At 71.0% G+C, this 55,294-nt stretch carries 59 protein-coding genes and 1 pseudogene (2 of these 60 running past the window's edge); 27 read left to right on the top strand and 33 right to left on the bottom strand.

The genetic code is table 11. From position 1 onward, the window contains the following. From AB0D99_RS10910 to AB0D99_RS10890, 5 genes are all read left to right on the top strand, one after another. On the top strand, positions 1-627 hold the 3' portion of the coding sequence (locus AB0D99_RS10910; RefSeq protein WP_362358879.1) for a helix-turn-helix domain-containing protein. 390 nt of this gene lie to the left of the window's left edge; 627 of the gene's 1,017 nt are visible here — the last part of the coding sequence; its start codon lies beyond the left edge, outside the window; its stop codon occupies positions 625-627. A gap of 302 nt (positions 628-929) precedes the next feature. After that, entirely contained in the window at positions 930-4,319 is a 3,390-nt protein-coding gene (locus tag AB0D99_RS10905) for a S8 family serine peptidase (protein ID WP_362358877.1), read from the top strand. A gap of 112 nt (positions 4,320-4,431) precedes the next feature. Further along, positions 4,432-5,700, top strand: coding sequence for an alpha/beta fold hydrolase (locus AB0D99_RS10900; RefSeq protein WP_362358875.1), 1,269 nt, complete (start codon positions 4,432-4,434; stop codon positions 5,698-5,700). A 26-nt stretch (positions 5,701-5,726) separates the two neighbouring features. Next, positions 5,727-6,374, top strand: a complete 648-nt coding sequence (locus AB0D99_RS10895) for an MBL fold metallo-hydrolase (RefSeq protein WP_362358873.1) — start codon at positions 5,727-5,729, stop codon at positions 6,372-6,374. Positions 6,375-6,428: 54 nt separating this feature from the next. Beyond that, positions 6,429-7,208: an exodeoxyribonuclease III gene (locus tag AB0D99_RS10890; protein WP_362358871.1), complete on the top strand. Its 780-nt coding sequence runs from the start codon at positions 6,429-6,431 to the stop codon at positions 7,206-7,208. Here the strand turns inward: AB0D99_RS10890 and AB0D99_RS10885 are convergent. Then, positions 7,205-8,161 carry a glycerophosphodiester phosphodiesterase family protein gene (locus tag AB0D99_RS10885; protein ID WP_362358869.1) on the bottom strand — a complete coding sequence of 319 codons (957 nt, stop codon included), beginning with the start codon at positions 8,159-8,161 and terminating at the stop codon, positions 7,205-7,207. The genes AB0D99_RS10890 and AB0D99_RS10885 overlap by 4 nt on opposite strands. Before the next feature lie 112 nt (positions 8,162-8,273). On the opposite strand from AB0D99_RS10885, the gene AB0D99_RS10880 reads away from it, so the two are divergent. The 5 genes from AB0D99_RS10880 to AB0D99_RS10860 all read left to right on the top strand — a co-directional run bounded on the left by AB0D99_RS10880 (position 8,274) and on the right by AB0D99_RS10860 (position 12,066). Next, complete coding sequence (locus tag AB0D99_RS10880; RefSeq protein ID WP_362358867.1) at positions 8,274-8,711, top strand: DUF6278 family protein; 438 nt, start codon at positions 8,274-8,276, stop codon at positions 8,709-8,711. A 142-nt stretch (positions 8,712-8,853) separates the two neighbouring features. Next, positions 8,854-9,600: an amino acid ABC transporter ATP-binding protein gene (locus AB0D99_RS10875; protein WP_362358865.1), complete on the top strand. Its 747-nt coding sequence runs from the start codon at positions 8,854-8,856 to the stop codon at positions 9,598-9,600. Positions 9,601-9,615: 15 nt separating this feature from the next. Further along, positions 9,616-10,533 (top strand): glutamate ABC transporter substrate-binding protein, encoded by a 918-nt coding sequence (locus AB0D99_RS10870; protein WP_362358863.1) that lies wholly within the window; start codon positions 9,616-9,618, stop codon positions 10,531-10,533. A 16-nt stretch (positions 10,534-10,549) separates the two neighbouring features. Beyond that, positions 10,550-11,194, top strand: a complete 645-nt coding sequence (locus tag AB0D99_RS10865; RefSeq protein ID WP_362358861.1) for an amino acid ABC transporter permease — start codon at positions 10,550-10,552, stop codon at positions 11,192-11,194. Beyond that, positions 11,191-12,066 (top strand): amino acid ABC transporter permease, encoded by an 876-nt coding sequence (locus AB0D99_RS10860; RefSeq protein ID WP_362358859.1) that lies wholly within the window; start codon positions 11,191-11,193, stop codon positions 12,064-12,066. The genes AB0D99_RS10865 and AB0D99_RS10860 overlap by 4 nt, the downstream gene beginning before the upstream one ends. Before the next feature lie 52 nt (positions 12,067-12,118). Here AB0D99_RS10860 and AB0D99_RS10855 read toward each other — a convergent pair whose 3' ends face one another. Further along, a complete protein-coding gene (locus AB0D99_RS10855; protein WP_362358857.1) occupies positions 12,119-13,675 on the bottom strand; it encodes a CocE/NonD family hydrolase in 1,557 nt (518 codons plus the stop codon). A gap of 121 nt (positions 13,676-13,796) precedes the next feature. Then, positions 13,797-14,969 carry an Ig-like domain-containing protein gene (locus tag AB0D99_RS10850; protein ID WP_362358855.1) on the bottom strand — a complete coding sequence of 391 codons (1,173 nt, stop codon included), beginning with the start codon at positions 14,967-14,969 and terminating at the stop codon, positions 13,797-13,799. A gap of 184 nt (positions 14,970-15,153) precedes the next feature. Between AB0D99_RS10850 and AB0D99_RS10845 the strand changes: the two genes are divergently transcribed. Both AB0D99_RS10845 and AB0D99_RS10840 read left to right on the top strand, forming a co-directional pair. Then, entirely contained in the window at positions 15,154-15,771 is a 618-nt protein-coding gene (locus AB0D99_RS10845; protein WP_362358853.1) for a hypothetical protein, read from the top strand. Positions 15,772-15,895: 124 nt separating this feature from the next. Then, the gene (locus AB0D99_RS10840; RefSeq protein ID WP_362358851.1) at positions 15,896-17,152 is read left to right on the top strand and encodes a cytochrome P450; all 1,257 of its coding nucleotides are present in this window, start codon (positions 15,896-15,898) and stop codon (positions 17,150-17,152) included. Here the strand turns inward: AB0D99_RS10840 and AB0D99_RS10835 are convergent. Continuing rightward, positions 17,103-17,834 (bottom strand): hypothetical protein, encoded by a 732-nt coding sequence (locus AB0D99_RS10835; protein WP_362358849.1) that lies wholly within the window; start codon positions 17,832-17,834, stop codon positions 17,103-17,105. The genes AB0D99_RS10840 and AB0D99_RS10835 overlap by 50 nt on opposite strands. Before the next feature lie 104 nt (positions 17,835-17,938). On the opposite strand from AB0D99_RS10835, the gene ggt reads away from it, so the two are divergent. Next, a complete protein-coding gene (gene ggt, locus AB0D99_RS10830; RefSeq protein WP_362358847.1) occupies positions 17,939-19,741 on the top strand; it encodes a gamma-glutamyltransferase in 1,803 nt (600 codons plus the stop codon). 26 nt (positions 19,742-19,767) lie between these two features. Here the strand turns inward: ggt and map are convergent, their stop codons facing one another. Then, positions 19,768-20,535: a type I methionyl aminopeptidase gene (map, locus tag AB0D99_RS10825; protein WP_362358846.1), complete on the bottom strand. Its 768-nt coding sequence runs from the start codon at positions 20,533-20,535 to the stop codon at positions 19,768-19,770. A gap of 33 nt (positions 20,536-20,568) precedes the next feature. On the opposite strand from map, the gene AB0D99_RS10820 reads away from it, so the two are divergent. The 8 genes from AB0D99_RS10820 to AB0D99_RS10785 all read left to right on the top strand — a co-directional run bounded on the left by AB0D99_RS10820 (position 20,569) and on the right by AB0D99_RS10785 (position 27,968). Next, complete coding sequence (locus tag AB0D99_RS10820) at positions 20,569-20,820, top strand: helix-turn-helix transcriptional regulator (protein WP_362358844.1); 252 nt, start codon at positions 20,569-20,571, stop codon at positions 20,818-20,820. A gap of 45 nt (positions 20,821-20,865) precedes the next feature. Continuing rightward, positions 20,866-21,246 carry a PPOX class F420-dependent oxidoreductase gene (locus AB0D99_RS10815; RefSeq protein ID WP_362358842.1) on the top strand — a complete coding sequence of 127 codons (381 nt, stop codon included), beginning with the start codon at positions 20,866-20,868 and terminating at the stop codon, positions 21,244-21,246. A gap of 122 nt (positions 21,247-21,368) precedes the next feature. After that, complete coding sequence (locus tag AB0D99_RS10810; protein WP_362358840.1) at positions 21,369-22,685, top strand: UL36 very large tegument protein; 1,317 nt, start codon at positions 21,369-21,371, stop codon at positions 22,683-22,685. Between the two features lie 285 nt (positions 22,686-22,970). Next, positions 22,971-23,813, top strand: a complete 843-nt coding sequence (locus AB0D99_RS10805; RefSeq protein WP_362358838.1) for a nitrilase-related carbon-nitrogen hydrolase — start codon at positions 22,971-22,973, stop codon at positions 23,811-23,813. Further along, positions 23,810-25,090, top strand: a complete 1,281-nt coding sequence (locus tag AB0D99_RS10800; protein ID WP_362358836.1) for an aspartate aminotransferase family protein — start codon at positions 23,810-23,812, stop codon at positions 25,088-25,090. Before AB0D99_RS10805 ends, AB0D99_RS10800 begins: the two co-directional genes overlap by 4 nt. Before the next feature lie 26 nt (positions 25,091-25,116). Further along, the gene (gene hydA, locus AB0D99_RS10795) at positions 25,117-26,520 is read left to right on the top strand and encodes a dihydropyrimidinase (RefSeq protein ID WP_362358834.1); all 1,404 of its coding nucleotides are present in this window, start codon (positions 25,117-25,119) and stop codon (positions 26,518-26,520) included. 9 nt (positions 26,521-26,529) lie between these two features. Then, positions 26,530-27,528, top strand: coding sequence for a TIGR03842 family LLM class F420-dependent oxidoreductase (locus AB0D99_RS10790; RefSeq protein WP_362358832.1), 999 nt, complete (start codon positions 26,530-26,532; stop codon positions 27,526-27,528). 122 nt (positions 27,529-27,650) lie between these two features. Then, a complete protein-coding gene (locus AB0D99_RS10785; RefSeq protein WP_362358830.1) occupies positions 27,651-27,968 on the top strand; it encodes a hypothetical protein in 318 nt (105 codons plus the stop codon). Positions 27,969-28,052: 84 nt separating this feature from the next. Here the strand turns inward: AB0D99_RS10785 and AB0D99_RS10780 are convergent, their stop codons facing one another. Further along, entirely contained in the window at positions 28,053-28,226 is a 174-nt protein-coding gene (locus AB0D99_RS10780) for a CsbD family protein (protein WP_362358828.1), read from the bottom strand. A 238-nt stretch (positions 28,227-28,464) separates the two neighbouring features. Here AB0D99_RS10780 and AB0D99_RS10775 point away from each other — a divergent pair. The 3 genes and pseudogenes from AB0D99_RS10775 to AB0D99_RS10765 all read left to right on the top strand — a co-directional run. Further along, positions 28,465-29,322, top strand: a pseudogene (locus AB0D99_RS10775) (cytosine permease); the annotation flags it as partial. Between the two features lie 40 nt (positions 29,323-29,362). Beyond that, positions 29,363-30,814: a recombinase family protein gene (locus AB0D99_RS10770; RefSeq protein ID WP_362358826.1), complete on the top strand. Its 1,452-nt coding sequence runs from the start codon at positions 29,363-29,365 to the stop codon at positions 30,812-30,814. A gap of 169 nt (positions 30,815-30,983) precedes the next feature. Further along, entirely contained in the window at positions 30,984-31,235 is a 252-nt protein-coding gene (locus AB0D99_RS10765) for a helix-turn-helix transcriptional regulator (RefSeq protein ID WP_362358824.1), read from the top strand. Between the two features lie 39 nt (positions 31,236-31,274). Here the strand turns inward: AB0D99_RS10765 and AB0D99_RS10760 are convergent, their stop codons facing one another. From AB0D99_RS10760 to AB0D99_RS10745, 4 genes are all read right to left on the bottom strand, one after another. After that, the gene (locus AB0D99_RS10760; protein ID WP_362358822.1) at positions 31,275-31,943 is read right to left on the bottom strand and encodes a class I SAM-dependent methyltransferase; all 669 of its coding nucleotides are present in this window, start codon (positions 31,941-31,943) and stop codon (positions 31,275-31,277) included. Positions 31,944-32,025: 82 nt separating this feature from the next. Then, a complete protein-coding gene (locus AB0D99_RS10755) occupies positions 32,026-32,487 on the bottom strand; it encodes a hypothetical protein (RefSeq protein ID WP_362358820.1) in 462 nt (153 codons plus the stop codon). A gap of 167 nt (positions 32,488-32,654) precedes the next feature. After that, positions 32,655-33,107: a hypothetical protein gene (locus AB0D99_RS10750; RefSeq protein WP_362358818.1), complete on the bottom strand. Its 453-nt coding sequence runs from the start codon at positions 33,105-33,107 to the stop codon at positions 32,655-32,657. 92 nt (positions 33,108-33,199) lie between these two features. Beyond that, positions 33,200-34,384, bottom strand: a complete 1,185-nt coding sequence (locus AB0D99_RS10745) for a helix-turn-helix transcriptional regulator (protein WP_362358816.1) — start codon at positions 34,382-34,384, stop codon at positions 33,200-33,202. A 119-nt stretch (positions 34,385-34,503) separates the two neighbouring features. On the opposite strand from AB0D99_RS10745, the gene AB0D99_RS10740 reads away from it, so the two are divergent. From AB0D99_RS10740 to AB0D99_RS10730, 3 genes are all read left to right on the top strand, one after another. Beyond that, entirely contained in the window at positions 34,504-35,037 is a 534-nt protein-coding gene (locus AB0D99_RS10740; protein WP_362358814.1) for a flavoprotein, read from the top strand. Positions 35,038-35,085: 48 nt separating this feature from the next. Continuing rightward, positions 35,086-35,289, top strand: coding sequence for a hypothetical protein (locus tag AB0D99_RS10735; protein ID WP_362358812.1), 204 nt, complete (start codon positions 35,086-35,088; stop codon positions 35,287-35,289). Positions 35,290-35,466: 177 nt separating this feature from the next. Beyond that, a complete protein-coding gene (locus AB0D99_RS10730) occupies positions 35,467-35,856 on the top strand; it encodes a DUF6233 domain-containing protein (RefSeq protein WP_362358810.1) in 390 nt (129 codons plus the stop codon). A 63-nt stretch (positions 35,857-35,919) separates the two neighbouring features. Here AB0D99_RS10730 and AB0D99_RS10725 read toward each other — a convergent pair whose 3' ends face one another. The 23 genes from AB0D99_RS10725 to AB0D99_RS10615 all read right to left on the bottom strand — a co-directional run. After that, positions 35,920-36,669, bottom strand: coding sequence for a phage antirepressor KilAC domain-containing protein (locus AB0D99_RS10725; protein ID WP_362358808.1), 750 nt, complete (start codon positions 36,667-36,669; stop codon positions 35,920-35,922). 453 nt (positions 36,670-37,122) lie between these two features. Further along, positions 37,123-38,106 (bottom strand): hypothetical protein, encoded by a 984-nt coding sequence (locus AB0D99_RS10720; protein ID WP_362358806.1) that lies wholly within the window; start codon positions 38,104-38,106, stop codon positions 37,123-37,125. Between the two features lie 10 nt (positions 38,107-38,116). Continuing rightward, the gene (locus AB0D99_RS10715; RefSeq protein WP_362358804.1) at positions 38,117-38,824 is read right to left on the bottom strand and encodes a collagen-like protein; all 708 of its coding nucleotides are present in this window, start codon (positions 38,822-38,824) and stop codon (positions 38,117-38,119) included. Next, positions 38,821-39,153 (bottom strand): hypothetical protein, encoded by a 333-nt coding sequence (locus tag AB0D99_RS10710; protein WP_362358802.1) that lies wholly within the window; start codon positions 39,151-39,153, stop codon positions 38,821-38,823. Before AB0D99_RS10710 ends, AB0D99_RS10715 begins: the two co-directional genes overlap by 4 nt. Positions 39,154-39,187: 34 nt before the next feature. Continuing rightward, positions 39,188-39,535: a hypothetical protein gene (locus AB0D99_RS10705; RefSeq protein WP_362358800.1), complete on the bottom strand. Its 348-nt coding sequence runs from the start codon at positions 39,533-39,535 to the stop codon at positions 39,188-39,190. A gap of 20 nt (positions 39,536-39,555) precedes the next feature. After that, positions 39,556-40,485, bottom strand: coding sequence for a hypothetical protein (locus AB0D99_RS10700; RefSeq protein WP_362358798.1), 930 nt, complete (start codon positions 40,483-40,485; stop codon positions 39,556-39,558). 61 nt (positions 40,486-40,546) lie between these two features. Further along, a complete protein-coding gene (locus AB0D99_RS10695) occupies positions 40,547-41,086 on the bottom strand; it encodes a hypothetical protein (protein ID WP_362358795.1) in 540 nt (179 codons plus the stop codon). Continuing rightward, positions 41,086-41,508 carry a hypothetical protein gene (locus AB0D99_RS10690; protein WP_362358793.1) on the bottom strand — a complete coding sequence of 141 codons (423 nt, stop codon included), beginning with the start codon at positions 41,506-41,508 and terminating at the stop codon, positions 41,086-41,088. The genes AB0D99_RS10695 and AB0D99_RS10690 overlap by 1 nt, the downstream gene beginning before the upstream one ends. A 13-nt stretch (positions 41,509-41,521) precedes the next feature. After that, positions 41,522-43,381, bottom strand: a complete 1,860-nt coding sequence (locus AB0D99_RS10685) for a hypothetical protein (protein WP_362358791.1) — start codon at positions 43,379-43,381, stop codon at positions 41,522-41,524. After that, positions 43,378-46,014 (bottom strand): hypothetical protein, encoded by a 2,637-nt coding sequence (locus tag AB0D99_RS10680; protein ID WP_362358789.1) that lies wholly within the window; start codon positions 46,012-46,014, stop codon positions 43,378-43,380. The genes AB0D99_RS10685 and AB0D99_RS10680 overlap by 4 nt, the downstream gene beginning before the upstream one ends. A 139-nt stretch (positions 46,015-46,153) precedes the next feature. Then, entirely contained in the window at positions 46,154-46,630 is a 477-nt protein-coding gene (locus AB0D99_RS10675; RefSeq protein WP_362358787.1) for a hypothetical protein, read from the bottom strand. Between the two features lie 10 nt (positions 46,631-46,640). Further along, positions 46,641-47,159, bottom strand: a complete 519-nt coding sequence (locus AB0D99_RS10670) for a hypothetical protein (RefSeq protein WP_362358785.1) — start codon at positions 47,157-47,159, stop codon at positions 46,641-46,643. Positions 47,160-47,172: 13 nt separating this feature from the next. Beyond that, positions 47,173-48,159, bottom strand: a complete 987-nt coding sequence (locus AB0D99_RS10665) for a phage tail tube protein (RefSeq protein ID WP_362358783.1) — start codon at positions 48,157-48,159, stop codon at positions 47,173-47,175. Further along, positions 48,159-48,368, bottom strand: coding sequence for a hypothetical protein (locus AB0D99_RS10660; RefSeq protein ID WP_362358781.1), 210 nt, complete (start codon positions 48,366-48,368; stop codon positions 48,159-48,161). The genes AB0D99_RS10665 and AB0D99_RS10660 overlap by 1 nt, the downstream gene beginning before the upstream one ends. A gap of 27 nt (positions 48,369-48,395) precedes the next feature. Beyond that, positions 48,396-48,863 (bottom strand): hypothetical protein, encoded by a 468-nt coding sequence (locus AB0D99_RS10655; RefSeq protein ID WP_362358779.1) that lies wholly within the window; start codon positions 48,861-48,863, stop codon positions 48,396-48,398. Beyond that, positions 48,863-49,675 (bottom strand): hypothetical protein, encoded by an 813-nt coding sequence (locus tag AB0D99_RS10650; protein ID WP_362358777.1) that lies wholly within the window; start codon positions 49,673-49,675, stop codon positions 48,863-48,865. Before AB0D99_RS10650 ends, AB0D99_RS10655 begins: the two co-directional genes overlap by 1 nt. Positions 49,676-49,684: 9 nt before the next feature. After that, complete coding sequence (locus AB0D99_RS10645) at positions 49,685-50,098, bottom strand: hypothetical protein (RefSeq protein WP_362358775.1); 414 nt, start codon at positions 50,096-50,098, stop codon at positions 49,685-49,687. Continuing rightward, positions 50,095-50,424, bottom strand: a complete 330-nt coding sequence (locus tag AB0D99_RS10640) for a hypothetical protein (RefSeq protein WP_362358773.1) — start codon at positions 50,422-50,424, stop codon at positions 50,095-50,097. The genes AB0D99_RS10645 and AB0D99_RS10640 overlap by 4 nt, the downstream gene beginning before the upstream one ends. 67 nt (positions 50,425-50,491) lie before the next feature. Next, the gene (locus AB0D99_RS10635; RefSeq protein ID WP_362358771.1) at positions 50,492-51,991 is read right to left on the bottom strand and encodes a phage major capsid protein; all 1,500 of its coding nucleotides are present in this window, start codon (positions 51,989-51,991) and stop codon (positions 50,492-50,494) included. Beyond that, entirely contained in the window at positions 51,991-53,043 is a 1,053-nt protein-coding gene (locus AB0D99_RS10630) for an HK97 family phage prohead protease (RefSeq protein ID WP_362358769.1), read from the bottom strand. Before AB0D99_RS10630 ends, AB0D99_RS10635 begins: the two co-directional genes overlap by 1 nt. Then, on the bottom strand, positions 53,043-54,380 hold the full coding sequence (locus AB0D99_RS10625; RefSeq protein ID WP_362358767.1) for a phage portal protein: 1,338 nt from the start codon (positions 54,378-54,380) through the stop codon (positions 53,043-53,045). Before AB0D99_RS10625 ends, AB0D99_RS10630 begins: the two co-directional genes overlap by 1 nt. Then, a complete protein-coding gene (locus AB0D99_RS10620) occupies positions 54,377-54,556 on the bottom strand; it encodes a hypothetical protein (RefSeq protein WP_362358765.1) in 180 nt (59 codons plus the stop codon). The genes AB0D99_RS10625 and AB0D99_RS10620 overlap by 4 nt, the downstream gene beginning before the upstream one ends. Next, positions 54,538-55,294, bottom strand: partial view of a terminase gene (locus AB0D99_RS10615; RefSeq protein ID WP_362358763.1) — the end only. Its footprint extends 776 nt past the window's final position; the window shows 757 of its 1,533 coding nt (coding positions 777-1,533); its start codon lies beyond the right edge, outside the window; the stop codon is at positions 54,538-54,540. The genes AB0D99_RS10620 and AB0D99_RS10615 overlap by 19 nt, the downstream gene beginning before the upstream one ends.

Here is a 55,294-nt window from a genome sequence, read left to right as displayed (position 1 = left end):
CACCGGTTCCACCAGCTGCAGCGCGGCGCTCAGCGGGAGTTGCTCGTCTTCCTCGTCGGAGAGCCCATCGCGGTGCCGCGGGAGGACACCGACATGGCCGAGAGCTCGGCGCTCGACCGAGGGGTCGACTTCCGGGTGGTGGCCGCCAAGGACTACCTCGACGGCCCCGAGATGGCGAGGGACGTGCGAGCGGGCATGTCGGCGGGCCTGGAGATCCGCCTGGTCGAGTCGCTTCCGCTGAAGATGGTCGTGTCGGACCGCGAGCGGGCCATGGTGCCCCTGGACACCGCGGACTCCGGTGGTGAGCCGAGCGCCATCGTGGTGCACCGCAGCGGTCTGCTGGCCGCCCTGGTCCACCTCTTCGAGAAGGAATGGGCCCAGGCCCGGCCGCTGTACGCGACCACGACCGGGCTGTGCGCGGAGTCGACCGCCGAGGAGCGGCCCACCGAGGGCGAGCTGGAGGTCCTCGCCCTGCTGCTGGCAGGGTTCTCCGACCGCCGGACGGCCTCCCAACTCGGCGTCTCCATACGCACCGTGGAGCGACGGACCCGCCGGCTCATGGATCTCGCCGGGGCGGATTCGCGCCTGCAGCTCGGCTGGCACGCCGCCCGTGCGGGCTGGCTCTGACGCCCTCCCCAGCGCAGCCCGGCTCAGCCCCGCCCACCCGGCCCCGCCCAACCCCAACCCCACCCCAGCTCGCCCACCCGGCCCGCTGAGCCCACCCGGCCGGCCCGGCCCGCCCCGCCCAACCGGCCCGGCGCGCCGCGCCGTTCCGGGCTCCGTCCGGCTCCGGCGAGCCCATGGAGCCCTCGTGTGACGGGAAGCCGACATGCGGGAGACCCGCCACCCGTGGCGCCCCTGAGTGATCCCCGTGTCTGCCAGGCTGCCGCTGCAGCACGGGATGTTCACGGTTTCGAGTGGGGAGATTCATGCGCTCCATAACGCGTATCGCCTCGGGCGCGGCGACCGCCGTCGTCCTGGCCGCCACCGCGGTCACGCCGTCGGGGGCGGCACCGGCACCTCCTGACGCCGCCTCGGGGAAGAGGCCCATCGTCGGCAGCGCCGCCGACACGGCGGGCGGCCGACAGACGTCGGTCACCCTCGTCACCGGCGACAAGGTGCTGGTGACCACGGACACGTCGGGACGCAGCTCCGCCGCCGTCCTGCCCCGCGCGGACGGCAGCCGGCCGACGGTCCAGACCCGGCAGACCGGCACGGACCTCTACGTCTATCCGGAGGGCGCCACCCGGGCGATCGCCGAGGACCGGGTCGACGAGCAGCTGTTCAACGTCACGGGCCTCATCCGCCAGGGCTACGACGACGACCACACCGACTCGCTGCCGCTGATCGCCACCTACCGGCCCACCGTGAACGTCGCCGACAGCGCTCCCGCGGCCCCTCGCGGGGCCCGGCGCGGGCCGGTCCTCCCGGCGGTGGACGGCGTCGCGCTCACGACCGGCAAGGACTCCGCCGCCACCTTCTGGCAGGACGTCACCGATCCCCGCTCGCGTTCCGCCTCGACCCTCAAGAAGCTGTGGCTCGACGGCAAGGTCGAGGCCACCCTCGACCGGTCCACCGCCCAGGTCCACGCGCCCGAGGCATGGGCGGCCGGCTACGACGGCAAGGGCACCAAGGTCGCCGTCCTCGACACCGGCGTGGACGCCGGGCACCCCGACCTGGCGGACCGGGTCACCGCCTCGGAGAACTTCACCGGCTCCACGACCACCGACGACCGGGTGGGGCACGGAACCCACACCGCCTCCACGGTCGGCGGTTCGGGAGCGGCGAGCGGAGGCCGGATGAAGGGAGTCGCCCCCGCCGCCTCCCTGCTCATCGGCAAGGTGCTCGACGACTACGGCTCCGGCCAGGACTCCTGGGTCATCGCGGGGATGCAGTGGGCCGTCGACCAGCGGGCCGACGTCGTCTCCATGAGCCTGGGCAGCTCCGGGATCCGGGACTGCACCGACCCCGTGGCCCAGGCCACGAAGCAGCTCTCGCAGGACAGCCACACGCTGTTCGTCGTCGCCGCGGGCAACTCCGGTCCCGGTACCGAGACCGTCTCCTCGCCCGGGTGCGTGCCCGGCGTGCTGACGGTCGGCGCCGTGGACCGCGACGACACCACCGCGCCGTTCTCCAGCCGTGGTCCGGTGGCCGTCACCCACACCCTCAAGCCCGAGCTGGCCGCCCCCGGCGTCGCCGTCTCCGCGGCGAGCGCGGGCGGGCGCGGCGTCTACGCCTACCGGGCCATGTCCGGCACCTCCATGGCCACTCCGCATGTCGCGGGCGCCGCGGCCGTCGTCCGCCAGGCCCACCCGGACTGGACCGCCCAGCAGATCAAGGCCGCCCTGGTCTCCTCCGCCCGCACCGGCGGGACGGTCGCGGGCGCCGACCAGACCGGCGCCGGCGTACTCGACGTGTTCGGCGCCGTGAACCAGAAGGTGCTCTCCGCGCCCGCCGTCCAGGCCGGCAGCTACCACTGGCCGCAGGACGCCTCGGACCGCACCACCGTGCCGGTGCCCTTCACCAACACCGGACGAAGCGACCTCACCCTGAGCCTGAAGGTCGCCGGGGTGCACGGCAACGACGGCAGCGAGGTCCGCTCCGGCATCGCCGAGCCGGGGCAGAGCAAGGTGCGGATCCCCGCCGGGGCCACCGTCCAGGTACCGCTGAGGATCGACCCCACCGCCCGTCTGAAGGACTCCCAGTACGGCGCGATCACCGGCCGGATCCTGGCCGAAGGCGGCGGCGTCCACGTCTCCGTGCCCTTCACCCTCCATGTCCAGCCCGAGACCGTGACGCTCCGGGTCAAGCTCGTCGACCGCGACGGCAGGCCCGCCACCGGCTCCTCCTCCCTGGACCTCGTCAAGCTGGACATCGACAAGGGCGAACGCCGCATCAACTCCGGCGCGACGGACCAGACGTTCAGCGTGCGCCCGGGCGACTACGCCCTGAGCAGCTTCGTCACCTCCTACGACGCCGACGACGCGCCCACGTCCATCAGCTACCTCGCGCGGCCGCAGTTCCGGATCACCCGTGACACCACCGTCGTCCTCGACGCCCGCGAGGCCCACCGGCTGAGCCTGCGGACCGGCCGCCCGGCATCCCTGGACGACGCCACCCTCAGCTACACCCGCACCTGGGACGACACCTGGCTGGCGGCCGGGTCGGTCGTCACGGCCGACACCGTCCCGGACCTCTACGCGAACATCGACGGACGGGCAGGGAGCGGCACCTTCGAATTCCGGTCGACCTGGCGCGCCACCGGCTCCGAGGGCGGCTCGCCCTACGTCTACAACCTGTCGTACCCGGTCCGGGGGCCGCTGCGCTCCGAGCAGCTCTACCGGCCCAAGGACTCCTCGCTGGCCCACATCACCGAGACCTGGAGGGCCATGGGCCGGGAGGGCGACTACCTCGACGCGCTGTTCGTCCGGCCCTCCGGCGGCGACCACGGCCTCGTCCCCGTCAGCCCGTTCGGCGCGATCCACGTACCCGTCACCCGCACCGCCTACTACTCGACCGGTGACGACGCCTGGTACCACGGCGCGATGACCAGCTTCCCCTTCGCCGCGTTCATGGGGGACCAGGACCGCACCTACCGGGCGGGACAGCGCGGCGCCGAGGAATGGTACGGGGGCGCCCTGCGGCCGGCCGCGCCCCGCGACGCCGACGGCGAGCTGATGCTGAGCGCCGAGCGGCAGGGGGACCTGATCGGTTTCCAGAACGCGCTCTGGCTCGACGGCTCCGGCGACCACTGGTCCTACGGCGGGTCGTTCGGCGACCTCGGCCGGCTGGTGCTGAAGCGCGACGGCAAGCAGATCGGCACCCGCATCGATCCGTACGGCGTGTTCCAGGTGCCGGACGAGGACTCCGCGTACGAGCTCACCCAGGTCCTGGAGAAGATCCCCTCCGCGGACCGGAACTGGCTCCGCTCCACGGCCGTCACCACCAGCTGGAGCTTCCGCTCCCACCGGGAGCCGGATGTCCCCTCGCGCGGTCTGCCGATCCTCGCCCCGGCGTACGACCTGCCGGTGGACGGGCTGAACACCCTGCCCGCGCGCGGCGGCATCACGGTCGGCCTGTCGGTCGAAGGACACGCCGGCTACACGCCGGGCGCGATCACGTCGGCCTCGCTCTCCTACTCCTACGACGGCGGCGCCACGTGGACCCAGGCGCCGACCCGGCGGCAGGGCGGCGCATGGACGGCGGTCCTCGACCACACCGGCGCCGCGGGGAAGCAGGTCATGACCAAGGCCGCCTTCACCGACGCCAACGGGAACGGGGTGACCCAGACGATCACCCGCGCGTACGACGTGCGGTGACGCCGGTGTCCGGCCGCGCGGCGCCCCGACGGGGGCCCGCCCGGCCGGACACGCTCCGTTCCCCGCCGACCCCCTTCCGTGAGATGGCGGGGGGTGTGAGAGCGTGCAGGACGTGAGTGAGACACCGACGAACACCCTGCAATACCGCCTCGACGGTCCCGACGACGCCCCCGTCCTGGTGATCGGCCCCTCTCTCGGCACCACCTGGCACATGTGGGACCGACAGATACCCGAGCTCACCCGCCAGTGGCGCGTCGTCCGTTTCGACCTGCCCGGGCACGGCGGGGCCCCCGCCCTGCCCTTCACCTCCGTCGCGGAGCTCGGCGACCGGCTGCTCGCCACCCTCGACGAGCTGGGCATCCAGCGCTTCGGCTACGCCGGCTGCTCCATCGGCGGCGCGGTCGGCCTCGACCTCGCCCTCCGGGCGCCCCACCGGGTGGCCTCGCTCGCCCTGATCGCCGCCTCGCCCCGGTTCGGCAGCGCCGACGAGTTCCGCCAGCGCGGTGTGATCGTCCGTACCAACGGCCTCGAACCGATGGCCCGCACCGCCCCCGAGCAGTGGTTCACCCCCGCCTTCCGCGCCGCGCAGCCCGCGATCGTCGAATGGGCCGTGCAGATGGTCCGCACCACCGACCCCGGCTGCTACATCGGCGCCTGCGAGGCGCTCGCCGTCTTCGACGTCCGGGAAGCCCTCGGCAGCGTCGGCGTCCCCGCCCTCGTCCTCGTCGGTTCCGAGGACCAGGTCACCGGCCCCGCCGAGGCCCGCACCCTGGTCGCCGGGATCGCCGACGCCCGGCTCGCCGTCGTCCCCGGCGCCTCGCACCTCGCTCCGGTCGAGCAGCCCGCCGCCGTCACCGAGCTGCTCATCGGCCACTTCGCCGGGATCGTGCACGACACACAGAGCGCCCTGCCCGCCCCGGGGACGGCGCCCGTGTCCGCGCCGGTCGTGCCCGTCGCCGCGATCGCGCCCGCCGAGCCGGCGGACGGAGACACCGGGGCGGCCCGGCCCGATCCGTACGACCAGGGCCTCAAACTGCGCCGGGAGATCCTCGGCGACGCGCACGTGGACCAGGCGCTGGACGACGAGTTCGGCGCGGACCTGCAGGCCCTCGTCACCCGCTACGCCTGGGGCGAGGTGTGGAGCCGGGAGGGACTGGACCGCCGCACCCGCAGTTGCGTGACGCTCACCGCGCTGATCGCCGGCGGCCACCACGACGCGCTCGGCGACCACACCAGGGCCGCCCTGCGCAACGGTCTGACCCCCGACGAGATCAGGGAGGTCGTGCTGCAGACGGCGGTCTACTGCGGGCTGCCGGCGGCCGAGCGCGCCCTGCGCGTCGTGGGACGGGTGATCAAGGAGGAGACCACCCCTCAGGCGTAGGCTGACGGGGCCCGGTCCGGCCCGTCGTGAGGGGGAGTCCCGTGAAGCTGACGAAGAAGTCGCACGCCTGTGTCCGTCTGGAGAAGGACGGACGGACCCTCGTCATCGACCCGGGCGGCTTCAGCGAGGAGGACTCCGCTCTCGGCGCCGACGTCCTGCTCGTCACCCACGAGCATGCCGACCACTTCGACGAGAACCGGCTGCGGGCCGGTCTCGCGTCCAACCCGGCGGCCGAGATCTGGACCCTGCGCAGCGTCGCGGAGAAGCTCTCGGCCGCCTTCCCCGGCCGCGTCCACACCGTCGGCCACGGTGACACCTTCACCGCCGCCGGCTTCGACGTCCAGGTCCACGGGGAGCTGCACGCGGTGATCCACCCGGACATCCCCCGGATCACCAATGTCGGCTTCCTCGTGGACGGCTCCGTCTTCCACCCGGGCGACGCGCTCACCGTCCCCGACCACCCGGTGGACACGCTGATGCTGCCGGTGATGGCGCCCTGGAACAAGATCTCCGAGGTCATCGACTACGTACGCGAGGTCAAGCCGCGCCGGGCCATCGACGTCCACGACGCCCTGCTCACCGATCTCGCCCGGCCCATCTACGACCGGCAGATCGGTGCCCTCGGCGGCACGGACCACGGCCGGCTGACCCCGGGCGACTCCACCGAGCTGTGATCCACCGGCCCGCGAGGCCGGTGACTGTCACACCCCTTCGTTAGGCTTGCGCGCATGCGCATCGCGACCTGGAACGTCAATTCGATCACCGCCCGCCTGCCCCGACTCCTGGCCTGGCTGGAGAGCACCGGCACGGACGTGCTGTGCATCCAGGAGACCAAGTGCACCGCCGAGCAGTTCCCCGCCGACGAACTGCGCGAGCTGGGGTACGAGTCGGTGGTGAATGCCACCGGCCGGTGGAACGGCGTGGCCCTGCTCTCCAAGGTCGGCCTGGAGGACGTCGTCACCGGTCTGCCCGGCGGTCCCGACTACGAGACCGTGCAGGAGCCCCGGGCGATCTCCGCGACCTGCGGCCCGGTCCGCGTCTGGTCGGTCTACGTGCCCAACGGCCGCGAGGTCGCCCACGAGCACTACGCCTACAAGCTCCGCTGGCTCGAGGCGCTCCGGGCCGCCGTCGCCGAGGACGCCGCGGGGGAGCGCCCGTTCGCCGTCCTCGGCGACTACAACATCGCGCCGACCGACGACGACGTCTGGGACCGCGCCGCCTTCGAGGGCCTCACCCACGTCACCGAGCCGGAGCGGGCGGCGCTGGCCGGGCTCCGCGAGGCCGGTCTCGCGGACGTGGTCCCGCGGCCCCTGAAGTACGACCACCCCTTCACGTACTGGGACTACCGCCAGCTCTGCTTCCCGAAGAACCGCGGAATGCGCATCGACCTGGTGTACGGCAACAAGCCGTTCACCGAGGCGGTCGCGGACAGCTACGTCGACCGCGAGGAGCGCAAGGGCAAGGGTGCCTCCGACCACGCACCGGTCGTCGTCGACCTGGAGGTCTAGGAGCCCGTCGGGCGGCTCTGGGCCCAGGCGGCGTTCCAGCCGGCCAGTTCGGCCGGGCGGTTGGTGATGACCGCGTCGGTGCCGAGCGAGTCCAGGGTCTTCCAGCGGTCCGCCGTGTCGACCGTCCAGGCCATCACGGCCACCCCGGCCGCGTGGAGCTTCTCCACCGTCCCGGGGTGGGCGGTGAGCTGGCCGACGGCCGGGTTGTAGGCGCTCAGCCCGAGCTCGGACGCGACCGCGACCGGGTCGGGATCCAGGGTGTCGCGCAGCAGGGCGAGGGGGAGTTCGGGAGCCAGCGCACGGGTGTGCCGCAGGGCCTCGGGATCGAAGCTCTGCACCAGCACCCGGTCGGCCATGCCGTGGTCGCGCACCTCCTCGACGATCCGCGCCACCTGGTCGCGGCTGTGGCTGCCCTTGATCTCCAGGACCAGGTTCCCGCCCCGCAGACGCAGATCGGCGAGCTGGGCCGCCAGGGTGGGGATCCGTAGGCCGCGGAACGCGGGGGCGAACCAGGTGCCCGCGTCGAGCCGGTCCAGCTCCCGGGCGGTCAGCGTGCGGATCGGCCCGGTCCCGTCGGTCGTGCGGTCCACCGTGCTGTCGTGGAGGACGTACGGCACGCCGTCCTTGCTCGGCTGGACGTCGTTCTCGATCCAGCGGGCCCCCGCCCTGCGGGCGACCTCGTCGGAGACGAGCGTGTTCTCGGGCGCGGCCGAGGAGGCACCCCGGTGCGCGATCACCGTCATCGGCGAGCCGGGTGCCCGCAGGAAGGGGTTCGCGGCACGCCGCTCGGCTCCGGCGGCGGCCTCGGCCGTGTCGGGCGTGGACGCGGACGCCGAGTCCCGCACGGTCAGGAACGCGGCGGTCGAGGCGCATGCGAGGACGATCCCGACCGAGACGGCGGCGATGCGCCGGCCGCGTCGCGGACCGGCGGGCAGGGTGTGGGGCTCTGGCATGGGCATCACCTTAGAGGCGGGCCCACACCCGGGAGACGGCGGCCCGCCCGGGCCGCGACGATCTCCGCGCGCCGGGTGGTGCCACCGGAGGGTGCGGTGCGACGCTGGTCGGATGAACATCCCGTTCCTGGACATCTGGCGCAAGCGGCCCGCGGCCGATCGACACCCCCTGGCCGCGGCCTTCGACCGTGATCCGGAAGGGGTCGGCGAGTTGCTCGCCGAGTGCGAGCTGCTGCGCGCCAGGGCACAGGCGGCGGGGGTGAGACTGGACGACACCCCGCGCTCACTGGTGGCGATCGACCAACTGACGCCGCGATGGCGGGACGATCCGGAGGAGCTGCCCTGGATCGGCAACGACGCCGGGCTGTATCTGGGGACGGTCATCGTGCGGACGGTGCCGGGCGCGGCCTGGCAGGTGTGGCCGGGGGGCCGGCCGGTGGTCCGGCTGGCCTCGGGCCGGGAGATCGACGTGGTGACGGCGGGGCTCGACTGGGCCCACAGCGGATCGCCCGAACTGTCCCAGGTGTACGCGGAGGCCGCCGAGTTCTGAGCCGCCCTGCGTCTCCCGGAGCACCGCTCCACAGGTTATACGGCTATTGCCCCTTTTCATGCGTGTCGGGTGGGAAGTCCCTTTTTGTGGTGGATAGTTTGCGCTGACCTCGACACCGCTGAGAAATGGGGCAGGGCAGCGTATGGCCGTCGTCGATCCGTTGATCGAGCTGCGTGACGTCAACAAGCACTACGGCACGTTGCACGTTCTGCAGGACATCCGCCTCACCGTCGGCCGCGGGGAGGTGGTGGTGGTCATCGGGCCGTCCGGCTCGGGCAAGTCGACCCTCTGCCGCGCCATCAACCGGCTGGAGTCCGTCGAGGCGGGCGACATCCTCATCGACGGCAAGCCCATCCCCGCCGAGGGCAAGGCGCTGGCCCGGCTGCGGGCCGAGGTCGGCATGGTCTTCCAGTCCTTCAACCTCTTCGCGCACAAGACCGTCCTCGACAACGTCTCCCTGGCCCAGGTCAAGGTCCGCAGGCGCAGGAAGGAGGAGGCCGACCGGCGTTCGCGCGAACTCCTCGACCGGGTCGGGCTCGCCGCCCACGCCGGCAAGTTCCCCGCGCAGCTCTCCGGCGGCCAGCAGCAGCGGGTCGCGATCGCCCGCGCGCTCGCCATGGACCCCAAGGCGCTCCTCTTCGACGAGCCGACCTCGGCCCTCGACCCCGAGATGATCAACGAGGTCCTGGAGGTGATGCAGCAGCTCGCCCACGAGGGCATGACCATGGTCGTCGTCACCCACGAGATGGGCTTCGCGCGCTCCGCCGCCAACCGCGTGGTCTTCATGGCCGACGGTCGCATCGTGGAGGACCGCACGCCCGAGGAGTTCTTCACCAGCCCGCGCAGTGAGCGTGCCAAGGACTTCCTGTCCAAGATCCTCAAGCACTGACGGGGGCGGGGCACCATGCACCGTACGCGACGCGCTCTCGCCGCCCTCGCCCTGTTCGTCTCCGCCGTGACCACGCTGGCCGCCTGCGGGAAGGAGGGCAGCCCGCCCGTCAAGGGGCCGCAGCCCGACCAACTCCCGGTCTACCAGGTCCAGTCGGCCTTCCGGCTGCCGGACTCCCCGACCTGGCGGAAGGCGAAGGAGCGTGGCCGTCTGATCGTCGGAGCCAAGGAGGACCAGCCCTACATGGGGGAGAAGGACCCGGCCACCGGACGGTATTCGGGCTTCGACATCGAGATCGCGAAGATGATGTCCGCCTCGCTCGGCTTCGACCCGGCCTCGATCGAGTTCCGGACGATCGCCTCGGCAAACCGCGAAACCGCCCTGCAGAACGGCCAGATCGACTACTACGTCGGCACCTACACCATCAACGACAACCGCAAGAAGCTCGTCGGCTTCGCCGGCCCGTACTACATGGCCGGCCAGTCGCTGCTCGTCCGCACCGACGAACACGACATCGACGGTCCGCAGGACCTCGACGGCAAGCGCGTCTGCTCGGCCGCCGGATCCACTCCGTACCAGCGCATCGAGAAGGACTACCCGAAGGCGGACCTCGTCGCCTACGACAGCTACTCCGTCTGCGTCGACAACCTCCTCACCTACCAGGTCGACGCGGTCACCACCGACGACACGATCCTCATGGGCTACGCGGCCAAGGTCCCCGACGAGCTCAAGGTCGTCGGTAAGCCGTTCTCCCGGGAGCCGTACGGCATCGGCGTCCCGCGCGGCGACAACGCCCTGCGCTTCGCCCTCGACGACGCCCTCGCCCTGCACGAGAAGAACGGCGACTGGAAGAAGGCGTACGACGCGACCCTCGGGCTCTCCGGGGTCCCCGCCCCGCAGCCGCCCGCGATCGACCGCTACCCGGCGGGCTGAGGAGGAGGCCCCCGGCATGGACGTCCTGACAGAGAACTTCGCCGTCTACGGCGAAGGCTTCCTCGGCACCGTGGAGCTCACCGTCTACTCCTCGGTCCTCGCCCTCGTGCTCGGCTTCGTGATGGCCTCCTTCCGCGTCGCGCCCGTCGGCTCCTTCCGGGTCTTCGGCGCGGTCTGGGTCACCGTGCTGCGCAACACCCCGCTCACCCTGCTCTTCTTCGCCGTGATGCTCGGTCTGCCGCGCTTCGGGCTCGTGCTCCCGTTCCAGCTCTTCGCGGTCCTCGCACTGGGCTGCTACACCTCGGCGTTCATCTGCGAGGCGTTGCGCTCCGGCATCAACACCGTGCCGCGCGGCCAGGGCGAGGCCGCCCGCAGCCTCGGGATGACCTTCGGGCAGACCCTCAACGCCGTCGTCCTGCCGCAGGCGTTCCGCTCCGTCATCCCGCCCATCGGCTCCACGCTCATCGCGCTGGCCAAGAACTCCGCGATCGCCGGAGCCTTCAGCGTCAACGAACTCCTCGGCACCTACAAGACGTTGAGCGAGCTCGGCTACAACATCGTCTGGACCTTCGTCTGGATCGCCGTCGGCTACCTGATCATCACCCTCACCATCAGCGCGATCTTCCACGTCCTGGAGAAGCGCTGGGGAGTCGCCCGATGACCGAGTCCACCGCCCTGTACGACATCCCCGGCCCACAGACCCTCAAGCGCCACCGGCTCTACGGCGTCGTCTCCACCGTCGCGATCCTGGCCCTGGCGGGCTGGATCCTCTATCTCCTCTTCGACACCGAGCAGTTCACCGCCACCAAGTGGTCGCCCTTCGCCTACATCGGGATCCAGGAGTTGTTGCTGCGCGGCCTGAGGAACACCCTCACGGCCTTCGCCTACGCCTCGGTGCTCTCGCTCGTCCTCGGCGCGGTCCTCGCCACCGGGCGCCTCTCGGAGCGCGTGGTCTTCCGCTGGGTCTCGACGCTGCTCGTCGAGTTCTTCCGCGCGATGCCCGTACTGGTGATGATCTTCTTCATCTTCGTGGCGCTGAAGGTCCAGCCGCTGCCGGCACTCGTCGCCGGACTGACCCTCTACAACGGCTCGGTGCTCGCCGAGGTGTTCCGCACCGGCGTCGACTCCGTCGACCGCGGCCAGCGGGAGGCGGCGTACGCGCTCGGGATGCGCAAGACCCAGGTCATGACGTACGTCCTCGTGCCGCAGGCGGTCAGGGCGATGCTGCCCACCATCATCAGCCAGTTGGTGGTGGCCCTGAAGGACACCTCGCTCGGCTTCCTCATCACGTACGAGGAGTTCCTGCACGCGGGGAAGCTGATCGCGTCGAACCTCGACTACGATCTGCCCTTCATCCCCGTCGTGATGCTGATCTCGCCGATCTACATCGGGATGTGCATGCTGCTCTCCTGGTTCGCCACCTGGGTGGCCCGGGTGGAGCGCCGCAGTCCCAAAACCAAGGCCGCGGACGTCCGCCCGGCCGAACCAGAGACGCTGCTGCCGGGTGGGGGTGGTCCTCCCACGAGGCCCTAGCGGCCGCGCAGCAGCCGGCATGGAGCCGAACCCGTCCGGCAGCAGCCGGTGATCACTTCTCCCGCAGCGGGACCGACAGGTACGAGGGGTCGGCCGCCGGGGAGGAGAAGGTCAGCTGTGCGCCGGTCGGGTTGTGCTCGATGTAGAGCGGGTCGACGGTGTCGACGACCAGGGCGAGACGGTGGCCCGCCGGCACGTCGTAGGCGGTGGAGAACAGCTCCAGGTCGACGGCGAACGGCTTGCCGGGTGTCTTGTCGTGGAACGTGTACGGGGCATTGCTGACCAGCTTCCCGAGGCCGAGCGGGCCCACGTCGTAGAGGTAGGCGACGAGGGTGCCGCTCTCCTTGGTGGAGGTGACCGTGGTGTGCAGCTCCGCCGTTCCGCGCACCCGCTGGGCCGTGTCGTACCGCTCGGACCGCCAGACGCCGGCGAAGGGGCGGGGGAGGAGCGGGATCGAGGCGACGGGCGGGGTCTTCAGGAACTGGTCCAGGGCGTTGGAGAGCAGCACGATGCCGCCGTTGGCGCCGGAGTCGACGTTCGCCCAGATCTTCTGGGTGCCGGCGAGGGCGATCTTGCGCTCGTCGGCACCCACCGACTTCCAGTCCGGGTAGCCCTCGTAGCCGCCGGTGGACCTGGACTTGAGCTGGACCGGCTGCTCGCGGTCGATGCCGTTGTCGACTCCCTTGAGGTGGTGGTCGAACCAGCGCCGCGTGCTGGTCCAGGTGTCGTTGGGCAGTCCGAACAGACCGGTGGCCTCGGCGGTGGCGTGGTCGCCGGGGCGGAACTCCAGGCGCTTGGGGCCCTGGAGCTTCTCGTAGAAGGAGGCGTACTGGTTGGGCGGGAAGATGGTGTCGCCCCAGGCGTTGCCGAGCATGATCGCGGCGCCGTTGGCGTTGATCCGGTCCAGGTACGTGGCGGCGGAGCGCTTCCGTCCCCAGGCGATCATCTCCTCTTCCTTGGCGAGGTCGGAGGAGAGGAAGTCGCCCAGGATGCGCCGGAGTTCGGGGCCTGGGCGACCGGTGAGGTAGCCGGCGCCGCCGAGCAGGGCCGCGGCCTGGAGGTGCTGGGTACGGCCGCTGTAGATGGACTCGATGAGGTCGGCCCAGCCGCTCAGGGCCGCGACCACCCTGATCCGCTTGTCGTGCGCGGAGGCGAGCAGGCTGATCCCGGCTCCGTAACTCACCCCCGCCATCCCGACCTTCTCCGGGTCGGCCGGGGTGTTGGCGAGGGCCCAGTCGATGACCTTGGAGGCGTCGGCGACGTCCTTCGGTCCGGCGGTCTCGATCTCGCCGCCGGACTGCCAGAAGCCGCGCGAGTTGTAACTGACCACGACATAGCCGGAGTCGGCGAGCTTCGTGGCCTGGGCGAGGTACTCGATCTGCGGCATCGCCCAACTGGTGGGGAGCACGATCACGGGGTAGCGGGTCGAGCCGTCGGCTCCGGCGGGGGTGACGACGTTGGCCTTGAGGATCGTGCCGCCGTCTCCGGCGATGTCGACGAAACGGACGGCGGGACCGGCGGCGGGGGCGGCATGGGCGGCGGGGGCGAGCCCGAGGGCCGTCCCGGCCACCAGGGCGGCCGAGACGGCGAAGACCAGAGGTGTGCGCACGGGTCACTCCTACTCGTGTCACTGGTGGGGACAGTGAAAGTGACCCGACGGTAACCGCAGGGGCTTACCCGAGGTAACTGGTCGGTAAGTTACGCGAGGGTAACGATTGGTGGACGCGAGATCAGCGCAGCGCGCTCTTCGCCTGCCACTCGGACCACGACAGGTTCCACTCGCCGTAGCCGTTGTTCAGGGCCTGCGTGCCCTTGGCGTCCGAGCCGGTGATCTCGAAGGGATCGCCGACCTGCACCAGGTCGTACACACTGCGCGCGTTGGCATCGCTCATGCCGATGCAGCCCGAGCTCTTGTTGGCGTTGCCGAAGTACGCGGCGTTCCAGGGGGCCGCGTGGGCGTACATGCCCGACCAGGTCAGCCGCATCGAGTAGTCGACCATCTTGTCGTAGGCGTCACCGAGGCCGACGGTCTCGGAACGCATGTTGATGGTGCCCTCCTTCGACATCAGCACGGTCTTCCCCCGCCAGGACGCCTTCTCGCCGCCGGGGGTGCCGGCCGACATGGGCACGCTCTTCACCGTCTGCCCGTCGCGCAGGAGCGTCAGGCGGTGGTTGTCGAGATCCACCTTGACCACCTGGTTCCGGCCGATCGAGAAGGTCGTGGTGTAGTCCCGGACGAACCAGCCGCCGGTGCCGGAGTCGGTTCCGCTCAGGTCGGCGTCCAGGGTGACCTTGGTGCCGGCCTTCCAGTACTCCTTCGGCCGCCAGTCGACCCGGTCCTTGCCGGACCAGTCCTGCATCCAGCCCCAGGAGCCCTCGGTGTTGTTCGAGGTCGTGACCTTGAGGTGCTTCTCGACCTCGGCCTTGTTCTTCACCGGGTGGTCGAACACGATCGACAGCGGCTGGGCGATGCCGACCGTGGTGTTCTTCCCCGGGGCGAGCGTCAGCTTGTTGACCTTCTCGGGCGCCGCGGTGGAGAACGCGGCCTTCGCGCTTCCGCCGGCCGTGTCGCGCGCCTCGACCGCGTACGCCGTCCCGGGCGTGGCCTTGCGGGAGGAGGTCCAGCTCTTCCCGTCGGCGGCGACCTTCCCGTCCAGCCGGGCGCCCTTGGAGTCGGTCACGCTCACCTCCGCGAGCCGCTCGCCTTCGGCGAGCGTGACGGTGACCGGCTCGCCGGCCCGGGCCCGGTCCCCGGTCGGGTTCACCACGATCCGCGTCTTCGGCGCGGCCTGCTTGTCGTCACCTCCCGGACCGCCCGCTCCACCCGGTCCACCGGAACACGCACAGAGCCCCAGGGCCAGTGCGGCGGTGACGAGCAGGGCGGGCACGGGTATGCGCTTCACGGGGACGACCTCCGGTGGTGATCTCTTTCGCGGGGTGAGAGTGCCCGCGGCCGGAATCGGTTCCGAAAACATGGACTATTTCGGCGATGTCGGATGTGACATGGCCGACCCCGAGGCCCGGCGGCGCGCCGTCGGCCTGCATGATGGGCCCGGCCCACCCCTCCTCGACCCCACGATCGGTGCCATGTCCTCCTCCATCCACGACCCGGCGGTGCCGGGACTCACCCCGTACCAACTGGGTCTGCGGAACCGTTTCCTGGCCGCCCCTCAGGTCGCCCCGCCCGCACCGTGGCGGTCCGTCTTCGAGGCGTGCGCGCCCGTCGGAGGGCTCGTCGGGATCGGGTTCGGGACGGACCCGGAGAGCGGGGGAGACCTCGTGATGGTCGTCTCGCACAGCGGTCACGGGCTGTTCGACGCGCTCACCGGGGAGCGGATCGCCCGGGACCCGGACCCCGAGCCCGACGGCGACCTCCCCGACGGGCCCGACCTCTCCTGCCCGGGACCCGGGCCGCTCGCGGGGACCAGGGTGCGGATCGCCGGGCTGTACGGAGGAGGGCTGCACACCACCGCCCCCGGCGGATGGCACGTCGAGGTCGTCGCCCCCGACTGGCCGCACGAGCGGGTCCTCCTCTGCGCCCCCGGCGGCCGGCCCCACTCCGGCCCGCACGGCGAGGGGTGGTGGCACGTCTTCCACTCCCGCTGGTCGGAACTGCGCGCCGTCGGCTTCTCGCCCTCCGGGCGGACGCTCGCCGTGGCGACCAGCAGTGACCTGACCCTGTGGAGCCGCGACGACCGGAGGTGACCCGGCCGTGGCGCGCCCCGCGGACCGGCGGTGATCCGACCCCGTGGCGCCGTACGGGCCGCACGGGCCGGTCGTGGCGGCCGGGGACCTGGCATTCCGGCGGTGGCCGCCCCAAGCTGGGGGCGTGGACAGCGACCGCGACGTACCCGACGTCTTCGACCCGCGGATCTACGCCGACGGGATCCCGCACCGCTCCTTCCGTGTCCTTCGCGACCGGTGGCCCGTCGCCCGGCAGGAGGAGTACGAGGTCCTCGGCTGGCCTCCGGGGCCCGGGTTCTGGGCCGTCACGCGCCACGCCGACGTCGTGCGGGTGCTCAAGGACTCCGCGGACTACTCCTCGTACCTCGGCGCCACGCAGATCCGTGACCCGGACCCGGCCGATCTGCCCTTCATCCGCCGGATGATGCTCAATCAGGACCCGCCCGGACACGGCCGCCTGCGCCGGCTCGTCAGCCGGGCGTTCACCCCCGGCCGCGTCGGACGGTTCGCCGTGACCGCGCGGACCCGGGCCCGCGCGCTGCTGGCGGCGGCCGTCGACGCGGGGCCCGAGGTCGACCTCGTGGCGGCCGTGACCGACGACTACGCCCTGCTCAACCTCACCGACCTGCTCGGCGTCCCCGCGAGCGACCGCGGACTGCTGCTCGCCTGGACCGAGCGGGTCATCGCCTACCAGGACCCGGACGAGCCGCCCGTCCTCGACGAGCACGGACGACCCGTCAACCCCCGCTCTCCCGCCATGCTGGCCGAGATGTTCGACTACGCCCGCGAGCTCGCCGCGTACAAGCGCGAACACCCCGCCGACGACGTCATGACCGCGCTCGCCACCTCCGAACTCCTGCCCGCGGAGCTGGAGATGTTCTTCTTCCTGCTCACGGTCGCCGGCAACGACACCGTCCGCAGCGCCGCGCCCGGCGGACTGCTCGCCCTCGCGGAACACCCCGACGAACGCCGACGGCTCTGGAGCGGGGCCGTTCCCACGGACCGCGCCGTCGAGGAACTCCTGCGGTGGCACCCGCCCGTGCTCTCCTTCCGGCGCACCGCAGCCCGTGACACCGAACTCGCCGGCCGCCCCATCGCCGCAGGCGACAAGGTCGTGGTCTTCCACGCCTCCGCCAACCACGACGAGCGCGTCTTCACCGACCCGCACCGCCTCGACCTGGACCGGGCGCCGAACCCGCACGTCTCCTTCGGCGAAGGACCGCACGTCTGTCTCGGCGCCCACTTCGCCCGGCTGCAGCTGCGCGTCCTGCACGAGGAGGTACGGGACGTCCTCGACGACCTCACGCCCACCGGTCCGCCCCGTCGCCTCGTCTCCAACTTCGTCAACGGCGTCAAGTCCCTGCCGGTTCGGGTGCGGGAGCGGTCCGCGCGGCCCGTGTGACATCGGCGACCAGCTCCACCACATCGGGCCCGTACGCGTCGGAGTTGACCACCTTGAGCAGGAGGACGAAGGGGCCGGAGCCGTACTTCCGCGCCAGCTTCTCGTGGTGCCGGGCCAGATGGCGCGCCGCCGCCTGGTTGCTGATCGCGGACTGGCCGCAGAAGAGGAACACCGGCAGGCCGCCCTCGCCGCCGGTGAGCCGGGCGAGGACGACGAACTCCGCCTCCCCCGGGACGCCCCGGTGGACCGCGCCGCCGACCGTGAACATGCCCCGGTCCGCGACCGGGTCCGACTCCACGTTCATCGACAGACCCGGCAGCAGCGAGGCGAGGTGCGCGGCCATGCGGCGGTTGGAGTACGGGCCGCCGACGCAGAACTCGGCGCGGTCCCCGAGGCCCTGCCGCGCCATGTCGTGCTGGACTATCTCCGGCCGCGCACCGCAGTCCTTGATCAGCGCGGAGAGTTCCAGCAGCGCGGACACGTCGACATTGTGGACGGCCCGGTCGCTGCCCGCCTTGCGGTTCACCACGAGCAGACACTCGGAGCCCCCGGACAGGCCGAAGAACGCCTGCTTGCGCCGGAGCTTGCGGCGCCAGATATACGTCCTCGCCAGCCAGCCGAGCGAGGCGCTGATCCCGGTCGCGAGGACTCCCAGGACGACATTGCGCAGGTCTTCATTCATGGGCGCGCATGGTAGCGGGGGTGCGGTCATCGGTTCGAGGCGGTCCTGACGGGACGGGTGGGAGGAAGTTACGCTGCGCGGACGGTCGTTGACTGGAGGTAGGGATGCGTCGTTCCGTGCTGCGGAATGGTTCGGTTCTCGTCGTCGCCGCGACATGGCTCTCGGTGGGCGCCGCCGCTCCTCCGGCGCCGGCGCCGCCCCCGCCCCCGGTGAAGGAACCCGTCGCCGTCGGATACGGCGGAGCGGTCGCCAGTGTGGACGCCGACGCCTCCGCCGCCGGCATCGAGGTGCTCCGCAAGGGCGGCAACGCCGTCGACGCGGCCGTCGCCGTGGCCGCGGCCCTCGGCGTCACCGAGCCGTACTCCGCGGGAATCGGCGGAGGCGGCTACTTCGTCCACTACGACGCCAGGACCCGTACCGTCCACACCATCGACGGCCGTGAGACCGCCCCCGCGTCGGCGGACGCCCGGCTCTTCGTGGAGGACGGCAAGCCCATCCCGTTCGAGGAGGGGATGACCAGCGGCCGGGGCGTCGGCACCCCCGGAACCCCGGCCACCTGGAAGACCGCCCTCGACGCCTGGGGCAGCAAGCCGTTGCGCACGCTCCTCGAACCCGCCGGACGCCTGGCCCGCGACGGGTTCACCGTCGACGCCACGTTCCGTGCGCAGACGGCCGCCAACGAGGCCCGTTTCCGGGACTTCCCGGCCTCCTCCGAGCTCTTCCTGCCCGGCGGGGGGCTTCCCGTCGTGGGCTCCGTCTTCAAGAACCCCGATCTGGCCCGTACGTACGACAAGCTCGGCCGCGAGGGTGTCGGAGCGCTCTACCGGGGCCCGCTGGCCCGGGACATCGTCGACACCGTCCGGAAGCCTCCGGTGCGGGACGGGGCCACCCGGGTGGTCCGCTCCGGCGACCTGACGGAACGTGATCTCGCGACGTACGAGACCGAGCGCCGTCGGCCGACCCGGATCTCCTACCGGGGCCTCGACGTCTACGGCATGGCCCCGTCGTCCTCCGGCGGTACCAGTGTCGGCGAGGCCCTCAACATCCTGGAGCGGACCGACCTCTCCGGCGCCTCGCAGACCGCGTACCTGCACCGCTTCGTCGAGGCGAGCCGGATCGCCTTCGCCGACCGGGGGCGCTGGGTCGGTGACCCGGCCTTCGAGGACGTGCCGACCCGCGAACTGCTCTCGCAGCGGTACGCCGACTCCCGCGCCTGCCTGATCCGTGACGACGCGGTGCTGACCAGCCCGCTCGCACCGGGGGACCCGCGCGATCCGGTGCCGTGCGCGAGCGGCGGCACGGCGGCGCCGACCACGTACGAGGGCGAGAACACCACCCATCTCACCGTCGCCGACAAGTGGGGCGATGTCGTCGCCTACACCCTGACGATCGAGTCGACGGGCGGCAGCGGCATCACCGTTCCGGGCCGCGGATTCCTGCTCAACAACGAGCTGACGGACTTCTCCTTCGCCCCGGCGAACCCGGCCGTCCACGACCCGAACCTGCCCGGACCCGGCAAGCGCCCCCGCTCCTCGATGGCCCCGACGATCGTCCTCGACCGGCACGACCGGCCGGTGCTCGCCCTGGGCTCCCCGGGCGGCGCCACCATCATCACCACCGTGCTCCAGACCCTGACCGGTGTCGTGGACCGGGGCCTGCCGCTCGTCGACGCGATCGCGGCCCCGCGCGCCAGTCAGCGCAACCAGACGACGACGGAGCTGGAGCCGGGGCTGTGGAACAGCCCGCTGAGGGGCGAACTGGAGGCGATCGGCCACGGCTTCCGGCAGAACCCCGAGATCGGGGCGGCCACCGGCGTACAGCGGCTGCCCGACGGCCGCTGGGTGGCGGCGGCGGAGAAGGAGCGCAGGGGCGGCGGCTCGGCGATGGTGGTGCGACCGGCGCGGTAGCGGGGCGGGACCGGCCCGCCCGGTGACTACAGCGCCGTGAGGATCCTCGGGCCGTCGTCGGTGATCGCGACCGTGTGTTCGGCGTGGGCCGCGCGGGAGCCGTCCATGGTGCGGATCGTCCAGCCGTCCCGCGCCGTGTAGTGGTCGTCCCCGCCCCCGCCGATCAGCATCGGCTCGATCGCGATGACCATGCCGTGGCGCAGCGGCATCCCCCGGCCCGGGCGTCCCTCGTTGGGGACGCCCGGGTCCTCGTGCATGGAGCGGCCGATCCCGTGACCGCCGAAGCCGTCCGGGATGCCGTAACCGGCGCCCCGGCAGACCCGGCCGATCGCGTGCGCGATGTCACCGATGCGGTTGCCGACGACGGCCGCGCCGATGCCGGCGTCCAGGGCGGCGTACGCCGTCTCGATCAGCTGGGTGTCGGCGGGCCGGGCCCGGCCGACGGTGAAGCTGATCGCCGAGTCGCCCACCCAGCCTCCGAGGATCGCACCGCAGTCGACGGACACGAGGTCCCCGTCGGCGAGGCGGTGGTCGTCCGGGATGCCGTGCACGATCGCGTCGTTCACCGAGACGCACGCGACCGCGGGGAAGGGCACCGGCGCCCAGTCGGGGTGGTAGTCCAGGAACGGCGAGCCTGCCCCGGCAGCCGCGAGGACCTCCCGGGCCGCCAGGTCCAGCTCCCGCAGGCTCACACCGGGCGCCGCCTTCTTCCGCGCGGCCGCCAGCGCCTCGGCCACCACTCGTCCCGCCTCGCGCATGGCGCGCACCGATTCGTCCGTCTTGATCTCGACCATGCCAATTACTATACCGGTATTACAATGGTGTCCATGGTGCGCACACCCCTGACCCCCGAAGAGCGCGAGCGCGGCGAGCGGCTCGGCGTGCTGCTGCGCGAGGCGCGCGGCGGCCGTTCCATGGTCGAGATCGCCGCGGCCGCGGGACTCTCCGCCGAGACGCTCCGCAAGATCGAGACCGGACGGGCCCCGACCCCCGCCTTCTTCACCGTCGCGGCGCTCGCGGGAGTCCTGGGCCTCTCGATGGACGAGATCGTCACCCGCTGCGCCCTGGTGCCGGTCTGACCCCCGCGCCGGTCCGCGCGCGGAAGTCTGCGTAGGCTCGGCCCCATGTTGTCCGAGGAGCTGCGGCGCGGCCGCTACATCAGTCTCACCACCTTCCGGAAGAACGGCACGGGGGTGGCGACGCCGGTCTGGTACGCCGTGGAGGGCGACGAGCTCTTCGCGTGGACGCGGACCGATTCCTGGAAGGTCAAGCGGCTGAGGAACGACCCCAGGGTCGTGGTCGCCGTCTGCGACCTGCGCGGCAACGTTCCCGAGGATGCCGTGCGGACCGAGGGGACCGCCCGGCTGCTGGAGGGGGAGGAGCTGCGGCGGGTGCGCAGGCTCCTCTCGCGCAAGTACACCTGGCAGTACTGGCTCGTCGACTGGCCCGCCATGATCGCCCGGCTCGGCAAGCGGCCGCACACCGGGATCGCCGTGCGTTTCTGACCCGTTCGCCCGGCAGCCGGGCCCCGCGCGAAAACAGTCCGTAGCCGTGCCGTAACACGACTGGGGTCGAATGGCCCGCGGACCGGAAGCTTCCAGGCGAATGCGCGGGCGGTGCGGGCGGTATGACGGTGTATCAACTCCCGGTGGAAGTCAGTGCGTTCGCGCACCTCCTGCGGGACATGGTGGCCCGGCTGCGGCCTGGCGAGGGCTGGTACGGCGTCTTCGCGGGCCGGGACCCCGAGGGGCTGCGGTCCTGCTTCGACGGTACGGAGATCCTTCCCTGGGACGTCGTCGAGTCCCTCCTCCAGGACCTCGGCGAGGTCGGCGCAGGGCCCGGGACCGCCCGGGCCAGGGCGCTGCACGCGGCGGCCGCCGCCGCCCACGACCGGCTGCCCGGCGGCGAGGAGGCGCTGCGCGAGCGGCTCGCTCTGATGGAGGAGGAACGGCGGTACGCCGAGAGCCGGTCCCGTGACCTCGACGCCCGGCTGCGCGCCGACCCCGTCTGCGCGGACGCGCCGCTGCTCAGCGGCGACCTCGCCTGGGCGCAGGACGACCATGCCCGTGCGACGGCCCGCATCGCCGAACTGACCGGCCGCCTGACCCGGTTGACGGCGGGCGCGGACGGCGGGCGCGGCCCGGCGTGGGCCGCCGCCGGCCCCCCGGTCCGCACGGACCCCGAGCCCCCGCCCGCGGAGCCGCCTGCGCCGTCCGCCCGGAAGGGCGCCGCCGTCAAACGGCGTCCCCGGGGCGCCCGGTACGCGTGGACGGACGAGACGGAGGAGGCGCAGGAGGCGCTGCCCGTCCCCGAACTGCCCATGGCCGGGGCGGCACCGCGCGGCGCCCGGTTCGGCGGGGCCGAGGCACCGCCCGAACGGGCCCCCCGCGCCGTCCCGCCGGAGGTCGCCGAGGGCGCGGCCCGCGCCGCGGGCAACGCGGTCTACGCCCTGCGGCGGCTGCGCTCCCAGGGCCGCGGCGGCGAGGCGCACGCCCTGCTCTGCGAGGCCGCCGCCGGGCCGCCCGCCTGGCTCCCCGCGCTCGCGGCCGAACTCCACCGCGCCGGCCTCGGCGCGGACTGGGCCACCCTGCTCTGGGAGGCGGCCTCGCTGCCGCCCGGCCGGCTCGCGGCCGTCGCGGGCGCGCTCGCCGACGCGGGCCGCGGCCAGGACTGCGACCAGCTGCTGCGCCAGGGCGTCGCCCGCCCCGTGGACGAACTCGCCGGAGCCTGCGCCGCCCTGCGCGCCGAGGGCCACCACCGGGAGGCGCATGCGCTGCTCGCCGCGTTCGTCCGGGTCCGCCCGCCCGAGGACGCCGCCCGGCTCGCCTCCGCCGACCCGCACGCCCTGGTCCCGCAACTCCTCGAAGCCGCCCGCGCGGTGTCCCCGGCCCGTGAACGGGGCCTGGTGCACGCGCTGCGCGTCGCGGGGCTCGCCGGAGGCTGACGTACCGGGGCCGGCGCGGGGAGCCGCCGGGCGGCGCCGGAATCCGCCGAAAGGCGCTCGCCGTCGGCGCGTACCGCGACCGCCGACGCGTACCGACACGTACCGTTGGGGAACGGGACGTGTCGGTGCGTGTCCGACGTGGACCACTCGGGTACGAATCATGATCGACTCCGGCGGTTCCCGGCGGTGGTCTTGCTCCGGGATGGGACGGGGCTTACGTTCTCCTCCTACGCACCGTGTCTACGTGCGTAGAGGCTCTCTGACGCCGTGCCGAAGGAGCAGCTCATGACCGACGTCGTACGCGCCGCACTCGTCCAGGCGACCTGGACCGGCGACACCGAATCCATGATCGCCAAGCACGAGGAGCACGCCCGCGAGGCGGCCCGGCAGGGTGCCAAGGTCATCGGGTTCCAGGAGGTCTTCAACGCCCCCTACTTCTGCCAGGTGCAGGAGCCCGAGCACTACCGCTGGGCCGAGCCCGTCCCCGACGGGCCGACCGTCACGCGGATGAGGGAGCTGGCCCGCGAGACCGGAATGGTGATCGTCGTCCCCGTCTTCGAGGTCGAGGACTCCGGCTTCTACTACAACACCGCCGCCGTCATCGACGCCGACGGCTCCTACCTCGGCAAGTACCGCAAGCACCACATCCCGCAGGTGAGGGGATTCTGGGAGAAGTACTACTTCCGCCCGGGCAACGCCGGCTGGCCGGTCTTCGACACCGCCGTCGGCAAGGTCGGCGTCTACATCTGCTACGACCGCCACTTCCCCGAGGGCTGGCGCCAACTCGGCCTCAACGGAGCGCAGTTGGTGTACAACCCGTCCGCCACCTCGCGCGGCCTGTCCTCCTACCTCTGGCAGCTGGAGCAGCCCGCGGCGGCCGTCGCCAACGAGTACTTCGTCGCGGCCATCAACCGGGTCGGCCAGGAGGAGTACGGCGACAACGACTTCTACGGGACCAGCTACTTCGTCGACCCCCGCGGCCAGTTCGTCGGCGACGTGGCGTCCGACAAGGCCGAGGAACTCGTCGTACGCGACCTGGACTTCCGCGTCATCGAGGAGGTCCGGCAGCAGTGGGCCTTCTACCGCGACCGCCGCCCCGACGCCTACGACGGGCTGGTGCAGCCGTGAACGACCTCTACGACCGCCACCGCGCCGTCATCCCCGACTGGGTCGCCCTCTACTACCGGGACCCCATCGAGATCACCCACGGCGAGGGCCGCCACGTCTGGGACGCCGAGGGGAACAGGTACCTCGACTTCTTCGGCGGCATCCTCACCACCATGACCGCGCACGCCCTGCCCGAGGTCACCAAGGCCGTCACCGAGCAGGCCGGCCGGATCATCCACTCCTCGACGCTCTATCTCAACCGGCCGATGGTCGAACTCGCCGAGCGGATCGCGAACCTCTCCGGCATCCCCGACGCGAGGGTGTTCTTCACCACCTCCGGCACCGAGGCCAACGACACGGCCCTGCTGCTCGCCACCGCGTACCGCCGCTCCAGCCAGATCCTCGCGATGCGCAACAGCTACCACGGCCGCTCCTTCTCCACCGTCGGCATCACCGGCAACCGCGCCTGGTCCCCGACGGGCCTCTCCCCGCTCCAGACCCTGTACGTGCACGGCGGCGTCCGCACCCGCGGGCCCTACGCGCACCACAGCGACGAGCGGTTCGTGGAAGCCTGCGTCGCCGACCTCGAAGACCTCCTCGGCCACACCCGGGACGTCGCCGCGCTCATCGCCGAGCCCATCCAGGGCGTCGGCGGCTTCACCTCCCCGCCCGACGGTCTCTACGCCGCCTTCCGTCGCGTCCTGGACCGGCACGGCATCCTGTGGATCTCCGACGAGGTGCAGACCGGCTGGGGCCGCACGGGCGACCACTTCTGGGGCTGGCAGGCGCACGACCAGGCGGGCCCGCCCGACATCCTCACCTTCGCCAAGGGCATCGGCAACGGCATGTCGGTCGGCGGGGTCGTCGCCCGCGCCGAGATCATGAACTGTCTCGACGCCAACTCGATCTCCACCTTCGGCGGTTCACCGATCACCATGGCCGCCGGCCTCGCCAACCTCGGGTATCTGCTCGAACACGACCTCCAGGGCAACGCCCGCCGCGTCGGCGGCCTGCTGATCGAACGGCTGAGGGCCGCCGTCGCGGGCGTCGGAGCGGTACGGGAGGTGCGCGGCCGCGGGCTGATGATCGGCATCGAGCTGACCCGGCCCGGCACCGACGAGGCCGACCCGGCGGCGGCCACGGCCGTTCTGGAGGCCGCCCGCGAGAACGGACTGCTCATCGGCAAGGGCGGTGGCCACAACACCAGCTCGCTGCGGATCGCCCCGCCGCTCTCGCTCACCGTCGCCGAGGCCGAGGAGGGCGCGGCCATCCTCGAACAGGCCCTCCGAGCCCTCTAGTTCATCCCTACCGAGGGGGACAACCCGTGAGCACCCGCACCCTCATTCGCGGCGGCCTCGTCGTCACCGCCGCCGACGAGATCCACGCCGACGTCCTGATCGAGGACGGCAGGATCGCCGCGCTCGCCGCGCACGGCTCCGACGCGGCCGCCGGCTGGACCGCCGACCGTGTCATCGACGCCACCGACCGCTACGTGATCCCGGGCGGCGTCGACGCCCACACCCACATGGAGCTGCCGTTCGGCGGCACTTTCGCCTCCGACACCTTCGAGACCGGGACCCAGGCCGCAGCCTGGGGCGGCACCACCACCATCGTCGACTTCGCCGTGCAGAGCGTCGGGCAAACGCTGCGCGAGGGACTCGACACCTGGTACGCCAAGGCCGACGGCAAGTGCGCCATCGACTACGGCTTCCACATGATCATGTCCGACGTGAACGAGACGACGCTCAAGGAGATGGACCGGCTCGTCCAGGAAGGCGTCAGCTCGTTCAAGCTGTTCATGGCGTACCCGGGGGTCTTCTACTCGGACGACGGACAGATCCTGCGCGCGATGCAGCGGGCCGCCGACGACGGCGGGCTGATCATGATGCACGCAGAGAACGGCATCGCGATCGACGTCCTGGTCGAACAGGCCCTGGCCCGTGGCGAGACCGACCCCCGCTACCACGGCGAGGTCCGCAAGGTCCTCCTGGAGGCCGAGGCCACCCACCGCGCCATCCAGCTCGCCAGGGTCGCGGGGGCGCCGCTCTACGTCGTCCACGTCTCCGCCGACGAGGCGGTACGGGAGCTGGCGGCGGCCCGGGACATGGGCCTGCCGGTCTTCGGCGAGACCTGCCCCCAGTACCTCTTCCTCTCCACGGACAACCTGGCCGAGCCGGGCTTCGAGGGGGCCAAGTACGTCTGCTCGACGCCGCTGCGGCCGAAGGAGCACCAGGCGGCGCTCTGGCGCGGCCTGCGGACCAACGACCTCCAGGTCGTCTCCACCGACCACTGCCCGTTCTGCTTCACCGGACAGAAGGACCTGGGGCGCGGGGACTTCTCGAAGATCCCCAACGGCCTGCCGGGCGTGGAGAACCGCATGGACCTGCTCCACCAGGCCGTCGTCGACGGGCACATCAGCCGCCGCCGCTGGATCGAGATCGCCTGCGCCACCCCGGCACGGATGTTCGGCCTCTACCCACAGAAGGGGACGATCGCTCCGGGTGCGGACGCCGACGTGGTGATCTACGACCCGCACGCCGTCCAGACGATGTCGGCGGAGACCCACCACATGAACGTCGACTACTCCGCGTACGAGGGGAAGACCGTCACCGGTCAGGTCGAGACCGTGCTGTCCCGCGGCGAACTCGTCATCGACCAGCGGAAGTTCACCGGTCGCGCCGGGCACGGCGCCTTCACCCCGCGATCCACCTGCCAGTACCTGAACTAGGAGAACGACGTGGACTTCGGACTCGTCCTGCAGACCGACCCGCCCGCCTCGGCGGTCGTCGGCCTCATGCGCAGGGCGGAGCGCAACGGCTTCCGCTACGGCTGGACCTTCGACTCCGCCGTGCTCTGGCAGGAGCCCTTCGTCATCTACAGCCGCATCCTGGAACACACCACCAAGCTGCACGTCGGCCCCATGGTCACCAACCCGGGCACCAGGACCTGGGAGGTGACCGCCTCCACCTTCGCCACCCTCAACGAGATGTACGGCAACCGGACCGTCTGCGGCATCGGCCGCGGGGACTCCGCGATGCGCGTCGCCGGCCGCAAGCCCAACACCCTCGCCCGGCTCGGGGAGGCCATCGACGTCATCCGCGACCTCGCCGAGGGCCGCGAGGCCGTCGTGGACGACAACCCGATCCGGATCCCCTGGGTCCGGGACGGGAAACTGCCGGTCTGGATGGCGGCCTACGGCCCCAAGGCACTCGCCCTGGCCGGGCAGAAGGCGGACGGCTTCATCCTCCAGCTCGCCGATCCGTTCCTCACCGAATGGATGGTGAAGGCGGTCCGTCAGGCCGCGACGGACGCCGGCCGCGACCCGGACGCGCTCACCATCTGCGTCGCCGCGCCCGCGTACGTCGGCGACGACCTCGCCCACGCCCGTGAGCAGTGCCGCTGGTTCGGCGGCATGGTCGGCAACCACGTGGCGGACCTGGTCGCCAAGTACGGCGAGCACTCGGGCATGGTCCCGGAGGAACTCACCGCGTACATCAAGAACCGGCACGGCTACGACTACAGCCACCACGGACGCGCCGGCAACCCGTCCACCGACTTCGTCCCCGACGAGATCGTCGACCGCTTCTGCCTCCTCGGCCCGGCCGAGGCGCACATCGAGAAGCTGCGGCGGCTCCGGGACATGGGCGTGGACCAGTTCGCCGTGTACGCCATGCACGACGCGAAGGAGACGACGATCGACACGTACGGCTCGGAGGTCATCCCGGCTCTCGGCTGACGCGGGCGGGGAGGCTTGGGCGGTTCGGGTGACACGCGGGAGGGTGAGGAAGGGCTTTTCCGCCATCGCCCGGCGGGGACGTGCACACTGCTGCAAACCCCGTGCCGTTCCCCTGGAGGTAGATGGTGCTGATCAGCCATGTCGTCGAGGACGGAGTCCTGAAGGTGCGGGTTCTCCGGGACCTGGACATCACCAACCGCGCGGCGGCGGCCCTGCAGATCCAGGCATTGGTGTACGCCCTCCGGCCCTCGCGTCTCACGGTGGAACTCCCCGTCGCCACCCCCTCGGCGGCAACGCTCAGCGCCGTGGCCCGCACGCACCGCATGTGCCAGAGCGTCGGCATCCCCTGCGAGGTGGCCGGGCCGGGCGCGGCCACCACGGGCCCCCTGCCGGCCGCCGCGCCGCAACGTCTCGAGTTCGGCGCGCGCGGACACCGCTGACCCCGCGGGCGCCGGGCGGCGGACGCAAGGCGCCGGGGAGGGCACGAGGCCACTCTCCGGCGCCTGAGGTCCCTGCGCGCAGGCTCACTCCTTGAACCTGTCCTTCATTTTCTCCTTGGCTTCGCGGGCGTGTCCCTTGGCCTGCTCGGCGCGCCCCTTGGCGGTCATCCGCTCGTTGCCCACGGCCTTGCCCGTGGCCTCCTGGGCCTTGCCCTTGGCCTGCTCGACCTTGGCCTTCGCCTTCTGCTCACCTGACACAATGACCACTTCCATGTATCGGGAACTGCGTACTCCTCCGCGTCTGACCCGCACGGCTCTTCGCAAACGTCCCGCGGTACGGCCATTGCCCTCGTACGGACCATAGGGCGGCCGGTGGCTTCGCTGTTATCGTCACGAGATCCGCTGGACCCCCGCGCCCGCAGCACCTCGTGCCCCGCCGAACCCCCCACGCGCCGCACGGCCTCGTTCCGTCCCCGAACGAAGGGTTCCGCCGCTCATGACCGCAACGACGCCCTCCGGAAGACCCGCGACACCCCCGCTCCTCGACGGTCGCGTCGGGCTTCCACCCGGCACGACCCCCTCCGATCCCCGGTTCGTCAACGACGACCTGCTGCCCGTTCCCGTCGAGCGGCGCCGCTGGACCACGTACAACTTCGCCGCCCTCTGGGTCGGCATGGCCCACAACATCCCGTCCTGGCTCCTCGCCTCGGGTCTCGTCACCCTCGGTATGGACTGGAAACAGGCGGTCCTCACCATCGCGTTGGCCAATGTGATCGTCCTGCTGCCGATGCTCCTGACCGGGCACGCGGGACCCAAGTACGGCATCCCCTTCCCCGTTCTCGCCCGGGCGTCCTTCGGGCTGCGCGGGGCGAACCTGCCCGCCCTCATCCGCGCGGGCGTCGCCTGCGCCTGGTTCGGCATCCAGACCTGGATCGGCGGACAGGGGATCTTCATCCTGCTCGACAAGATCTTCGGCGGCTGGTCCGACGCGGCCCGTGTCGGTGGTCAGCCGTGGACGCTGTGGCTCTGCTTCGTCCTGTTCTGGATCCTCGAACTCGCCATCATCTACCGGGGAATGGAGGCGCTGCGCCGCTTCGAGAACTGGGCGGCGCCCTTCGTCATCGTCGGTGCCTTCGTGCTGCTGGCCTGGATCACCGTCAAGGCGGGCGGCTTCGGGCCGTTGCTCGACCAGCCCTCGACGCTGGGCTGGGGAGCGGACTTCTGGCCGGTCTTCTTCCCCGCGCTCATGGGGATGATCGCCTTCTGGTCCACACTGTCGCTGAACATCCCCGACTTCACCCGCTTCGGCGCCGGGCAGCGGGCGCAGATCTGGGGGCAGACCCTCGGACTACCGAAGGGGACCCTAAGACCCATCTAATGTGCCAGCATGGAGTATGCCCGCGCACAACGACCCCTTCGACTACGACCCGTTCACCGGCCGCCGCATCATCCGGTGCTTCGCCTACGCCCGCATGAGCGAAGACCGTGAAGGCGCCGGCCTCGGCTGCGAGCGCCAGCTAGAGGACATCGCGGAACTCGCCATCGCCCTCTCGAACCGCGACGTCGAGTACCGCATCGTCCGCACCTTCCAGGACAACGACCTCAGCGCCTACACCGGCAAGCCGCGCCCGGACTACCTCGACATGCTCACCGCGCTCCGGAACGGCCAAGGAGACTGCGTCCTCGCCTGGCACACCGACCGCCTCCACCGCTCCCCGGCCGAGCTGGAGGAGTACATCGACGTGTGCGAACCCCGCCGCGTCGACACGCGCACCGTCAAAGCGGGCCACCTCGACCTCACCACCGCCACCGGCCGCATGATCGCCCGGCAACTCGGGGTCCAGGCCCGATACGAAGTGGAGCGGATGGTCGAGCGGCAGAAGCGCGCCCGCGTGCAGAAGGTGGGTCGGGGCGAGTACTGCGGCGGCCCCCGCCCGTACGGCTGGGAGAGTGACGGCGTCACCCCCGTCCCCGAGGAGGTCGCTGCCCTCCGCTACGCCACCGAAGCGTTCCTTGCAGGGGCGTCCCTGCGGTCGATCGCCGCGGACATGAACCTGCGCGGCCTGACCACATCGACGGGCGGCCAGTGGGACGGTGAACGGCTCGCGCGGGTCCTGAAGCGGCCCCGGAACGCCGGCCTCGCCGTCCACCAGGGGAAGGAAGTAGGCAAGGCGGTGTGGGAGCCCGCGATCGACGAGGCCACGTGGCGGAGCATGGCCGCGATCCTCAACGACCCGACGCGGACGAACGCGAACTCCACTGCGCGGAAGCACCTCGGTTCCGGGCTGTACCTGTGCGGCCTGTGCGGCGCCACAATGAAGTCCGGCACCAAGGGGAAGGCCCAGGCGCTGGCCCCGATCTACAAGTGCCGGGAGAAGCCGCACGTCAACCGGAACCTGGAGGCCCTCGACGACTGGGTGCAGCTGGCCATCCTGAAGCGCCTCGCCCGCGAGGACGCTGCCGATCTGCTGCAGAGTCGCGAGCCAGCTGCGGATGTTGCCGGGGCTCAGCGGGACATGCAGGCGGCGCGCGCCACCCTGGACGAACTTGCCGCGGCGCTCGGCGCTGGGGAGATGGACATGCGGGAGTGGCGGACTGCATCCGTCGCGGCGAAGGCGCGGCTCAGTGCGGCCGAGGCGATCCTGAACAGCGCCGTGTCCGTCAACCCACTCGTCGGCCTCGTTGGTGCGGACGACGTCGAGGCGGCGTGGAAGGGGCTGGACCTGTCGCGGCAGCGGGCGGTGCTCGACTACCTGATGACGGTCACGGTCCTGCCGGCGCGGCGTGGGCGTATCCCCGGCGGTGGGTACTGGGATCCGGAGGCTGTGCGGATCGACTGGAAGTAGGACGGCGCCCCCGCCGGGTGGGCAGGGGGCGCCGCCTGGCCGCTCCCTGCCGCCTGGGGGGCAGGACTGGGAGGGCCAGCCTGTGGAGGTGGTTACTCCGTTTTCATATCCCGAAACCGCTTGATCACACAATGTAGGGTCTGCCCTACGGCTTTTCGATCTTGGTCAAGTGAGCGTGGAGCACGTGCCACGCTCCACCCCACCACCCGAGTGGGCCCTCGCCCGCCGACGACAGATCGGCGACCAGATCCGCGCCGCTCGCCTCCACGCGAACCTGACTCAAGAGGCAGTGGCCAACGCGATCCCCATGGACCGGGCCACGTACATCCGCATCGAGCAGGGCCAGGCCAGCCCACTTCTCGACTCGCTCATCCTCATCGCCGACGCCATCGGCGTGCCCCTCGCCGAGCTGGTGAAGTAGCCCCGGCCGGGGGACGGGCCGACCGGGGCTGACTGAGGGCTAGCCGCGGGCGTGGACCACGAGCGTACCGATGCTGCGAGGGCCAGGGGGAGCGGGCACCACCTCTGCCGCGGCCTCGGTGAAGCCGTGCTCGGAGAGGATCTCGGTCCATCGGTCGGGCTCGTAGTCCCAGCGCTTCACGACGAGGGGGTCCTCGTTCTCGGACCGGTTGATGTACGAGGCTTGGCAGCCGTAGCAGCCCTCGATCGCCGGCCTGTGAGAGAACGCGAACACGCCTCCGGGACGCAGCCGCTCGCGGACGGCGGGCAGCAGCTTCTCCGGCGCTGTGAACCAGGCCGCGCCGAACACGGAGAAGACGGCATCGAGCTTCTCGTCGGTCTCGTCGAGGTAGGCGACAGCCTCGGCCTGCCGGAGCTCGACACCAGGCAGCGATCCCCAGCGGTCTCGCGCGGCGGCCAGCTGCGCCGGCGCGATGTCCAGGCCGATGGCGCGGTGTCCGAGCGTGGCGAGGTGGGCGAGGTTGCCGCCCTTGCCGCAGCCGAGTTCGAGAATGACCGAGGCGGGGGCCAGGTCGAGGACTTCGGCGCCTGGGCCGTGATCGGGGTACTGGGTCCAGTTGAACCAGGTGGTCTCGCCGGCCGCGTTGGTGGCGCGGCGTTCGGGCTGCTTCTGCTGTGCGTAGGTGTTCCAGGCTGCCGTGTTGACCATGGATTCGCTCTCGCTCCTAGGGCCAGCCGTCCGGCGCGCGCCGGACGGCTGGAGTCTTGCATGTGGCGCGGTGTGGCTACTGCTACTTGGGGCTGTTGTGGCAGCCCTGGTGGCACTGGCTGCACTCGTCTCCGGCGTGCAGCCAGAGGTCCTGATCGACCACGTACCCGGCCGCAGCGATGGCGGCGAGAGTCCGCTCGTGCGCGCCAGCGGGCCCGCCGGGCACGGTCTCGTCCTCGTCGGTCGGGACGTGGTGGATGAACCGGCCGGCGATGCGCTGGCAGAACGTGTCGTAGTCGACGGTGTGGAGGATCCACGTGTGCCAGCCGATGTCGACGAGCGCGCTGGGGACCAGGACCTGCTCGGGCGCGCGGGCGCCGGCGGCGAGGAAAGCGGCGGTCTGGCCGACGATCCGGTGCGCGGTCGGCATGTCGATCTCGGGGTGGTCCTTGGCGATGCGGGTGGCGAGCCGTTCGAGCAGCTCGGGGTCGACGAGCGTGGCCGGGTCGATGGTGCCCACGGGACGCTCCAACGCGATGGTCATCTGCTCTCCTTGTGGGATGTGCCTTCCGCTGCGGCAGGACTGCCGGAACGGTCTTGCCCTGCCCGGGCTGTTGCCACGGGCAGGAGCTCAGAGGGTGGTGCCGATCACGATGGCGGCGAGGGCCGCGAGGCAGACCAGCCAGTACACGGCTTGCCGCTGCCAGTCGCTTACCGCGCATCCGGGGTGAGCGGGGGCATGTCGGGGCGGCCCACAAACGCGCTGCGCTGCTCCGTACGGTGCTGCTGCAGGACGCGAACCATGTCGCGGGTCACGTGGGCGAGATCGCGCATGTAGGACCAGGTCCCGAGCGGGTCCGGGGCGGGGCCCCTCGCCTTGAGGGTCTTCCACTGCCCAAGGGCGCCGACTCCGAGCGCGCCACGGCGGCACGCGGGGATCAGCTCGACGCCGGCGGCCAGGCCCTCGACACGGGTCAGCAGCCGGTCGGTCGCGGACGCGATGGCCACGGCACCGCGGGTGTGCGGGATGTCGAGGGCGGCGGTGGCGTCGCGTGCAGCCTCGGCCTCGGCGGCCTCCTCGACGGCGGTACACGCTGCGTCGAAGGCGTCGGCAACGCTGGGCACAGACTCGGGTGGTCTGTCGTGCTGAACGTGCTCGCGCATGGCCGCTCCCTACCTCGCTAATCAGGGCCTGCGTCCATGGTTGCGAGCGAGGAGGGGCGAAACTCTTTCAGTTCAGCGAGAGTTCTGTGCGGTCACATGCCGACCCAGGCGGCCATGCTGCCGAGTGACTCCGGGGTGCGGCGGGAGAGGTGGACCAGGCCGCGGATGGTCTCTCGGGCGCCGGGGTGGTAGCGGGTCTGTTCTGGGGCGGCGCGGCGGGCGGCGATGAGCGACCCGAGTGCGGCCTCGGCCCGTCCGAGTTCCATCTCGGAGCGGGCCCGGTCGATGAGGAAGTGCGCCCGGCGCGAGGTAGCCATCGACGCGGGGGGTTTGATCTTCTTGGCCTGCTTCAGGGCGTCGTCGTAGTGCCGCATCTCCACGGCCGCCGACATGCGGTGCATGGCCGTGTTCGTCGGACCGAAGGACAGCCAGTGCACATCCCCCGCTTCACCGACCCGCTCCGCGTAACTCGTGGCCTCCGCGAGGTGGGCGTCGAGCCCTGACTCGTCGGCCGCGCGGGCCGCGATCACCGACGCGCCGAGGTGCAGCTGACCCGCGACGGCCAGCACTTCGCGGGACTCCGCAGTCTGGCCGAGCATCCCGTGCCCGGAGCCGATGAGCCGTCGGCCGATGGAGTACTCGCCCTCGCGGAAGTAGACCAGGGCGCGCATGTACTGGCGGACGGCGGCGAGGCAGGGGTCGGAGGCGCGCTGCGCTGCCCAGTCCATGCGGTCCAGGGCCACGCTCGACAGGTCGTAGTAGCCGAGCTTCACCGACACGTCGTGCGCGGTGCGGTACGTCGAGGCCAGGGCTTGCCACAGGGCGGTGGACGGCGCGCGCCAGGCAGATGTGGTCAGCTCGGCGATGACGCCCGGCAGGGCGACCGCAGCGTTGCGGAGATGGGTCGCCCGCACCTGCGCGCACAGGTCGTTCGCGGCGGCGATGAGCCGGTCGGCTGGGCGGACGGTGAGGTCGGGGTCCGGGCCGAGGTCGTAGAGGTCGAGGGCCTCGCGGATGGGGCGGACGAGGTCGGCCAGGCGATCCTGGTGGAGCTGGGTCATGTAGGGCTGTCCCGTCAGGACGGTGACGTCGACCCGGAGAGCGCGTGCAACGGCGGCGGTGAAGTCGGCCGACGCCGGGCGGGCGCCGCATTCGACTTGGGTGAGCCAGCTGTAGGAGTACGGCAGTCGGTCGGCCAACTCGCGTTGGCTCAGACGCGCGAGGCGCCGCTGCTCCTTGATGCGGGTTCCGGTGTGGTCGTCGTCGGGGGAGGGCATACTGGTCTCCGTTCCTGACTCGTCATCTGGAACGGTACCCGCGCACCGGCGCGGGTGTGCCTCCTCCGCCCCTCGACTCCACCCGGAGCGGGGGCGGTTGCATGTGATCGGATAGGTGCATGAGGACTCTGTACCTGTTCAGCAGCGCTGCGCCGCCCGTGTTCGACGTCGCCCGCGTCATCGAGGACGCACAGGCCGACGGCTGGGACGTCTGCCTCGGCCTCACCCCGACCGCGGCCCGGTGGCTGTCCCAGTCCGTGGAAGGTCTCGCCGCCCTCACCGGGCACCCCGTGCGCTGGGACTACAAGCTGCCTGGCGAGCCGGACGCGTGGCCGAAGGCGGACGCGATCCTCGTCGCGCCGGCCACCTTCAACACGGTCAATCAGTGGGCGCTCGGGATCACGGACAAGTTCGTCGTCGGCGTGGTCGCGGAGGGCATCGGGAAGCGGATCCCCACGGCGGTCATGCCGTGCGTGAACGCAGCCTACGTGCAGCACCCGCAGTTCGAGCGGTCTGTCGAGACGCTCCGGGGTGCTGGGGTGACGGTGCTCTACGGCGACGGCGGGTTCGTGCCGAACGAGCCGGGCCACGGGAACCCGGCGGCGTACCCGTGGCGGCTGGCGCTCGACGCGGTGCGGGGCATTCTGGACTGACCGGCCACGCTCCCGGGGATTGTCGGTACCTCCGCGTACGATCCGGCCGTGGCGATCGAACTGAGTGACGAGCTGATCCAGCTCGAAGAGAAGGCGTGGGCGGAAATCCAGGCCAAGGAGCTGACCGTGGAAACCGCAGAGGCCGTACAGGCCGCGGTCACCGCGCACGCCGAGGCGACCGGACAGAGCCGGTTCGACGTCGAGGCGGCGCTGAAGAAGCGGGTCCGGAACCCGGAGCTCGAGGGCGAGTAGCCGATCGAGTCCCGCCCGTCGGGCGCTGTCCCCGCGTGGGGTCCGACGGGCGGGTCCGAGTGCGCCGCAGCCAGCGAGCGCGAATGGGATGGAGTCACGGTAGGGCCAGCCACTGACAGCGCCGGGTGGCCACCGACGACTAGCTTCTCAAAATCGAACAGGCGTAGCATTCGAGCTGTGAGTGGTCTGTCTATCTCCCAGCGCCTCGAGAAGAAGCGCACCCTGCATGCCTGGCTACAGTGGCAGACCGAGCAGACAGCGAGGGAGATCCGGCAGCTCGAAGCTGACGAGAAGGAAGAGAAGCGCCGTCGCAACATCGCGCGGGCGGAAGTGCGCTGGAAGATCCAGCCGTCCCGGGCCGCCGAAGGGCAGCCGATGCTCCACCGCGGGAACTGCCGCATCGACCCGCGGCAGGCCGGGCTCCTCTCCTCCGACGAGGTCATCGTCGCACTTCGCGAGTTCCCCGCCATGGACATGTGTGACATCTGTAAGGCCTTGGGCAGTCTTAGCCAGTTCGGCATCGAGAAGCCGACGCCACGGACGCTGCCCGGCGGCGGGGCGCCATGACGAACCGTGGCTCAGACGCACGACGACGCCCGCCCCAGATGCGGGGCGGGCGTCGTGGCCACGCTATGCGGCAGCTGCCGCGCGGCCGATCTTGTCGACCAGCCAGTCGAGTCCCTTCGGGGTGAGGAAGGTCTGCTCGACCATCTTGTAGCCCGCAGCCACGAACTTGACCTCGGCCCGGCCGGCCGCCGTGTGCTCCTGGTACGGGATCCTCGTGTTCTGGACCTGCAGGAACCTGACCTCAGGCGAACGCAGCAGGTCCATGAACTTGGTCCGCCCGAGACCTCCCGTGACGTGGTGGAGGGCATGGGCTGCGGTGCCCATCTCGATAAGCCCGTCCGAGTCGCAGAAGGCGTCCCACTTACCGGCCTTCGGGGCCGCGATCGCGAGCTCCTTCTTCGTGGTCACCAGTTCCTTGGCTGCGGCCACGTACTGCTCGGCGAGGGCGAGGATGCCCTCGGGGCTGGTGATGTCCGGATGGGGCGTCTGCGCCACTTCGGCCTCGCGGGTCTTCACGGCGAAGTACGTCTTCGCCGCAGCTACCTCAGCCTTGCGTCCGTCCCCCGCCAGGGCAACGTGGTAGGCACCGAAGCGGGTCAGACGGTAGTCGGCAACGTTCTGCTTGCCCCACCGCCCGCCCGGGATCAGTTTCGCGGCACCGCGGAAGTGATCAAGAGGGTCCAGTCCTGAAGCCTCGACCGTCTCTTTGGCTCGGGTGATGACGTCCTCGAATCGCTCCCAACGCTCATAGCCCATCAGGGCCTGGAGGTCGCGAGCTGACCAGCGTTCCTGGCCGCTGATGTCGACGTGCATGATTCGATCGAACGGGCTCGCGTCCCCACTGTTGCTGTTAGACGCGGAGACGATAGGGTTAGGGCGATCCAAGGAGCTTCTCCTCCCGGTCGTTGCCCTTGTGCGGGTGGCCCCCCGCCAAGGGCGTTTCCATGCCGCCTTCAATTCGAAGCCGACTCCGACATTCACCAGGTTAGAGCAGCCTTCTGGCGCTGCCCCGTAGAGTTTCCGGCATCAAATGGCACGCCGTGCCTTGATCGATCAGCGCGCCCCTGTCGGAGCGTGAACGCCCGTAACTACCAGATGGTCGATGCTGTCACTGCGTGTCACGAACGCGATCAAACCCGTCACTCATGTGAGGTATCTCTCGTACCTCCGCACGTATGTCTTCGTGTACATGCACAACCTTCGATCGGAAGGTGCCACGCAACAGCAAATGCCCCCTCCCGCCGAGGCGAGAGGGGGCAGTGCTGTTTAGGCGCTGCGCATGAGCCGGATCCACGACCCCGCCTTCACCGTCGTGGGAGTCGCGGAGATCGCCGTCTGTGCCCACCGGAGCCGCAGCGCCCCGGCCGTTCCGCCCACGCGCAGGACCCCGGCAGGCCGGACGGCCGAGCCCGTGGCGACGATGCCGACACCCGACGACGTGGCGAGGTCCAGCCGCGACTGCTTCGCGGAGCCGATGTTGCCGGTGTTCCCCGCCGAGATACCGGTCTCCGTCCACGACAGAGTCGACCCGGCAGGGGCGGACCAGCCGAGGGTGATGTCGGCTGCCGCGTCGGCCTCGACGTCGAGGTACGCGTCGAGGGCGTACACCCCGTTCGCGACGACGGGGAGGGTGAGGTGGTCGTCGTCCTGGAGGGTCGTGCTGCTGGTCACCTGCTCGTCGGAAGGCTTGTGCGCGAGGAGCACGTCCGTGGAGCGGAGCGCGGTCGTATCGCCGGCGCCCTGCCCGCCGAGCGGCGGCTGAGGACCCGTTGCCCCGGTCGGTCCCGTCGGGCCTTGGATACCCTGCGGCCCCTGTTCTCCGGCCGCCCCGGTGGCGCCGGTTGGCCCGGTGGCTCCCGTCGGCCCGGCCGGTCCCTCGACCGGGGTGTAGACGATGGTCCCAGGGTCCGCGTCGACCAGGTCCGTCACGTCGATGGGATCCCCGTCACCGACAGGCAGCTCGAAGTACCGCACCCGCGGCGACAGCCCGGCGATGCGCTCCTCGATCCGCCAGAGCTTCCCCTCGGCCGGCTCGACCCCGGACGCGTCTGTCGTCACGAGCGCCTGCTCCAGGACGCCGACCGCAGCCGGGTCCAGGACGACGGTGTGTCCACCCACGAGGAGCTGATTCCCGACCGTGTCGGTCCACACCTCAGGGATCGTCGAGAGCAGCACCTTGCCGGTTGCGGGCTGGCCGGTGACGGGGTTGGTGTACAGCCCGGTCACGGTCCGGGTTGCGGGCAGCGGCACGGCGGCCTCCCTACGGGTAGATGCGGCGGGCCGGGTCGAGCCCGAGCAGGACGCGGTTCTTCAGCGGCGTTGGCGGCGGCGCGGTGTCGCGCTGGCAGACGAGCACGTCGGGGTCGCCCTTGTACGGCTGCAGCGAGAATCCGGTGGGGCAGTTCTGCCCGTTGGTGCCGTCGGCTCCGTCCCGGCCGTCGGTCCCATCTCGCCCTGGAATCCCCTGCTCGCCTCGCTCGCCCTGCGCGCCCGGTGGGCCGCTAGGCCCCGTCGGGCCGACGGCTCCGGCCTCGCCCCTCTCTCCTGCATCGCCCTTCTCGCCAGGCTGGCCACTGGCTCCAGGAGTGCCGGGTTCCCCCGGCTCACCCTGCTCCCCAGCGGGGCCGGTGGCGCCCGTCGGGCCGGGGATGGGGACGGGAACGGTGGTGCGCTGCGGCAGGTCTTCGACGGCCTGCTCCGGCTCGGGGGCCGCAGGCGCTTCGCCCAGCGCCTCGACCTGAGCACGCAGGACGCGAACGTCTCCCGCAAGGGTTGATGCCGCGTCCCCGCGTAGGTTCGCCTCGGCTACGGCCTGCTCGCGTGCGGCGATCTCCAGGTCGATTCGGTGCCAGATCAGGACGACGGCGCCGGCCAGGACCAGGAGCACGGCGGCCAGGGCGAGCTTGCGCCAGCGCGGGGCGAGCGCGCGGACCAGGGCGCTGGGCTTCTTGTGCGGCGTCGGCGTCACGCGGGGCGTCCTTCCAACTCGACGAGGCGCGCGAGCAAGGTGTCCCGCTCGGCGGTGAGTTCGGCGATCTGTCGGTGCAGGTCGACCGTGCTGGCTCGCTCGCTGGCGAGCTCGGCGTAGGCAGCGGCGAGTTCGGTGGTCTTCTCGGCCAGCTGGTCGCGGAGTTGGACGCGTTCCTCTTGCAGGTCGTCGACGAACCGCGAGTAGCCGTCGAGGACTTGGCCGCCCTGGGCGGTGCGGGACTGGCTGCGGTGGCCGACCAGAGAGGCCCCGGCCACCGCGAGGCCTGCGACGATGGTTCCGACAGCGGCGAGCGTCGCAGCGTCCACGCGGTGACCTCCGGTTGTGCTGGTGCGGGTGGGACTACTGCTGCGGCAGGGCGCCCGGCCTCGGCGCCGGGGACACCTGGCCCCGGGTCACCAGGGCCAGCACCGCGAGCACCATGGCGTTCAGGCCGCCGACGGTCTCCGGGGCCACGTGGAATCCGTAGGCGGCCAGCAGAGCCACGGAAGCGGCGACGAGGCCGGTGAACGCAGACGGCGCGATCGGCCGCGTCATGACGGCGGTGGCTGCGGCGAGGACGGCAGAGGTGGCAGCGACGATCGCGCCGGCCTGCTCGCCGGTCAGGCCCACGTTGAAGGTCACGAGGAGCGACAGGGCGGCGCTGATGGTGGCGATGACGAGCGCGGGCTCGCGTCCGAAGATGCGCATGAGGTGTTCTCCGTTCGGGGTCAGGAGTTGGTGGGGCCGGTGACGTCGACGCGGACCTGAACGGTCGCCTCGGCGATGGCGCGCTCGACGGCGGCCACGACCGTCTCGGTGTCGACCTCGTCGCCGAGCTGGGCGGCGAGGGCTGCGATCGCGGCCGACTGCGCCTTGATGGTCGCGGCGGCCTGGGCCGCGTTTGCCCCCGTCCACCACAGGACTTCCTTGAGCGGCACGTACTGGGTGCCCTCGGTCCGCGGGTCCTCGACCCGGTACTCCATGACAGCTGCTGCGAATTCAGCGGCGGTCGGCATGTCTTCCTCCTCTACGGCGCCGCCCTTTGCGGCGGCCAGAATGCGGGAGAACGGCAGGGCGCCGGGGTCTCCGTGGTCGTTCTCGGGGACGTGCTGGTGGCCGCACCAGCCGCGGAAGTTGGTCCACTCGGTGAAGGTCATTCGCACGCGGCTGTTGCCGTAGCTGGCCGGGTAGGCGAGCCACTCGGAACGCCCGGTCAGCGGGATGCCGTGCTGGTCGTGGAGCCAGCGCATTAGCGCGGCTACGTCGCGCACGGCCCAGTCGGGCGGCTCGGGCCAGTAGATGTGGGCGATGCCCTTGTTCGTCCACGAGCGGTGAGTGGCCGGGTCGCAGGTGCCGACGAGCTCCCACTGAAAGGCGTTGGCCTGATTGGTCTGGACGCCGCCCGGCTTGTTGACGAGGGCGCGGGCGGACTCGTCGACGTCGAAGTGCTGGTGGTGGACCAGGCGCTTGTTCTTGAAGTCGGGTACCGAGGTGACGGTCGGGGCGCTGGCGCCGCCGCCGTAGTTGTAGAGGCTGGGTCCCTCGGTGGTGTGGATGACGCCGCAGTTGACCTCCATGTCGGAGCCGCTGTACTGGCCGGTGCCGAAGAAAAGATCGAAGACGGCCCCGGGGATGCGCTGTGGCCCGGTCTTGGCCATGAGCCCTCCAGGAAAGACGAAGCCCCGGCCAACGGGCACGGGGCAGGCGAGGGGGATGCGGTCAGCTGGTGGCCTGGCTGACGCAGGTCATGCCGAACGTGGCGGGGAGAGACAGCGACGAGCCGCTGTTCTGGTTGCAGAACACTTCGATGTACTGGCTCGCAGCGGTGAAGATCGCGACGCCGGAGAACGTCGACTGCATGTTGCCGGTGCTGCCGCGCTGGGTGCCCGACTTGGCGGTGGACAGAACAGTGCCGGAGCCGTTGGCCCTGATCTCCGTGCGCGCGTCGTTCGTGCTGAGCGTGCCTGGCCAGGTGATGCCGCCGTGGATGATGTAGGTCCCGGCACGCGGCGCCACGAGCCGTGTCGCCTGGCCGCTGTTCCACATCGATGTGTCGTTCGAGGATGCGATCGACGCCCATGAGATCGCGGTGTAGTTCGAGGCGTGGGACGGCAGCGAGAACGCGGTGGCGACCACCTGCGTGCAGCAGAGAATCCCGACCAGACCCGTCATCTGATCGCGGATCTCGGCGTTCATCATGGCCGCGGTGACGACCTCGCCAACGACCCATGTTCGGGGGGTGACTACAGGCGCGGGCATCAGCGGGCCCCCTTCCTCGGCGGCGACGGCGGCACGACGCGGGCCGGCGGCGGCGCGTCGGGATGCGTCCAGTTCCGCTCATGCGGCAGCAGCTCGGCGAGCGCGTCCTCGACCGCGGCGGGATCCTCGGGGAAGACCAGGGCCGCCCAGCCGTAGCCGCACTCGGTACACGCGAACCTGGGGTCGGCCGGGGTGGCCACCTGAGCGGAGCCGCAGGGGCAGTCGGCCAGCCACCGGTTGTGGTTGATCCGGGCCCACAGCTGCACGCCCAGGAGCACGCCCTCGGGCGGGGTGACGCGGCGCTGTTGCTTGTACTCCACCCAGCGCCACACGCGCTCTGCAGGCGGGAGCAGGACCCAGGAGTCCGGCGAGAGTTCGGGCGGCGGCAGGTAGAACTCCTCGGCGCGCACAACCGCGATCATGGGCGTTCCTCTCTCAGTAGGCCAGGCGTGTCGTGGAGTCCAGGACGCTGTAGACGGTGTCGTTCAGGACCCACACCGAGTCGGTGTTGGTGCGGCTGGTGTGGAAGTCCAGGCGGTGGCTGCTCTGTCCGATGGTCTCGACGTAGCCCTCGACGGTGACGGCTGCTGTCGGCGCGGGCGCGGTCGCGGGCAGGTCGGTGATGGTGAGGACCGTGGAGATGTCGGCGGCGAGCAGCGCCTCGAACGTGGCGTCCGGCAGGGAGTACGCCTCGACGGGTACCTGCCGGATCTCCGGCTGCGGGTCGGCGTACCGGGACACCAGCCACCATGCGGCGTCGAGGACTTCGCCGTCGGTCAGCTTCAGTAGCGTGAGCTCCTGGCGCTTCGGCCCGAACGCCAGCCGGGACGAGTCGCTCGCGACCCGCTGTGTCGCGCCACCCGGCCGGGACGCCGTGACCGTGTTGACCAACTTCTGATCATCCGTCGTCGACTCAACTTCGTGGGTCTCCAGGTCGGCGTAGGCCAGCGACAGCGCGGAGGCAGCGTTGTAGCGGACGGAACGCGCCTGGACGATCAGCGACGCCGAGCCGCGGTCCGCCGCGAGCTTCCCGCCCTCGGTCGACTCGACCTGCCGCATCATCTCCAGTGCCGTCTGCCCGCCCTCGCCCTGCGACGCCACGGGGGAGAAGTCGCCGGAGGGGACGATCGCGGCGATGCCCGCGTACCCCGCCAGGCGCAGGATCCGGTCGTCAGCGTCCTCGCCGGAGAAGCCGTTCGCGCCGGCGTCGTAGTGCGAGGTGTACACGGACGTCGGCGGCGCGGACACGGGCGCGTGGATCGCGATGTGGCTGATGGTCCCGGCCCACAACCTGTCGTTGGCGTAGGCGCCGACGGTCATGTGCTGCAGGTCGTACATCCCGTCGATGTTCATGGACAGCGCCGAGCCGTCGTCGATGAAGACCTCGCCGGCCTGCTCGTCGTAGAGCACGTGATGTTGCGCGCCGTCCGCCAAGTTGGCGCTGGCGACGACCATCGAGCCGAACCCGGCGAGCAGGCCGCCGAGCACAGTCCACTGGACCCGCAGCTTCCCGGTCCCGGACTCCAGGCTGAAGATGATCTGATGCTGATTGTCGGCGCTGCGCAGCGAGAACAGGACGCGCCCGGTGGTCGAGGTGCTGAACCAGCACTCCATGAACAGATAGTTCTCTGTGGTCGCCTCGGAGAACGGCACCCCGCAGTCGGCACTCAGGTACTTGCCGTTGTTCGACGAGGCCGGCGTGAACAGCGGCGTGCTCAGCCCGTCCGCGCCGGGCCCGGTCCCCTCGCCGAACTCCAGCGTTCCGCCGGCCCCGGCCTGCGCGATGGACAGCGCCCCCGCGCCGGCGCCCGCGATGTCTCCGGCCGACGTGGACCCGGACGGCTCGGACAGGGGGTAGTAGGCGTGGGGGCCGAGCTGCAGGATCTCCTCGACGAGCATCGCCTGCAGGTTCTCGTCCCCGCCGAGGAGCTTGAAGAGATCCGAGCAGGCGATCCGGACGGTGTCCTGCAGGCCCCGCCACTTCTGGCCCCAGTCCGTGACCAGCCCGTAGAACCGGTGGTAGTCGTTGCCGTTCACGGTCTTGGTGACCCGGATCGGGCAGCCCGGCCGAATGTACGGGTAGTACGGCGAGCTGGCGTTGCCCGCCGTGAACCGGCCGTCGGTGTTGTCCAGGGTGATGCCGCAGGTGCCGGCCTGCGTCTGCGACAGTTCGTCCGACGCGCCCCGCGTGATCCGGATCGCCTGCCGCAGGTCCACCCAGTCGGTGACGTCAGTCCACGTCAGGCTCGTGGCCGCGGGGGAGAACCCGAACGCCATCTCGATCGTGAGCGTCACGACATCACCGTCCCCGGGGGAAGCCCCATCGTTCGCTGGGTGGTCAGCAGAACCCTGCGGATCTGGTCGCCGACCGCGACCGGGTCGAGCGCGCCGTTGATGGTGAAGTTGTTCACCACTGTCGTGCCCCCGCCCCCCGGACCGGCAGCCGTCGCCAGGGCACGGCCGGGAGTCGGCGCGCCCATGCGCATCGACGCCTGGTGGTCGTAGACCCGGGCGTTGCCGGTCTTGAAGTGGATCAGCTCAGGACCAGCCTCACCGACCCACGCCCACTCGCCGGCATGCGGGGTACCGCCGCCCGCGTAGCCGCCGATCGACTTGGCGAAGTTGGACGCCCCGGAGTTCCGGGTGCGGTAGTCGATCATGATCGACACGGTCTTGCCGTGCACCGAGTTGATCGCACCCTTGGCCTGCCGGATCTTCTCCTGCAGCTGGCCGATCTCCGCCCGGACCTGCGCCTTACGGGCATCCGGCACCGACCCGAGCCGTCGCTTCGCGTCGGCCAGCTTCGCCTGCAGATCCTCCAGGTTGCCCTTCAACCGGGCGGTCTTGTCGGGGGTCTTCAGGATCTGGTCGGCCAGCCGCTTCGCCTGATCACGGTTCATGCCCATCTGCATGGCGACGGCGATGAGCCGGCCACGGCCGCGGTCCATGATGCCGTTGACGTGCTGCCACGACTGGCCCTGCTGGCGCGCCGCGGCGGCGGCCTCTTCCGTCTTCGCGGCCAGGTCGTTCAGTGACGTGGCGGCCGCCCGGCCCTTCGCCGTGCTCAGGTCGAGCGCGCCGCCGGACTCCTTCCAGATATCGCGGTACTTCCTCGCCGCCTCGGTGCTCTCATCGAGCGACGCCTCGAAAGCGATCTGTGCGCTGATGCCATCGCGGTTCACCTGGTTGAGCGCGAAGATCGCCTGCCGCAGCCCGTCCGCCGACACCTTCTGCGCGTCCAACTTGGCCTTGGTCTGCTGCGCCTGCTTCCCGAACAGGCCCATGGCCTCCGCCGAGAGCTCGGCCTCGAACGCCATGTCCGCGAGTGCTTCCCGGTAGCCCGTGAGCTTGTCGCGGAGTTCGCCCTCGGTCATGCCCTTGAACCCTGCCGCTACCCGCTTCAGCGCCGCCTCGGCGAGCTCCGGGCTGCCGTTCTTCACCAGCCCGGCGAGGGCGTTGTCGAGCGCCCCGACGTTCTCCTTCGCCTCCTTCACAGGAGTGGAGTCCATGCCGATGAGCTGCGTCAGCCACTGCTGGGTCTTGTCGAGATTCGACGGCCGGGCCAGGGTGCGCAGGCTCTGCTCCAGCGTGCCGAAGTCCTGCCCCATGACCCGCGCGGCCTCGCCCGACAGCTTTCCCGTCTTCCCGAGCTGGGCGATGCTGCTGGTCATCTTGTCGACGTCGGCCGGCGCGGCGCGGCCCATCTGCGACAGCTCCGCCAGGGCGAGGACGAGCAGCCCGATCCCGGAGCCGACGAGCGCCAGCTTCGCCCCACGGGACAGCGCGCCGAAGCTGGCGGTGAGCGCAGCCATCCGGCCGGTAGTGCCGGCGGCCGCGGCCTGCATCGCCACGATCTGCGCACCGAACGCGGCCATCGCCGCCTTGCCCGCAGCCATGCCGATAGCCGCCAGTCGCACGGCCTTCAGTGCGATGACCAGCTGCAGCAGCGTGCTGATCGCACCCGGCGGGACAGCGGCCACGATCTGGCTGAGCGTGTTGACGACTTCGAGCATCGAGACACCCACACCAGATGCCCCGGTCAGGAGGTTCGTCAGGGCCTGCCCGACGTTCCGCAGCGTGTCGGCGACGAGCGGGCCCTGCGCGCGGGCGTAGTCCATGAACTCGGCCAGGCCGCCGCCCGCCTTGCCCGTGTCGGCCGTCCGCATGAAGTGGACCAGCGCGTCGTTGGCGCGGCGCAGCGTGCCGGTCGTGAACCGCTCCATGCGGCTCATGAGCCCGTCGAAGCCAGGGGTCTGCACGCCGCCCGCCGCGACCGTGACGAGGCGGTCGAACTGCTGGGCCGCGCCGCGGACCATGGGGGTCAGCTTGGGCAGCAGCTCGGAGAGCAGGGCCATGCCCTTGGTCACCGGGGCCATCGTGTCCTTGGCGAGCCCGTTCGACCAGTCCTTGTACTCGTCCTTCAGGACCGACAGCGCGGCCGCCGCCTCGCGGGTGGCGGGCGGGAGTTTGGCCATTTGCTTCGCGTAGGCGGCCTGTGCCTTGACCGCGTCCTCCGACGTAGCGCCGGACTCCTCGACCGCGTCTCGGTACTTCTCCTCGGCCTTCGTCGCCTCGCCGAGCGCGGAGATCTGCGGGCCGAGCGCGGCACCGAAGGCGGCCGTCGCCAGAGCCGCGGCGCCCACCCCTGCGGCAAGGGGAGCGAATGCCGCTGCGGCCGGGATGGCCGCCGGTGCGAGCGAGACGAGCGCGCCCTTCAGCGCGTCCACTGCCTTGCCGCTGTCGTGGGCGGAGCCGTCCAGCGCGGCGAGGCGGGTGGCAGCGGTGCTCTGGAGCCGGTTGATCGCCGTGGAGGAGTTGGTGGTGGCGGCGCTGATCCTGCGGTGCAGTCGGGTCGCGGCGTCCCCGGCCCGGTCGAACACGTGCGACAGGCGGTCCTGTCCCGACAGGAGGAAGTTCAGCGTCGCCATCACTCACCACCTCCGTTTTGCTGGGCTAGGTGCCGGTCGATCCAGCCGACGAGCCGCTCGAAGTCCTCGACGAGCAGCTCGTCGACGGCGGCCGGCGGGATGTGAAGGAGGTGGGCGAACAGGCCGAGGTACTCGTCTCTCAGGCAGCCGAGGTCTCGGGTGTCTCGCTCGGTGGCGGGTTCTGCTGGGCGAGGGGCTCCGGCTCTTTTGGGGCCGCGAGAATCCGCTCGATGGTGTCCCGGGCGTGCTCAGGGTCCGCCGCGGCGTCGGGCACCTTCGTCAGGCCCGCGCGGGTCTGCTCCTCGGTGAGCCCCTCGCCCTGCGCGATCTCGACCGCGTTGGTCACCCAGTTCTTGATCTCTTCCTTGTCGTACCGGGTGACCATCTCCTCGACACCCGGGTCGAAATCGCCGAACCGCAGCGAGGGCTGCGAGCGCTTCTTGATGACCCACACGATCGCGCGCATCGCGTCGAGGTCTTCCTCCGGCAGGCCGGCCTGAACCTGCTGCCAGGTCTGGTCGATGGTCCGCGCGACGATCGACGCCTCGGAGACCTTCAGCGACCGGGCGTCGTAGTGCTCGGGCTCGTCGCCGCTCGGGGTGTAGACGATGATCAACGCTGGCTCCCTATGCGAGTTGGCGGCGGACGTCTTCGAGAACCCGCGCGACCTCGGCGGTCATGCGCGGGGTGTGGCGCTGAACGGTCTTGTCCCACCACAGCGGGGTGGTCCACTGGTTCGCCCAGCGCTTCTTGTTGCCGAACACCGGGTGCCGGATCCGGCCGTTCGCGCTGTTGATGACCCACGGCATGTTCTTCAGGTCCGATGGCAGCGCCGACCGGTCGACCCACACCCGGGCACCCGGGTTGCCGCCAGTGCGGACGGACAGCCGTACCGCCTCGGCAACCGTGGCCCGCAGCGGGCGTGTGGTCGGCGACGGCCCGCCCCGGCTCCCGGACTTCCGCGGCTCTGCCCTGATCGGCAGGTTCCGGATGGTCTGCTGCAGGTCGTCCTTCAGGGGCTCGCCCGCACGGCGGATCCGGCGGGCGAAGTTCTGCTTCAGCCTCGGGCCGCCGGCAGCGTGCAGACGGCGGGACAGTTCGAGGAGCTGCCCGGTTCCGGTGACCTGGACGGAGCCGACGGCCATGGCGTACCTCCCGTCACGCGGCGGTGTCGGTGGACAGGTACTCGATCGACACAGGGTTCGTGCCGTCGTACAGCGCGGTGAAGTTGATGGTCGGCTTGATGACCTCGAAGCCGTCGATCGTCGGCGGAGCGTCGTCGACCTTGATCGCAGGCAGGACGATCCGGAACGTCTCGTTGTACGTCGTCTCGATCTGCGGGCCCACGAACTCCCACACCAGCGACGTCTCGCCGTCCGAGGTGTGCAGGTCGTCGAGGGTCGTGCCAACGTAGTCCATCTCGATCGACCCGGTCACCTTCACCAGGTCGTTGGAGATCGGCTCCTTCTTCAGGCCCGACTGTCCGGCGTAGAACCGGTCCGTGGCCATCGGCCGCTCGAACTTCACCGACACCTTGCGGATGCCGTCGAGCGCCACCTCGGACTCGAACGCGCCGGCCTTGATGGCCATCTGCCCGAAGTGGAACGGGGACCGAGCGGGGTACGACGCCGTGGCGAGGGTCTGGGCCTCCGAGCAGTCCTTGCCGTCGATCTCCCACGTCGACATCAGCATCCCGCCGACGTCGCACGAGAACTCGGCGCCCGCGACCTTGCAGCCCACGAACGACTTGTCGGTGACGACCCCGGTCGTCAGCGGCACGCCCTTCTGGATCGTGAGGAACTTCCCGAAGTTGTCCGCCAGGTTGTGCACCTGGAGGTAGGCGTCCGTGGACTCCTGCTGAGCGGGGGTCACGGTCGTACCCATCAGGGCCTGCAGCAGCAGCCCCATCCCGGTGTTCGTGACCTCCATCTCGATCGAGCCGGAGACCTCCTTCTGCGTCAGCACCCGGCGGTCCGAAAGGGCCATCAGCCGGCCGGCGGCCACGCCCGCGGACTGGGCCGTTGTCTTCTTCAGGACCAGCGACTCCTTGGTGAACTCCAGGAACCTGGTTGGTGCCACGAACGTGCCGTAGGTCGACTCGGCGACGATGCCGAGTTGACCGCCGAGACCCGATCCGATCGCCATCAGTCCTCACTCCCCTTCTTGGCCGCGGCCTTCTTCGCTGCGGGCGCGCTGGTCTTGGGCTCCTCGAAGGGCTCCCAGTTGCTGGGCTGGCAGACGTAGCCGTCGTACCGGGCGTCCGGTACGTCGACGACCTCGTCCGGGTGGATCCTGCGGCCCCCGAGCTCCGGCACGGTGACCGGCTGGGGGCCGATGAAGCGCACGCGCGCCATCGCTGTCTCCTTGTTCAAGGGGGTGGGTCAGATGCGGGCGAAGTATGTGACGGTGAAGGCCAGGCCCGCCCGGGCGCCCTGGTCCGTGATGGCCTGCCGTAGGGAGCCGGCCTTCACCTGCGACCACTGGACAGCGCCGCTGAGGGTCGGCGCCTCGCGGTTGCTGTCGCTGGCCCGCAGGGCGTCCTCGACGACGGCCAGGAGCTCGAAGGCGCGCAGCCTCGTAGGCCGGATCTCCTTGTCGCCGGACCAGCAGTCGATCCAGCAGACGACGGCGCCGTCCTCGTTACGCTGGCGGGCGCCCGCGTAGGCGAAGTCCTGCGCCATGGAGGCGGCTTCACCCTCGCCCGGTTGGTAGCCGATGCACAGCTGATCCGCGACGGCCTGGTCGTCGACCGGCGGGCCGTCGACGATCTGCACTCCGGTGAGCGCTGGTGCTTCACTGAGGATCTCCAACAGCGCGTCGATCACGTTGGGTACGGCGGAGGTCGCCATCAGCCCACCCCCGGCGGCAGTCGGTGCGGCTCCATCAGCTGCAGCGCACGGTTCGGGATGGCGTAGCCGAAGCCCTGCACGGGCTCGTTCACGTCGAAGTCGCCGGTGCCGAGCTGCGGCCGCTGCGGGCCCTGCTTCGTCTGCCACAGGTGCCGCAGGATGATCCGGGCCGCCGACGTGAGCGCGGCCGGGACGATCGGGCGTCCAACCTGGTAGGTGACGAGCAGCGGTCCGACGAGGACGCCGCCGTCCAGGCGCCGGACGATCCCGGTGTCCGGGTCGAGGTCGAGGTCGACCACGTCGTATCCGACCCCGCCCGTCAGCAGCGGGACGACGGTGACGAGCTCGATCGCCGGGATGGCGCGCAGGGCGAGCGACGACGCGCGCCGGAACGTGACGCGCTCGGTGACGGGCCGGACGATGACCGGCCCGCACAGCCCCTCGATGCCCGACGTGATCGACTCGATCCAGGAGCGGAGCTCGTCGTCGTCGGCCGACGACGTCTTGCTGAGATGGGTCTTGGCATCGGCAAGCGAGAGGATCCCCGGCGGGGCGGCCTCGCGAACGTCGAAGCTGTCCGTGTGCGCATCGGCGGGCGCCGTGAACACCCAGCGGATCACGTGCCGCCCGGCCTGAACGGTCGGGTAGTCGACCCGGTAGAGGCCGGTCCCGTTCTCGCTCGCGACCGGGGTCACGGTGGAGCCGTCCGGCAGCGTCACGGTGACGGTGACGCCGCCGGCGGTGGCGAGGGTGCCGCCCGGGTCCCGGCACTCGGCGGTCAGGCGCGCGGTCGCGCCGAGGTCGTACGGCATCCTTCCCCCTTACGCCCTGGACGGGGGCATCTTCCGAGGCCAGCCGAGGAGGATCGTCGCCGCGTACACGCCGCCCGTAGAGGGCGACCCGGACGCGGTCACCACGACACGCAGGTACCGCTGGTGGCCGGTGTAGCCGATCTCGTGGATCCGCTCGTCGTTCGACGACGTGAGCGCGGGCTCGGTGCCCTGGAGGTACTCGTCCGCGACCGCGGTCCAGTCCGAGCCGTTGGGGGAGTCCTGCACCGCGACCGTGTGCGTGCCGTCGGTGACGGTCCCGGCGTGGACGACGACCAGCGCGGAGCGGAACCCGCCCTCGTCGGTCATGCGGTCCACGGTGGCGCCCGTCGTGGTGCTGGTCCGGGCTGCGGCGGGAAGGATCGTCGACTTCGCCAGCGCCACGTTGTAGAGGCTGTGCCTCATGACGTGCCCTCCTGCTGCTCGTCCTGTCCGGTGCTGTCGCCCTGGGCGGTCTCGACGACCGGCTCCGGGGCGGCCGCCGCGGGCTTCTTCCCCGCGGTCTTCTTCGCGGCCCTGCGCGAGGGCAGGGAGCGCTTCTCACTCGGCTCCGCCGTGGCCGCCTCGGTCTCGGGGCGCCGCCGGGACATGTACGTGTCGACGCTCTCGAAGAACTGCTCCCGGCCCTTGAGGATCGGGTCGCCGTCCTCGACGAGCGTGCCGGGCCGCACGACGCGGGGCGCGCCGTCCACGACCGCAGCGAACGATGTGGTGCACCGCTTGATCGCCATCTCTGGTGATCTCCCTTCGCTCAGCACGAAGGGGGCCGCAGGACGCGGCCCCCTCGGTGGTGGCTGATCAGGCGGTGGTCTCCAGGTTGAGGAGACGGAACGCGGCGTCGTTCACGCTGTCGGCACCGACGCGGTAGTACGCGTACCAGCCGCGCTGGCCGGTCGGCCGGTTGTTCGCACCGACGAGGTGCGGCAGGAACTCCACCGTCATGCCGATCCGGTCGGCGATGACGTAGTGCTCGAAGTCACCGAACAGCAGGACGAAGTTGTCCGCGGACGCAGCCGGGTTGAACGCCCCGTCCATGTCCTCGGCCTCCAGCGCCGGGCGGCCCAGGAGCATCGGAGGCACGTCCGCGCCGAGGCGCTCCCACAGGTCCGCACCGCCTTCGGTGTCGAACTGCCGCACCAGGTTGTAGATGGCCCGGTTCGCCATCCACGAGCCGTTCGCCCGGTAGCGGGCGGGCAGCGCCTGGTCCAGCTTGTAGATGTCCGCGACAGCGAACGTCTCCGCCGTGGTCGGGGCCACCTCGCTGGATCCGCCGGCCAGGGCGGTGATGATGCCCGTCGGCTGGCCGGAGCCGGTACCCGTGGTGAACGCGGCGGCCTCCAGGGTGTCCTTGCCGAAGGCGAGGAGCCGGCCGACTTCCTGGGTGACGTTGGCCTCGTCCTCCAGGGCCTCAATGCTGATGGGCACGAACCCGTCGGCCTTGTGGATCGGCACGGTCGGCTGCGCGAACGTCGGCGCGTTGTCGCCGGCCTCGGTGCCTTCGGCGGCCCACCGCCACGACACCGCGCCTGCGGAGACGCCGTTCCACACGTCGCCGGTCGCGACGACCTGCCGCGCGGCCTGACGGATCTGGTTGCGCGAGCCGTTGGACGTGATGATGACCGTCGGGTCGAGCTGGAACGGGACCAGGTAGCCGCCCGCGCTGTCGGTGAGGGACATGGCGCGCTCCAGGGCGCGCTGCTCGTCCGGGGTGACCATGTGGCCCTTGCCGCGGGCCAGCTTGGACCAGGCCCGCAGGTACTCCGGCGAGGACGTGGCCAGGCACATGCGGGCGATGCTGCCCCGCTTGTCGTCCCAGCGCTCCAGGATGTCCGTCGCGACCGACCGGATCCGGTCGTTGGCGCCGGTCATCTTCTCGACGGCGCACAGAGCGCGGGCGCGCAGCTCCTGGCTGGTCTCCTCGGGGGAGCGGCCGAACGCCCGCATCTCGTCGAGGTTCCACGGGTTGCGGAACCGGCGGTCCTCCACGGAGTCCGGGTTGAGGATCGGGTCCGTGTCGTAGTCGCCGCCGCTGCCGATCGACGTGCCCCGCTGCACCGAGAGCGCGGAGGGCGCCCGGTCGGTCGCCTGCGTACGGGCGCGAACCCGGTCCAGGGCGGAGCGGCGCTCCAGCTGGCGGCGGTGGTCGTCGACGTCGGTGAACTCCTGCGTCAGCTCGTCGAACTGGCGCTCGTCCTCCTCGGTCAGGTCGTCGCGCTTCTCCAGCTCTTCGAGCTGAGCGCGGATGTCCTTGAGGCGGATCACGGCCTGCTGGTGGGAGAGGTTCTTGAGGTCGGGCATCAGCCCTGCTCCTTCGCTTCGATGGATGCCAGAACGTCGTCCATGGCCGCGCCGATCTCTCGGATGTGGCCGCGGCGGCGTTCTGTGCTGGGTGATGGCGACGGGTGCCCAACAGCGGGCGGCGCGTCTGTGAGGGTTGGCGGGTGCTCCCGTTCGAGCGGCGCGCCAGAGGGTGTGGTCTCGGGGGCCGGCCGCTCGGGGAGCGGCCAGGTGGCTTCGCGGTACGTCCGGATCGTGTCGCGGACCTGGCGCCCGATCTCTTCCGGATCGGCAGCCGCCGCGACGTCGATTACGACGTGCTGGCCGCGCGGCATCTGGCCGGGGCGCTGATAGAGGAGCGCAGTGGCGACCTCGCGGCGCAGCGCCGGGTCATCAGGGATCTGCGGGGTGGCGGCGTCACGCGCGAGGGACGCGCGGATCTGCCGGGTCAGCTGGTCGTCGGCAGCCAGGCCGTCGGCCATGTCCCGGGCCCGTACGGACACGCTCGTGCCCGCGTAGGCCGGGAAGACAACCGGGCCGAGCTCGCGGCACTTCAGCTCGATAAGCTCGCGCTGCAGCGGCCCGCGGTCGCCCGGCTGCCACAGCAGCTGGCCGATCTCGTCGTCACGGACGACCTTGCCGTGCACGTCGGTCCACTGCTCGCGGACGACCTCGAACCGGAACGACATGCCGTTCACGGAGCCCTCGCTGATGGCGTCCCGTACGGGCTGCATCAGCCAGTTGTCGGTGATCCGGGCCTCGACGTACAGGCCCTCGTCGTCCTCGCGCAGGTCGGCGATGGAACCGATGGGCAGCGACCCAATGAGCGGGTGCCGGCCGTGGTCGAACTGCAGGACCGGGGTCTGCTCGCGGATCGTCTTGCGAAAGGCGCCCTTGCGGATCTTCTCGCTGAACGTCCCTTCCCACGAGTCGATTTCAGTGCCCTGGCCGAAGACGGCGGCGTACCCGCGCAGGGTCCGGCCGTCGCCGTCGTCCTCGTCGTCAGCGGCCCTCTGGAATGAGAAAGGCGCGGACCTGGTGAGGTCGCGCGCCGCGGGGTGCAGGGTGCCCATCAGGTCCCCTCCTCAGGTGGTGTGGGCTCGGCGGTCGGCCCGGACTCGCCGGGCTTCTGGAGCTGGACGCTGTACAGGCCGGAGTGCCGCAGCAGGGTCATGTCCTCGGCCTCGACGGCGGCGACGACGGTCTCCGGGATGTAGCCGGCGTCGACGAGCGTGCGGATCGACCTGGTCTGAATGCCCTGGATCTCGGCGGCGTCCTTGCGGTCCTCGCGGAGGAACGGCACGTCCCTCGCGTCGTACCAGAGCCGCGTCATGGACCCGGGGGATGTGAGCAGGGGAGCGAACGATCCGGCGGCGTTGCCCCACAGCGGGTGGATCGTGCCGTCCGCGAGGCGCCGGCGGGCCTGCCCGTAGTTGGAGTACGTGGCGGCCGCCAGGCCCTCGGAGAAACCGACGATGACCGGCGGGACACCAGCGGCCGACGCGATGCGGGTCTCTCCGGCGCCCTGGACCTTCGCGAAATCGAGCTGGACGAAGTCCTTGCCCACGACTGTGACGTCCGCGCCGCCGCCCAGGTAGAGCGTCTTGTAGGCGTTCTCGACGCCCTTGTGGCCGCTGTCCATCTTGGCCTTGAACGCGGCGAACGCCTCGGGCGTGATCTCCCTGTCGAGGCGGACCACCAGGTTCGGCGTCGCGGCGTTCTCCATGAACTTCCGCTTGTGCGCCGACATCAGGTTGTCGTTCTGCGTCTCCCGGAGCACCGGCGTCAGCCACGACATGCCGCGGTACGTCGCCAGCGGATCCGGCACCGGCGCGAAGTGTGCGACCTCGTGCGGCCACAGGAACACCGGGTCGCAGCCGGGCTCCTGGTAGAGGTAGCCGTACCGGCGCCAACCCAGCTGGCCGCCGTGCACGGTCCGCCGCTCCAGGACGATCTGCACCCAGTCCGGCCGCATCCGCACGACCTCGGCGCCGTCGCGCATCCAGTACGAGTTGCCGGCCAGGTCGGCATCCTGGACGACCCGGGCCAGGAGATCCTGCGTCGTCCCGCCGACCCACGGCGTCTCCAAGACGGCCAGCTCGGTGTTGCCGAACATCTGCGACGGGCGGCCGTTGTTGATCCGCTGCCACGTGAACCGGGCCGACGAGAACACCGACTGCCGGACCACCATGCACGCCCACACGATCGGGTTCGTCGCGAACAGCGTGGCGTAACCAGGAAGGTCGCCAGGGGCCTTCTCCGCGGCCTGCCCGGGCTGCGTCTGCGTGATCCCCAGCGACGACCATCCGCCGTAGCCGAGGGACTCCTGCAGCAGCTGCGCGTAGTCGTCGATCGTCGCGATGCTCCGGCCGCCGCCGCTGCGCCGACGGGACTTCCACAGGCTCGTCACGGGCCTTCACCGCCCACGTCCGTCACGAACAGGCAGTAGGCGACGAGGAGGGCGCCCCCTACGACCAGCGCCGCGGCCAGGCCCAGCGCCAGGCCCGCGCCGCCCGCGACCATCCCGCCGCCGGCCAGGACCCCACCCCGGGCCACGCCCACGCGAGTCAGTCGTACGCGACCCATGGCTCCACCTCCACCGGCTTCTCCTCGATCTCCGCGCTCAGCCCCCAGCGGGCGAGCGTGACGCCCACGAGCGGGCTGATGTCGATGCCGACGCCGCGCCGGGCCCACGCCCACGCCTCGCCGAGGTCTCGCTTCCTGGCGCCCGCGAGCGCGATGGACAGCGGCGCCTGGCCGCCGATGTGGACCAGCTGCTGCGACACCACCGCGTCGTAGAACTGGCCGGTGGCCTGCGCCACGTCACGGGCCCTCGGCTTGACCACCTCGACGTCCAGGCGCTCCTCCAGCTCCTTGATGAAGGAGCCGGCGGGGCTGGACGGGTCGATGACCCAGCAGCGGGGCTTCCAGCGTTCGTGCAGCTCAGCGGCCCTGTCCAGCACCCACTGCGTGCCCGGGCGGTTCTCGATGACCTCGACGTGGACTGCCGCACCGTTGCGGCCGGCCACACAGATCGACGTGTACGACCGCTCCGGCGTGGTGTCGATGGCGAACGCGTACGGCCCCTCAGCCTGGCTGCTGCCGTCCGCGAGGGCCTCCCAGGCGTCCTTCCCGATGACGGTCCACGAGTCGCCGTCCTCGTCCGGGTAGTCGCCGACGCCGAGCCGTTCCCGGGCATACAGGGCGTTCCCCAGCGTCAGGCGCCGGTTCATGGACTTCTCGACCTGCAGCCGGTAGCCGACGGCCGGGTTGGACTTGAGTAGCGACTCGACGCTGTCGACCTCGTCGTGCTGGTCGCAGCCC

The organism is Streptomyces sp. NPDC047971 (assembly GCF_040653355.1).
Classification (GTDB): Bacteria; Actinomycetota; Actinomycetes; order Streptomycetales; family Streptomycetaceae; genus Streptomyces.
The sequence above is the reverse complement of the archived record's forward strand: the minus strand, read 5'-3'. Positions and strand labels throughout refer to the sequence as shown.

What these genes read in the sequence shown, in the direction of transcription:
- AB0D99_RS10905 (WP_362358877.1), top strand. Translation starts at nt 930, where the DNA reads ATGCGCTCCATAACGCGTATCGCCTCGGGCGCGGCGACCGCCGTCGTC.
- AB0D99_RS10890 (WP_362358871.1), top strand. Translation starts at nt 6,429, where the DNA reads ATGCGCATCGCGACCTGGAACGTCAATTCGATCACCGCCCGCCTGCCC.
- AB0D99_RS10885 (WP_362358869.1), bottom strand. Translation starts at nt 8,161, where the DNA reads ATGCCAGAGCCCCACACCCTGCCCGCCGGTCCGCGACGCGGCCGGCGC.
- AB0D99_RS10880 (WP_362358867.1), top strand. Translation starts at nt 8,274, where the DNA reads ATGAACATCCCGTTCCTGGACATCTGGCGCAAGCGGCCCGCGGCCGAT.
- AB0D99_RS10875 (WP_362358865.1), top strand. Translation starts at nt 8,854, where the DNA reads ATGGCCGTCGTCGATCCGTTGATCGAGCTGCGTGACGTCAACAAGCAC.
- AB0D99_RS10870 (WP_362358863.1), top strand. Translation starts at nt 9,616, where the DNA reads ATGCACCGTACGCGACGCGCTCTCGCCGCCCTCGCCCTGTTCGTCTCC.
- AB0D99_RS10865 (WP_362358861.1), top strand. Translation starts at nt 10,550, where the DNA reads ATGGACGTCCTGACAGAGAACTTCGCCGTCTACGGCGAAGGCTTCCTC.
- AB0D99_RS10860 (WP_362358859.1), top strand. Translation starts at nt 11,191, where the DNA reads ATGACCGAGTCCACCGCCCTGTACGACATCCCCGGCCCACAGACCCTC.
- AB0D99_RS10845 (WP_362358853.1), top strand. Translation starts at nt 15,154, where the DNA reads ATGTCCTCCTCCATCCACGACCCGGCGGTGCCGGGACTCACCCCGTAC.
- AB0D99_RS10835 (WP_362358849.1), bottom strand. Translation starts at nt 17,834, where the DNA reads ATGAATGAAGACCTGCGCAATGTCGTCCTGGGAGTCCTCGCGACCGGG.
- ggt (WP_362358847.1), top strand. Translation starts at nt 17,939, where the DNA reads ATGCGTCGTTCCGTGCTGCGGAATGGTTCGGTTCTCGTCGTCGCCGCG.
- map (WP_362358846.1), bottom strand. Translation starts at nt 20,535, where the DNA reads ATGGTCGAGATCAAGACGGACGAATCGGTGCGCGCCATGCGCGAGGCG.
- AB0D99_RS10820 (WP_362358844.1), top strand. Translation starts at nt 20,569, where the DNA reads ATGGTGCGCACACCCCTGACCCCCGAAGAGCGCGAGCGCGGCGAGCGG.
- AB0D99_RS10815 (WP_362358842.1), top strand. Translation starts at nt 20,866, where the DNA reads ATGTTGTCCGAGGAGCTGCGGCGCGGCCGCTACATCAGTCTCACCACC.
- AB0D99_RS10810 (WP_362358840.1), top strand. Translation starts at nt 21,369, where the DNA reads ATGACGGTGTATCAACTCCCGGTGGAAGTCAGTGCGTTCGCGCACCTC.
- AB0D99_RS10805 (WP_362358838.1), top strand. Translation starts at nt 22,971, where the DNA reads ATGACCGACGTCGTACGCGCCGCACTCGTCCAGGCGACCTGGACCGGC.
- AB0D99_RS10785 (WP_362358830.1), top strand. Translation starts at nt 27,651, where the DNA reads ATGGTGCTGATCAGCCATGTCGTCGAGGACGGAGTCCTGAAGGTGCGG.
- AB0D99_RS10770 (WP_362358826.1), top strand. Translation starts at nt 29,363, where the DNA reads ATGCCCGCGCACAACGACCCCTTCGACTACGACCCGTTCACCGGCCGC.
- AB0D99_RS10760 (WP_362358822.1), bottom strand. Translation starts at nt 31,943, where the DNA reads ATGGTCAACACGGCAGCCTGGAACACCTACGCACAGCAGAAGCAGCCC.
- AB0D99_RS10755 (WP_362358820.1), bottom strand. Translation starts at nt 32,487, where the DNA reads ATGACCATCGCGTTGGAGCGTCCCGTGGGCACCATCGACCCGGCCACG.
- AB0D99_RS10750 (WP_362358818.1), bottom strand. Translation starts at nt 33,107, where the DNA reads ATGCGCGAGCACGTTCAGCACGACAGACCACCCGAGTCTGTGCCCAGC.
- AB0D99_RS10745 (WP_362358816.1), bottom strand. Translation starts at nt 34,384, where the DNA reads ATGCCCTCCCCCGACGACGACCACACCGGAACCCGCATCAAGGAGCAG.
- AB0D99_RS10740 (WP_362358814.1), top strand. Translation starts at nt 34,504, where the DNA reads ATGAGGACTCTGTACCTGTTCAGCAGCGCTGCGCCGCCCGTGTTCGAC.
- AB0D99_RS10725 (WP_362358808.1), bottom strand. Translation starts at nt 36,669, where the DNA reads ATGCACGTCGACATCAGCGGCCAGGAACGCTGGTCAGCTCGCGACCTC.
- AB0D99_RS10705 (WP_362358800.1), bottom strand. Translation starts at nt 39,535, where the DNA reads ATGCGCATCTTCGGACGCGAGCCCGCGCTCGTCATCGCCACCATCAGC.
- AB0D99_RS10700 (WP_362358798.1), bottom strand. Translation starts at nt 40,485, where the DNA reads ATGGCCAAGACCGGGCCACAGCGCATCCCCGGGGCCGTCTTCGATCTT.
- AB0D99_RS10695 (WP_362358795.1), bottom strand. Translation starts at nt 41,086, where the DNA reads ATGCCCGCGCCTGTAGTCACCCCCCGAACATGGGTCGTTGGCGAGGTC.
- AB0D99_RS10690 (WP_362358793.1), bottom strand. Translation starts at nt 41,508, where the DNA reads ATGATCGCGGTTGTGCGCGCCGAGGAGTTCTACCTGCCGCCGCCCGAA.
- AB0D99_RS10680 (WP_362358789.1), bottom strand. Translation starts at nt 46,014, where the DNA reads ATGGCGACGCTGAACTTCCTCCTGTCGGGACAGGACCGCCTGTCGCAC.
- AB0D99_RS10670 (WP_362358785.1), bottom strand. Translation starts at nt 47,159, where the DNA reads ATGGCCGTCGGCTCCGTCCAGGTCACCGGAACCGGGCAGCTCCTCGAA.
- AB0D99_RS10665 (WP_362358783.1), bottom strand. Translation starts at nt 48,159, where the DNA reads ATGGCGATCGGATCGGGTCTCGGCGGTCAACTCGGCATCGTCGCCGAG.
- AB0D99_RS10660 (WP_362358781.1), bottom strand. Translation starts at nt 48,368, where the DNA reads ATGGCGCGCGTGCGCTTCATCGGCCCCCAGCCGGTCACCGTGCCGGAG.
- AB0D99_RS10655 (WP_362358779.1), bottom strand. Translation starts at nt 48,863, where the DNA reads ATGGCGACCTCCGCCGTACCCAACGTGATCGACGCGCTGTTGGAGATC.
- AB0D99_RS10650 (WP_362358777.1), bottom strand. Translation starts at nt 49,675, where the DNA reads ATGCCGTACGACCTCGGCGCGACCGCGCGCCTGACCGCCGAGTGCCGG.
- AB0D99_RS10645 (WP_362358775.1), bottom strand. Translation starts at nt 50,098, where the DNA reads ATGAGGCACAGCCTCTACAACGTGGCGCTGGCGAAGTCGACGATCCTT.
- AB0D99_RS10640 (WP_362358773.1), bottom strand. Translation starts at nt 50,424, where the DNA reads ATGGCGATCAAGCGGTGCACCACATCGTTCGCTGCGGTCGTGGACGGC.
- AB0D99_RS10635 (WP_362358771.1), bottom strand. Translation starts at nt 51,991, where the DNA reads ATGCCCGACCTCAAGAACCTCTCCCACCAGCAGGCCGTGATCCGCCTC.
- AB0D99_RS10630 (WP_362358769.1), bottom strand. Translation starts at nt 53,043, where the DNA reads ATGGGCACCCTGCACCCCGCGGCGCGCGACCTCACCAGGTCCGCGCCT.
- AB0D99_RS10620 (WP_362358765.1), bottom strand. Translation starts at nt 54,556, where the DNA reads ATGGGTCGCGTACGACTGACTCGCGTGGGCGTGGCCCGGGGTGGGGTC.